Genomic DNA, 57,158 nt, shown 5'->3' with positions numbered 1-57,158 from the left:
ACCAGTTGCCGCCGCCCGCGCGCTTCAGCGCATCGATGATCAGTCCGGAGCCACCCTGGGTCACGGCGCGAGAGAACACGGCGACATTGTCGTTCGGCTCGTTCTTGCCGGTGAGATCGGGAAACTGGTAAACGGCGATATCGACCTTCTTGGCCGGCGGCGGAAGGTTTTCGAGATTGGTGCGCGTCGGCGACGGCGGTGTCACCACCGGCGGCTGCTGCAATGGCTCCTTCGTGGCGGTCGTCTCCACGCAGCCCGTAAGCAGCAAGGCACTGAGGATAGCGAGAACTCGAACCATTTTCATACGCTGTACTTCCACGAGACGTTGAGACGCTTTACGGGGTCGCAGGCACGGTCACGTTGGTGATCGTCGAGCCGTCATTGATGGTGATCTGAATTTCGCCGCCGACGCGCACGAACGAAATCGTCGTTCCCGCCAGCGTGTAGCTTCCGCTTGTTTGCGCATTCGCGCCGAACAGGGATTCGGTGATCTGGTTTGCCAGCGAGGCATAGAGCTGGCTGGTCAGCTGGTTGGCGAACATCTGCCCGGGGGTCAGCGCCGAGGGGCCCGATATCGCGGACTTGCCGCTGTCCTTGAACTGGTTCTGTGCATCGGCTTGCGACATCATCCAGTTGCCGTTCAGCGGGCTGCCGCCAAAGGCCGGATTGACGGGCGTATAGACCAGACTGCCGGCCTGCGCCGCGCAGGCCGAGAGCAGAACCGCAAGGCCACCCACTACACTTCTCAGACGCTGTGCCATCGCCCTTACCTCTGGCTGAATTGCTGGATCGTGATCGTCTGTCCGCTGACCGTCGAGGACAGGCCGTAGCTGAGGCCGTTGCCCATCTGCGTCTGCAAGACCGTGTTGTTGCTTCCTGTCAGCGCAACGCTGGCACTGTTGTTGTTGCCGACCTGCAGGCTGTCGACCGTGTTCGCGTCGCCCGTCACCGAGTAGGACACCCAGTTGCCATCGCCGATCTGCGTTTCGGAAATCCGGTTCGCGGCACCGTTTTGAGTGATCGAGGCGGTGTTGTTCGATCCGGTCTGCTCGATCGACGCGACATTGCCGCCGCCGCTCGCCGTCGCCGTGCTGGTGGCCGGAGGTGCCAGCAGATAGTTTCCGAGATCGGTATAGGCCGATCCCGCGTCCTGCGCGGAAGCCGTGGCGCCCACCAGTGCGAGAAGCACCCCGGCTACCGCCGGCGCGAATTGCAAGGCTGATCTATTTGCCATTGGAGACCTCGTCGAAAACGCATTCGAACTCGGCGCCCAGCGCATCGCCGCTCAGCTGCACGCGAACGCGCGTGCCCCTGGCGTAATCGAGTTTCGATTCACCGACGAAAACGGGATCGCTGGTCGGGATACTGAAGGAGCCGGATTGCGTGACATTGGAATTGCCGCTCCGGCCCTCCTTGAGAACCTCAAAGCGATATTTGCCGAAAGCCGGCACGGGACTGACGATCCGCCCCCTCAGGCGGATTGCGCTCTTCGAGCGCGTGGCATCGACCGAGCACGAAATTGCTGGGGGAGACCCCATATCCATTCCACCCATTCCACCCCTCCTGTGGAAGTGGGGCGGCTGAACCGCCCCACTGTATGCGATGCGGTTAGTTCTGGACAACGGTGGCGACGTGGCCGCTACCGGTCTGCGAGGTCACCGAGACGTTGCCGTAGTTCGTCTGGACGACCGACACCAGGTTGCTCGTGCCATTCTGCGCGTAGTTCGCATAGTTGTTGGTGCCGCTTTGGTTGATCAGGGCTGTGTTTTCCTGACCAGCTTCGCCGCCGTACTGTGAACCGATGCTCTTGTTCAAGTTGCCGCTCTGCGTGATCGTCGCGACCGCGTAGTTGCCCTGATTGCTCATGACATAGTTGTTGTCGCCAGTCTGATTGATCTGCGCGGTCGCATAGTTCCCGGTTTGGCTGGTATAGATATAGTTATCGGATCCGACCTGCGAACCGTTGACGACGCTGTAGCTCCCCGTCTGCGAATTGATCAGCTTGTTGCTGTTACCCTGCTGAACGAACGGCGTGTCGACCGAGCTGTTCGTGTCCGCGAGACCGATCACGTTGTTATTGCCGCTCTGTACCGAGCTTGCATAGTTGCCGGAGCCGATCTGCCAGATGTTCGCTCCCAGCCAATCACCGCTCTGTGTGATGGCCAGGCCGTTGCCATCACCATTGCCCTGTACCGCGACAGCGTAGTTAATGCTTGCCGACGTTTGGTTGATGGCGATATTGTTGTTGCTGCCATTGACCGGATACCAACGGCCGGTCACGTCCTGTGCCCAGTTCCCCACGGCCTGGCGCGTAAATGCCAGTCCGCCGGTACCGTTCTGCGTGACTGAGGTGTTGTTGCTGTTGCCGCCCTGCACGATGTCAAATGCGTTGTTGTTGCCAGTCTGATAGACCCCGGCCTTGCTACCGTTCGACGACGAATCCTGAACGATCGTGTCGTAGTTCGGCGAATTGGTCCATCCAACATTCGGCTTGCCGTTGTTCGTGCCGTTCTGCTGAAGCTCGACATCACTATTGAAGCCGGCTTGAGAGATATTAGCGGTATTGGTCGTACCGGATTGGAAGCCGGCACCATCGCGGGAGACCCAGTTGTTGTTACCGGTCTGCGTGATCGTCAACTGGTTATCGCCGGTTCCGCTGCCGTTCTGCTGTAGGAAATAGTTACCACCGCTACCTACATTGTTGCCGCTACCGCTTTGCGTGATTGTTGCGTCCTGGCTAGAGTCAAGCTGATTGAGATAGACAGTATTGCTGTCAGCGAAGGCAGACGATGCACCCAGAAGCGCCACGACAGCCGTAGACAAAAGAAGGTGAGTTCTCATTTTTCGTCCTCCAAATATGAGAATTTTTCTATGCCGCTTGTATTCGGAACTGACGCAATACTCTCATGGTTGCCGATTTCTTAATAAAGCACACAAATATATACGTTATACAACTGTAAATCGTTTCAAACGGGGATCATCCAAAAGGCGTACATAATCTGTCGCTAATATCTCAACATCCGCGTTGAACATTTGCCGGGACTAGTGTTGTCTGAACGCAAAACGCGGAACTGACGGGGAGGAGCGATCGATGTCCGTGCGTAACGCTCTCATGGCATGCGTGATCTTGCCCGCCGTTTTCTCGACACCAGCTATCGCGCAACAGACCGCTTCGACGGCGCCGGCGGCGGGGACGCTGTGTGACGCCGATTGCATCCGCTCCAATTCCGAAACGGTCGCTCAAATGTGCGCTCGTCCGATCGAGGCCCAAGCGCCGATCGATTTCGAATGGGTAAACCGCCCCTATGCCAGCTTCTTCCAGGAGGCCGATCCGCCCGAGGGACAATCCTCCGTTGTTATTTATCGAGGAGACTCGATCCGCTTCGTGACGCCGAAGAAGGAGTGGATCAGAATGACGTTCGAGTGCGCCTATGATGCCAACGCCAAGAAGCTGGTCGGCGTGCGCTTGAAACCGGGGCGGCTCGGTCAGCCGCAGCCGGTGATCGCTTCCGCCGCGCCCGCACCGCCTTCATCGAAGGCGGCGCAGATGAAGCAACCGAGCCAGATCGACGGCGCGGCCTTGGGCGCCGCCATCCAGCGAGCCGTAAGGCGACCCAAGCCGGCGGCGAAGCCGACGCGGACGATGAACATCGGCGAGCCGAGCGGCATCGAGGTCGAGCAGATGGCGATCGCTCCCGATTGAGTGCGCGCGAACCTCACACTCTGCCCGGGGCGCGGGCGAACCGCCCTCCATCACAAGCGTGATCGTCGATATCAACATCACCCTGCTGACGGCACAGCAAGCGCCACCCGGCTTGACCTCAAGCCTTCTGCGTCCCAGGTATCCATGAGCCCGGCCGAATGGCCTTGGGCGCAGCAGGAGATAGCACGATGCAGATTACCTACCACGTCGGACAGCACGATGGTGGCTATGGATACCGCCTTGGCGATGTCTGGTCCGAAACATTTCCGACACATGATGCCGCCCTTTCCGCCGCCAAGGCCGCCGCGAGCCGTCAGCACGTCGAAGGCCGCGATGCGGAGATCCAGTACCAGACCGCCGATGGCTCTTGGCACATGGAACATGCCAGCGGCGGAGACCGGCCCGATACCGAGGTGATTGACGACCGCTGACGGGTGGGCGACCTTTCAAGAGAATCTCACCGACACAGGAACACATGATGGCCACGACACCACGACGCCCCGTCAATGCAATAGACGCGGCGGAAGCCTTGTTCAAACCCGCCAAGAAACAGCCGGCGCCGGCGGTCGAGCGGCCGGCTATCCCGAATGCAAAGGAAATGGTGTCGATCAAGATCGACAGCGACGTGCTGGCCTTCTTCCAGGAAGACGGCCCCGGCTGGCAGGAGCGTATCAACGACTTACTGCGTGCCGCGATGAAGGAAGGCCGCTGAGATCCGAACAAGCGGCAGCGCGCCGTCCTGGTGCTAGCCGAGATGCTTCGCAGGGGGCTCACGGCGATCCGTGCTGCACGGCAAACTCAGGCTAGCGCCCGCCTTCAACGAGGGAAATTGGGCAAACATATGACGTGTACGTAAAAGGAAATATACGACATCGAATCTCCCGAGTTAGGGACACTTTCTTATCGAAACGTTCCGATCCGTAACGATCGGAACCGATAGCCACCGCCTCGACATTGACAGCAAAAGCCCGGCGCTCGAAAGCCGGGGCATATGTCGCAGAGCCTCCTGACCCTAGACCAACAACAACACGTCACCGGTCGATGGCTCGCCCCAAGCGGGCCATTTTCGCTTTTGCTGCGTGCCGCACGGCGCCTCACGATAAAATAACCAATTGGTGAATTGTTTACTTGAACGGCCGGTTCGAATCGTCAAAGGTAAGCACGCTAACCAATCCCATCATCGATTTGCCGTCCCTTGCGGACCCGCGCCGATACAATTCTATTTTGGAATGAAACCGTGAGCAGCGATGCGTTGAACCGTGTAGCGAAGCCGTCGGCTTCGATGGCAAAGGCGACTGCGGCAGGCTGGGGCAAAGGCCTCTCCACATTGGTCCGCATCACCGTCATGGCCTTGCGCCACCCATGGCAGTCCGGCCTTGCGATCGGCGCCACCCTGATTGCCTCTTCATTCCAGTTGATGATCCCGCGCCTGCTCGGGAGCGCGGTGGATCACACCCAGGCGGTCGTCGAAGGCGGCGCTGCCGGACTTGTCGCCCAAGATGCACTGCTGACGACCGCCTTGTTGTTGCTCGGCGCCAGCGTGATGCGCGGCGTCTTCACCATGGTACAGAACTACTACAGCGAAAGCGTCGGCCACCACATGGGCTACGAGCTTCGCATCGCCTGCTACGAAAAGATCCAGCGGCTCTCCTTCAGCTTCCACGACAGCGTGCACTCGGGCGACCTGATCACCATCGGCCTCCTCGATCTGGAAGGCGTGCGCATGTATTTCTCGACGGCGCTGGTGCGCATGGTGCTGCTGACCATGCTCATCGGCATCGGCGCCTACATGCTGCTTTCGACCGACGTGGTGCTCGGCCTTCTGGCATTGAGCTTCGTTCCTTTCGTCGGCTGGCGCTCTTCGGTGACGCAGCTGCGGTTGCGCGCAACATGGCTGGTGCTGCAGGAGCGGCTTTCGGTCCTGACCCGCATCATGGAAGAAAACCTCGGCGGCATTCGCGTCGTCCGCGCCTTCGCGTCCCATGCCTACGAGATGTCCAAGTTCGAAGCGGCGTCGAAGAGCGCGCTGGAACTAGCGCATCAACGCGTCGGCATCCGCGTCACCAACACCAGCGCCATGACATTTTCCTTTTTCGCCGCCATGGGCCTCGTGCTCTGGGTCGGTGGCGGCAAGGTGATATCGGGCGAGATCACCGTGGGCACGCTTGCATCCTTCCTCACCTTCATGACCATCCTGCAGATGCCGGTGCGCCAGCTCGGCCTGATGGTCAACGCCTTCGCCCGTGCCTCGACCTGCGGCACGCGGCTGTTCGAGCTTCTCGATCTCGAGATCGCCGTTCGCGATGCGCCGGATGCCAGGGAGTTGAAGATCACCGAGGGCACGCTTCGCTTCGAAAATGTGAGCTTCAGCTATCCGAGCACACCAGCACAGCAGGCGCTGCGGGTCATCTCCTTCGAGGCCAAGCGTGGAGAGACGATCGGTATCGTCGGCCCTCCCGGCAGCGGAAAGTCGACCCTCGCGCATCTCATCCCCCGCTTCTACGATGTGACCGGCGGCCGCGTCACAATCGACGGCCAGGATGTCCGAAAGGCCACGCTTCAGTCGCTGCGCCGCTCCGTCGCCATCGTGCAGCAGGATTCCTTCCTGTTCACGACATCGATCGAGAACAACATCGCCTATGGCGACCCATGGGCGAAGGAAAGCCGCATCGCCGGCGCCAGCGAAAGCGCGCAGCTGCACAATTACGTGCTCGGCCTGCCGACCGGCTACGACACCGTCGTTGGCGAGCGCGGTGTGTCGCTTTCCGGCGGCCAGCGCCAGCGCCTGTCGATCGCCCGCGCCCTGATGCTGAAGCCCGCCGTCATGGTCTTTGACGATTCCACCGCCGCGATCGATGCCGCGACCGAGCAGCGCATCCGCTCCGCCATGCGCAAATACGCCGCCGACCGGGTCACGATCATCGTGGCCCATCGGCTGAGCTCGCTGATGCATGCGGACCAGATATTGTTCATCGAAGACGGCGAGATCGTCGAGCGCGGCACACACGAGGAGCTGCTGGCCACGAGCGGGCGTTACAAGGCGCTTTACGATCTGCAGGTGCGTCCCGGCGACGAAGCCGTGAGCGCCTAGGGAGGAAAAATGGCCGAGGAAATGGAAACCGAACGCTCCGACGTTCGCGAGGATGGACGCCGGCCGCCACGCGCGGTCGTCGGATCGCAGCGCGTCGAGGAGGAGATGTTCGGCAAGGCCTTTGATGGCAACGTCATCAAACGGATATGGGCCTTCGTCCGGCCGTATCGGCGCGACGTCGTGCTCTCGGTCTGCGCGGTGCTGACGTTTACGCTGATGCAATTGATGATCCCGCTGATTATCCGCTACGCGATCGACCACGGCATGCAGCAGGATGGCAGCCATTCGGCACTGACATGGGCCGTCGTGGTCTTCCTCGTCGCGATCGTCATCAATTACGGGGCGAGCTACGCACAGGAGACGCTTGTCGGCGGCGTGGCCGAAAACGTGCTCTTCGACATTCGCCGGCAGATGTTCTCCCATCTGCAGCGCGTCTCGCTTTCCTTCATGGACAAGACCGAAGTCGGCCGCCTGATGTCGCGCCTACAGGGCGACGTCAACTCGATGCAGGAATTCCTGGAAACATCCGTGCTTTCGGTCGGCGACATGACGCTGCTTGTCGGCATCGTCGGCGTCATGCTCTATCTCGATCCCAAGCTTGGCCTGCTGACGCTTTCGGTTCTGCCGATCCTGTTTATCGTCCGCCTTTTCTGGCTGCCACTCGCCCGCAAGTCGTTCATGGCGGCACACGAGACCAATTCGGTCGCCAACGGCGCCTTGGCCGAGGCGATCCATGGCGTGCGCGCCGTGCAGAGCATGGATCGGCAGGGTGTCAACTTCACGCTTTACGACGACAAGGCGAAGGCGAACCTCCAGACCCACCTCACCGCGGCGCGTTACGCGCAGGTGATGGTGCCGATCGTGGATTCACTGACGGGTGTCGCGATGGCGCTCGTCATCGTCGTAGGCGGCGCCCGCGTGCTCAATCAGGCGCTCGATGTCGGCGTGCTCGTGGCGTTCCTCTTTTATATCCAGCGCTTCTTCGACCCGATCCGTTCGCTGACACTGCAATACTCGGTCATGCAGCGCGCCATGGCATCCGGCCAGCGCTTGACCGAGGTCCTCGACGTGCCGATCGATATCAAGGACGCAGCCGATGCTGTTGTTCTTTCCAGGGACATGGACGGCTCCGTCGAGTTCCGCGACGTGGTCTTCGGGTATAACCCGAAGCACCCGGTGCTCAAGCATGTGAGCTTCAAGGTCAATCCGGGCGAAACGGTCGCTCTTGTCGGCCCGACCGGCTCTGGCAAGTCGAGCTGCATGTCGCTGATCCACCGCTTCTATGACGTGCAGCAGGGACAGGTGCTCGTCGGCGGCCACGATGTCCGCGCGCTGACACAGGATTCGCTCGGCGACCAGATCGCCATGGTGCTGCAGGAGCCGTTCCTCTTCACCGGAACCGTGTTCGAAAACATCCGTTATCACAAACAGGACGCGACGCGGGAGAAGGTCATCGAGGCAGCCAAGGCCGTCGGCGCGCATGACTTCATCATGCGCCTGCCCGAGGGCTACGACAGCATGCTGGGCGAGCGCGGCGGCAATCTCTCGCTCGGGCAGCGCCAGCTTCTGTCATTCGCGCGCGCGCTCGCGGCCGACGCCAAGATCTTGGTGCTGGACGAGGCGACGGCGAATATCGACAGCTACACGGAGATGTTGATCCAGAAGGCGCTGGTGAAATTGCTGGAGGGTCGCACCGGCCTGGTGATCGCCCACAGGCTGGCCACCATCCGCGAGGCCGACCGGATCATCGTTCTGCAGAACGGCGAGCTGGTCGAAAGCGGCAGCCACCAGCAACTCATGGCGAACCGCAAGCTTTACGCGCGGCTCTACGACCTCAACTACGCGTCATTCGACGATATTCCGGAAACAGTTCTGGAAGAGACGACTGCAAGCGGATCGGCGACCTAACCTAATCGGCGATCCAGATAGAGAAACCCATTTCGACACGGAGGATGTTCAATGGATTATCGCAAGCTTGGACCAAGCGGGACAATCGTCGCGCCTTATTGCCTGGGAACGATGACATTCGGCGCGGAGGCCGATGAAGCCACCTCGCACAAGATACTCGACGACTATTTCAAATGGGGCGGCAATTTTGTCGACACCGCCGATGTCTATAGCGCAGGCGTTTCGGAAGAGATCATCGGCCGCTGGCTGAAGGCGCGGCCGACGGAAGCTCGCCAGGCGGTGATTGCCACGAAGGGACGTTTCCCGATGGGCAACGGCCCGAATGACATCGGGTTGTCGCGGCGGCATTTGAACGTCGCGCTCGACGATCTGCTTCGACGTCTCGGCGTCGAGCATATCGATCTCTACCAGATGCATGCATGGGATGCCCTGACGCCGATCGAGGAGACGCTGCGTTTCCTCGATGATGCGGTGTCCAGCGGCAAGATCGGCTATTACGGCTTTTCCAACTACCTCGGCTGGCACATCGCCAAGGCGGCCGAAATCGCCAAGGCGCGCGGCTACACCCGGCCGGTGACGCTGCAGCCGCAATACAGCCTGCTTGTCCGCGATATCGAGCTGGAGATCGTTCCGGCCTGCCAGGATGCGGGGATGGGCCTTCTGCCATGGTCGCCTCTCGGTGGCGGCTGGCTGACGGGCAAATACCGCCGCGACCAGATGCCGACGGGCGCGACGCGGCTCGGGGAAAATCCGAAGCGCGGCATGGAATCCTACGACCAGCGCAACGCCCAGGAAAGGACTTGGGACATCATCGGCGCCGTGGAGGAAATCGCGAAGTCCAAGGGTTGCAGCATGGCGCAAGTGGCGCTCGCCTGGACCGCCGCGCGGCCGGCCGTGACATCGGTCATTCTCGGCGCCCGCACGACGGAGCAACTGGCGGACAACCTCGGTGCGGCCAAGGTCAGCCTTTCCGACGAGGAGATGAGCCGCCTCACAGAGATCAGCGCGCCGCACCCCTTCGATTACCCCTATGGCGTTGGTGGTACGAACCAGCGCCACCGCAAGCTCGAAGGCGGGCGGTAAATCATCAGGCAGCGGCGGCGTATACCGCCGCCGCCTTGTCCCTTCAGATACGGACGCCCGTCGCGTCGTCGAATAGATGCAGCTGTGCCGGATCGATGGTCACGCCGATCGTCTCGCCGCCACGGGCGGTGCCGCGGCCGGTTTCGACGATCGTCAGTTCCGGCGTCGTCGCCGCCGTAATGAAGGTGGCCGAACCGGTGGATTCGACGACGTCGACGGGAATGTCGAGCGTCCCCTGCCCTGTCGCGGTGATGCCGACATGCTCTGGACGGATGCCGACGGTCACCTTGCGCCCCGGCTGGAGTTGACGATTGCTCGCAAGCGTATGCTTGACCGTTCCAAGATCGATCTCGAGGCTGCTTCCGTCCCCGCCAACGACACCTGGAATGAAGTTCATCGCCGGCGAGCCGATGAAGCCCGCGACGAACTTGTTGGCGGGCGTGTCGTAGAGCTCGAGCGGCTTGCCCTGCTGCTCGATCACACCCTCGCGCATGACGACGACGTGGTCGGCCATGGTCATCGCCTCGATCTGGTCGTGGGTGACGTAAACGGAGGTCGCGCCCAGCCGGTCGTGCAGCGCGCGGATTTCCTTGCGCATGTGAACGCGCAGTGCCGCGTCGAGGTTCGAGAGCGGCTCGTCGAACAGGAACGCCTTGGGGTGGCGGATGATGGCCCGGCTCATCGCCACGCGCTGCCGCTGGCCACCGGAGAGTTCACGCGGATAGCGCGTGAGCAGGTTGGAAAGCCCCGTGGTTGCGGCAACCTCTGCCGCGGCCTTCTTGGCCTCGGCCTTGGCGACGCCGCGGATGCGCAGGCTGTAGGTCAGGTTTTCCTCGACCGTCATATGCGGATAAAGCGCATAGGACTGGAACACCATGGCAACGTCGCGCTTGCGCGGCGGCACATTGTTCATCAGTTCGCCGGCAATCTTCAGATCACCCTCGGAGATGCTTTCCAGGCCTGCCAGCGAGCGCAGCAAGGTGGACTTGCCACAGCCCGACGGACCGACGAGCGCCACGAAGCTGCCCTTGGCGATCTCAAGGTTGATGTTCTTCAGCGCATGGAAGGCGCCATAATGCTTGTTGACGCCGCTGAGCTCGATCTGATTGGTCATTTGAGGGCTCCAGAGGTGAGGCCGGATACGATGCGGCGCTGCAAGAGAACGAAGATGGCGAGAACGGGTGTCACATACATCGTGGCGTAGGCCATGATGTTGTTCCACTCGCTGGTGTTCGGTCCCATGAAGGAGTTGAGACCGACGCTGGCGGGCTGAAGCTCTGCTTCCTGGATCATCGACTTCGAATAGACGAACTCGCCGAAGGCCTGCATGAAGATCAGGATCGCGCTGACGAGGATGCCGTTGCGGGCAAGCGGCAGCACGATGTTGAAGAAGGCGCCGAATCGGGAGTTGCCGTCGACCAGCGCTGCTTCCTCAAGCTCCATAGGCACCGCCATGAAGGTGGCGCGCACCAGGACCACGAAGAACGGCATGCTTTTCGCGGCAATCGCCAGGATCACGGCAAAGCGCGGATAGTCGAGCAGGCCGAACTGCGAGAAGCCCACGAAGATCGGCGTGATCATCAGCGATGCCGGCAAAACCTGCAGCATGAGGATGAGGAACAGGCCGATATCCACCCACATGTTTCGATAGCGCGCCAGCACATAGGCACAGCCGACACCGAGCACGGTGATCAGCGCCACGGAGCCGAAGGCGATGACGACGGAGTTCCAGAGGTAGCGCCCCATGTTCCGGCTTTCCCACACATAGGCGTAGGTTCCCCATTGCGGCGAGGACGGCCAGAAGCTCGGCGGGTTGGCGAACATCTCCGAGCCGCTTTTCAGCGCCGTGATGTACATCCAGTAGAGCGGGAAGAGATAGATTGCCGCCAGGACGATCGCGATGAAAAGCATCAGGCGGTTGCGGTTGGTATCGCTCATCCGCGCACCTCATGTTTTGTCGACCGGACATAGACGATCGAGGCGAACATCACGAAGACGATCATGATGACGGAGATCGTAGCGCCCTTGCCGAAGTCGTATTGCCGGAAGGACAGGTCCCAGGCCCAGTATTGCGTGACGTTGGACGAATTGTTCGGCCCGCCATCGGTGATGGCCGCGAACAGATCGAACTGCTGCAGCGTGAAGATCAGGCCGAGCGAAACGATGGCGCCGATGGTCGAGCGCATCATCGGAAGCGTGATCGTCCAGAAACGCTGCCAGGCATTGGCGCCGTCGAGTTCGGCCGCCTCATAGAGATCGCCAGGGATGGAAGACAGCCCGACCGAGAGCAGGATCATGTTGAACGACGTGCCGAGCCAGATATTGGCGATGACGACCGCCCAGAGCGAGAAATTGGGGTCCGAGCGCCAGAAAATGTTGGAGCTGATCAACCCGCTTTCGCGCAGGATGAAATTCAAGACGCCGAAGTCGCCCGACAGCACCCAGTTCCAGATCGCGCCAACGACGAGGCCGGGCATGACCCAGGAAACGAGAAACAGGCCGCGCAGCCAGGAGGCGCCCGGGAAGTTCACCCAGAAGAACAGCGCCAAGCCGAAGCCGATCAGGAACTGACCGGCGATGGAACCGACGACGAACAGCACGGTATTATAGATGATCGGCAGCGTTTCGGGCTGCTTGAACAGGTCGACATAGTTCTTGAAACCGACGAAGGGGCGCACGAAGGTCCCGAGGCTGAACATGTCGACCTCCTGGAAACTCATGACGATGTTGTAGACGAGCGGCAGGCCCGCGAGCACGAACAGGAAGATGAGCGGCAGGGCGACAAGCGTGATGTCGAAACCGCGGCCATCGATGATGCTGGAAAAAAGCCTCTTCATGGATACCCCTTAAGCTCCGAACGGGGCTGCCTGGCGCTTGCGCGGAAGACAGCCCCTGCCGGGAGGAAACGGTGGGATGGCGCAAGCGCCATTGGGGCCGGACAGGCGGAGCGCATGCGCGCCCCGCTTGCCCCGATATGTCACTCTTCGACGGCCTTGATCTTCTCGGCTGCCTGATCGAGCGCATCCTTCGGCGACATCTGGCCGGCCAGCGCTGCCTGGATGGCATCCTGGATCGCCTTGGAGATCTTCGGCCACTCCGGCGACGGGCCGCGCGGCTGGGCATATTTCAGCTGCTCGACGAAGGTCTTCAGCGCGTCGTCCTTCAGCTTGTTGCCTGTCGGCGGGATGGCGATGTCGGAGCGGGCCGGAAGCTGGCCGAACTTCTCATACATCGTGTTGTCCTTCGAGGCGAAGAATTCGAGCGCCTTGAAGGCCTCCGCCGGGTACTTGGAACTGGAGAAGATCGCCCAGTTGTAGTCGCCCATGGCCGAAGACCGCGGCGCGCCTTCCTGCGGGACCGGCAGGAGCGCCGTGCCCCAGTCGAACTTGGCGTCGGTCAGCATGCGGTCGATTTCCCAGGGACCGGATATGGCCATGGCCGCGTTGCCGGCGTTGAAGGTGGCGGTCGAATCCCACTGGCTGCGGGTCAGCGTATCGGGAGAAGCAAGCTTCTCGTCCATGATCTGCTTCCATACCGTCAGTGCCTTGACGGCACCATCAGCGTTGATCGTCTTATAGGTCGCGCCGCCCATCTGGGCCCAGGGCAGGAACTGGAAGGTGCCCTCCTCGTTCGCCTTGGCCGAGAAGGTCAGGCCATAGACATTCTTCGAAGGATCGGTGAGCTTCTTGGCGTCCGCGACCAGTTCGTCCCAGGTCTGCGGCGGCTTTTCCGGATCGAGGCCGGCGGCCTTGAACATGTCCTTGTTGTAGTAGAGCGCGATCGTGTTGGTCGCCTTCGGCACGCCGTAGAGCTTGCCGTCCCAGGTGGCGGATTTCAGCGGTCCAGGGAAATAATTCTCGGGCTTGATGACCGTCGACTTGGCGATCATGTCGGTCAGGTCGAGGAATGCCTTGCGGGCGGCGAACATCGCATGGTTAGGATTGTCGATGGCGATGATATCGGGCGCCTTGCCGGTCGAGAACGCGCGCATCGACTCACTGACGACGTCGTCGAACTGGATCTGGCGGTATTCGATCTTGATGCCGTTGTTCTGATCGTTGAATTCCTTGATCAGGTTCGGCGCCGGCTGAATGTCACGGTCGAGCGACCAGAGGGTCAGGGTGACGTCTTCGGCCTTGGCGGCTAGGCCGAAGAGCGACACGCCCGCCAGCGCAAGCGCGCCGATCATTGCAAATTTACGGATAGCCATGGTTCTCCTCCTTTGTGGTTATCCTTGATCGTGAGGCCGGCAATTCCTCTTTGCCGGCCGCGATGTCCTCAGACCGGATCGACGACGAAATCGCCGCCCCGGGCATGCTTCAAATGGTTCAGCGCATGAACCTGGCCGGTCATCTCGAGCGCGTCGCGATAGACCGGATCGTGCCAACCTTCAATGTCGATGGATCCCGACCAGCCGGCGAGGCGCAGTTCAGAAATAATGTCCGTCCAGTTGCTGTCGCCGAAGCCCGGCGTGCGCATGAACACGAACTTCTCCTTACCGAAGATGCCATGCTCCTTGATGACATCCCAGCGGATCGTTGCATCCTTGCCGTGAAAATGGAAAATCTTCGACGCCCACTTGCGGATCTGCGGCAGCGGCTCGATCAGATAGACCATCTGATGGCACGGCTCCCATTCGAGACCGATATTGTCGTCGGGTGTCTCGTTGAAGATCAGCTCCCAGGCATCCGGATTGTGTGCGATATTCCAGTCGCCCGTCTGCCAGTTGCCGTCCATCGCGCAGTTTTCGAAGGCGATCTTCACGCCCTTGTCGGCGGCGCGCTTGGCAAGCTCACTCCAGATTTCCTTGTAGCGCGGCAGGCTGTCGGTCAGCACCTTGCCACGGACACGACCGGTGAAGCCGGCAACGCAGGTGGCGCCGAAGTGGTGCGCGTTGTCGATGCAATCCTTCCAGCCCTGAAGCGTGTCGAGATCGATATCCGTCGTTTCAAGCGGGTTGCCGAACATGCCGAGCGTGGAGATGGTGATGTCACGGTCGCCGATCGCGTCGACGCAGCGCTTTCCGAGCTCGGCGAGGTTCTGGCCATTGGTCGTCTGCCAGAAGAAGGGTTCGAAGCTTTCGAAGCCCATATCGGCGATCTGGCCGATCCGCTTGTCGGCGCCGCCCTTCGACGCGCTGACCATGGTTCCGATGCGAATGGACTTGGCGGGGTTGCTCACAATCTCGATCCTTATGCTGAAATTTCAATACGCTTGCCGGTCTTGGCGCTTTCGATCGCGCCGAAGACCATGGCGAGGCTTCTGATGTTATCGGAACTTGCCGTTTCCGGGCGCTTGCCCGTCTTGATGGCTTCGACGAAGCTTGCGATCACGCTGGCATGGCCATGCGTCTCTTCGTCATGTTCAGGCGCAGGCACCTCGACCGGCGTGAAGCCGCGGAGCAGGCCAGGCTCGCTTCCGGCGGTCGCGGCCTTGAAGCCCTCTTCGCCATCCCAGGTCAGCATTCCCTTGGAGCCGACGAGGCGCCACTGGCTTTCCCAGCTCGTGCGCTCGCCTTCCGCGCACCACGAACCGCGATAGGTGAAGACGACGTCATCGGCGAATTCGAAAGTCGCGGTGGCGGAAGCGCCGTGCTGATACCAGGAACCCTTCGGATTGCGCTCGACGCAGTAGACGGCGAGCGGCTTCTTGTCGGCAACGAAGCGCGCGGCATCGAAGGTGTGGATCGCCATGTCGAGCAAAAGCACGTTCTGCATTTCTTCGCGGAAACCGCCGAAATGCGGCGCCAGGAAGAAATCGCAATGGATGCCGGTGATATCGCCGATCGCACCGCTTTCGACGAAACGGCGCATGCGACGGACGCCCGAGATGAAGCGGCGGTTCTGGATGATGGCGTGGACCTTGCCGGTCTCGGCGGCAAGATCGATGAGGGCCGCGCCCTCGGCAAGCGATGTTGCCATCGGCTTTTCGCTCAGCACATGGCAGCCGGCCTTCAGCGCCGTCGACACCACGTTGAAGCGCGCGGTCGGGATGACCACGTCGAAGACGATGTCGGCTTTCGATTTCGCGATGACGTCGGCGAGGTCAGTGCCGATCACGGCATCGCTCAAACCAAACTCCTCGGCGAGCTTTTCAGCCGCCGCCGGATTGACGTCGACGAGGCCCTTGACCTCGATTTCGGCCGCAAGAGCCGGGGTTTCCTTGATGGCGCGCAACCAGCCCTTGGACATGGCTCCGCAACCGCAGAGAACGGCATTCAATGTCACGATTTCCTCCCGTGGACAATTTCTGGCTTCCCCCCGAAACTTGTCCCGTAAACGTTTACGATACTAAGCGGAAACGTTTCTCGCTGTCAATCCCACGCGATCAGACAAAAAATGCTGCGGAAAACATCTGCAAATGCGGGGCCTTAACCTTGGCTGCGCCGCAGCGCAGCACGAAAAAATTTCACGCTATTTTGCGCCCGCGTCCCGGCAGGAACGCAGGTGACCGGATCAGATTTCGATTCTTCGGTTAGCGGATCAAGATCGCGCGGAAGTCGTTGACGTTGGTTCCCGTCGGACCGGTCTCGAACAGGTCGCCGATTGCAGCGAAGCCGCTGTAGCTATCATTGCCATCGAGCAGGCGGCGCGGATCAAGACCGGCGGCGCGCAATCGCTCAACTGTCTTCCCGTCGGCGAACGCTCCCGCATTGTCTTCCGACCCGTCGATGCCATCGGTATCGGCGGCAAGCACATGCATGTCGTGGCCCTGGATCGCCAGCGCCATGGCGAGCGCGAATTCGCCGTTGCGGCCGCCCTTTCCGCCCTTGCCTCGGAGCGTCACCGTCGTTTCCCCACCGGAGAGGATAACGACCGGCTTCTTGAACGGTCGGTCTTTCGCTAGCACTTCGCGGGCGATCGCCGCATGCATCGAAGCGACATCGCGCGATTCTCCCTCGATGGAATCCGACAGGATGGCGGCTTCCACCCCGTGCGATCTGGCAAGCGCTGCCGCCGCTTCGAGCGAAACGCCAGCAGAGGCGATCACATGATGCTCGTGGCGTGCGAACACCGCATCATCCGGGCTCGGCGCATCGGCCGCCGGCGTGGCGAGAAAATCGAGCGCAGCCTGCGGAAGCGGCATCTTGTACTGGGCGATAATGTCAAGCGCATCGTGCCGCGTCGAGCGATCTGGAACCGTCGGGCCGGAAGCAACATAGGCAGGATTATCACCGGGTATATCCGACACGACCATGCTGACGACGCGCGCCTTGGTCGCCGCGGCCAGCCTGCCGCCCTTGATCGTCGAGAGATGCTTGCGCACCACGTTCATCGCGGAAATCGGCGCGCCCGAAGCGAGCAGGATCTCGTTCATGGCAATCTCGTCTTCGAGCGTTAGCCCCAACGGCGGAGACGGCAGCAGCGCGGACCCTCCCCCGCAGATCAGCGCGATGACGAGATCATCCTCGCCAAGCCCGCTCACCGCGTCCATCAGCCGCTTCGAAGCCGCGAGGCCGGCGCTGTCCGGCACCGGATGCGAAGCCACAAGGATCTCGATGTCTTGGGTTTCGCAGCCATAGCCATAGCGCGTCACCACAACACCCTCGAGCGGGCCGTCCCAGACGCCCTCGAGCGCCTGCGCCATCTGTGCCGCGCCCTTGCCGGCGCCGATCACCACCGTTCGGCCTTTCGGCTTGGCTGGAAGATAGGCGGTGATGCCTGTCAACGGATCGGCCGCCTTGACAGCGGCGGAGAAGAGATCTTTTAGGAAATCGCGCGGTTGCATGGGCTGGCTTTCGAGAAAATTCAACTGTCGAGGCTGAAGGCATCGCTCTCGCCCGCAACGAGCTCAAGCGGCCAAATCGTGTTGCGCGCGCCACCGGGATAGAAATCCGCATAGGCAGGCATCGTCGCGAGCAGTGTTTCGGCAAGCTCGGCGCCGAGATCGCGCAGCGACATCCTGAAACAGGTCAGTGTCGGCTGCAGGAACCGGGCGCGCGGCTCCTCGCGAAAGCCGATGACCGCGAGATCCCGGCCGGGAACGATGCCCGACTCGACCATGCGCCGATAAAGCCCGATCGCCATCAGCTCATAAATCAGTATGATCGCGGTCGGCCGGGGATCGAGGCGAATGAGCTCATCGCCTGCTTGATATCCGCCCTGCTCGCTCGACTTCGCGCGAATGACGAGTTCGGGATCATAGGCGATACCATGACGTTCCAGCGCGCTACGATAGGCATCGAGGAAGATGTAGCCGAGATTGACGTCGGTTGATGGCACGGCGATCGCGATCCGGCGATGCCCCTTGGCCACGAGCCGATCGACGGCGCAGGCCGCTACGCCTTCGAAATCGAGGTCGATCCAGCTGTAATTGCCGCCGGACGAGCTGCGGCCGAGCGCAACGAAGGGTATTTTTGCCTTGGCCAGGAAGTCGATGCGCTTGTCGATGCGTTGCGTGGCGGAAATGATCAGTGCATCCACGACACGACGCGCCACCATGCGCTTCAGATACTCCTGAGGATCCTCGTCGTTCGGGCAAGGCAGCATGATGAGATCGAGCTTGTGGCGCGAAAGCACGCTTTGCAGACCGCCGGTCAGGCCAAGGAAGAAGTTGTCGGCGTTTTCGACCGTTTCCTTGCTGGACTCGATCATCAGGCCGATAACGTTGGTGGTACCCTGCCGCAGGCTACGGCCCGATTGGTTCGCCACATAACCAAGCTCTTCGGCCGCCGCCAGCACGCGCTTGCGGGTCTCCTCGTTCACGTCCGGTTTGCCATTCAGCGCCCGCGACACGGTCCCGATCGAAATATCGAGATGCTTGGCCAGTTGGCGAATTCCCCTCATTCCGACAATCGTCCTCCCAGTACCGATGGCTCGCCGACCTTATGTGACACACCAAAACCGATCCGGAAAGGACCAAGGACAACGATATGTGGGGAGCAGGAAAAGGCGGGCCGATCATAGGCAGCTTTGCGCCGCGTCAGAGACTTGGCGGCTATAAGCGCGGCTAGATCGCAAAACACCGTCACGGAAACAGATCGGCATCCTTCATCAACGGCGCTTGCGCGTCCTTGGACGAAAGGGTGGGCGCAGCCTCGATCGGCCAAGCCACGTTCACCGTAGGATCGTTCCAGATGATCGCCCGCTCATGCTGTGGCGAGTAGAAATCCGTCGTCTTGTAGAGAAATTGTGCGGTCTCGGACAGAACCACGAAGCCATGCGCGAAGCCCGGCGGAATGTAGAGCTGGCGCTTGTTGTCCACCGACAGGATTTCGCCGACCCACTGCCCAAAAGTCGGCGAGGATCGCCGCAAGTCCACGGAAACATCGAAGACCTCGCCCTCGACCACCCGCACCAGCTTTCCCTGAGCCTGGCTGATCTGGTAGTGCAGCCCCCGCAGCACGCCCTTGGCGGACTTGGAGTGATTGTCCTGAACGAATGAAACCTCGGCCCCAACCGCTTCGTTGAAGCGGGCCTGATTGAAGCTCTCGAAAAAGAAGCCGCGTTCATCGCCATAGACGGTAGGCTCGATCAGCAGGACCTCGGGAATTGCCAGCGAAGAGACTTTCATCGGTCAGCCCGCCTCCGCCAGAAGTCGCATGAGGTATTTCCCGTATCCGTTCTTGCAGAGCGGCGCCGCCAGTTGCTCCAGCTGGCGACCCGTTATCCAGCCATTGCGAAACGCGATCTCCTCGGGGCACGACACTTTCAGCCCCTGACGCCGCTCCAGCGTCGAGATGAATTGCCCGGCGTCGAGCAATGAATCATGCGTTCCCGTATCCAGCCATGCGTAGCCGCGCCCCATGATCTCGACGGTCAGGCTGCCGTCATCGAGATAGCGGCGGTTCAGATCGGTGATCTCAAGCTCGCCGCGCGGCGAAGGACGCAGCGACTTGGCGAATTCGACCGCCCGTTCGTCGTAGAAATAAAGACCGGTCACCGCGTAGTTCGACTTGGGCTCGGCCGGCTTTTCCTCGATCGAGACCGCTCTGAAACGCTTGTCGAACTCCACGACACCATATCGCTCCGGATCGAGCACGTGATAGGCGAACACCGTCGCGCCGCGATCGACCGACATGCCGCTCGCCAGGAGGATCGGCAGGTCGTGGCCGTAAAAGATGTTGTCGCCGAGCACGAGCGCCGACGGCGAGCCATCGAGAAATTTCTCGCCGATGATGAATGCCTGTGCCAGGCCATCGGGCGATGGCTGTTCGGCGTAGGAAAACTTGACGCCCCAGGCGCTGCCATCCCCCAGCAGCTGCTCGAAGCGAGGGATATCCAGCGGCGTCGAGATGATCAGAATGTCCCGGATGCCGGCGAGCATCAGCGTGCTGAGCGGATAGTAGATCATCGGCTTGTCGAAGACAGGCAGCAGCTGCTTGCTCATGGCCAGCGTCGCCGGATGAAGACGTGTGCCGGAGCCACCGGCGAGAATGATGCCTTTTCGGGTCACAGCGCCCACCCCCGTTCCTTCAATTGATCAAGTACGCGATCGACATGCACCGTCCATTCGGGCAGGGTCAGCCCAAGGGCGGAACTCAATGCATCCGTGTTGAGCGACGAATTGCGGGGCCGCTCGGCGGGCCGCGGGAACTCCTCGGTGGTGATCGCCTCGATATCATCGGGCGCCGACGCCGACACGAAGCCGCGTTCGACCGCCTTCTCGACAACATGCCGGGCAAGCCCGTGCCAGCTCGTTCGCCCCGACGCGGTCAGGTGATAGATGCCGTCCGCGATCCCGCCGCGCCGGTGCGCGGCAATCGCAAGGGCGGCGACATCGGCGAGCAGCTCGACGGCCGTCGGCGCGCCAAACTGATCCGCGACGATCCGCAGATTCGGACGCTCCCGCGCCAGGCGCAGAATGGTCTTGACGAAATTCGTGCCATCGGCGGAGACGACCCAACTTGTGCGAAACAGAAGATGCCGGCAACCGGACTCGGTGATCGCCAACTCGCCGGCGCGTTTTGACTGGCCATAGACATTCAACGGACGCGTCTCGTCGTTCTCGCGATAGGGCGCGTCCCGCCGGCCGTCGAAAACATAGTCCGTCGAATAATGGACCAGCAGTGCATCGCTCCGGCCAGCGTAATCCGCCAACGCCTTCACGGCCTGGTGGTTGATGCGAAACGCCGCATCGGCATTCGTCTCGGCAAGATCGACCTGCGTATAAGCCGCTGCGTTGACGATGATATCGGGGCGAACCGCATCAAGACGCGCGGCGATCGCTTCCGGCTTGTCGAGATCGAACTCGTCGCGTGCGAAGGCGACGAGATTGCCGAATGGCAACAACGTACGCTGAAGCCCGCGTCCAAGTTGCCCGTTCTTTCCGAGAAGCAGCACGGTCATGCGTATTGCTTCTCCACCCAGTTGCGGTAGCTGCCTGAGGTCACGTTCTCGACCCAATCGGCATTGGCGAGATACCATCTGACGGTCTTGCGAATGCCGCTCTCGAAGGTCTCCGCTGGACGCCAGCCGAGCTCGGCCTCGATCTTGCGCGCATCGATCGCGTAGCGCCGGTCGTGGCCGGGGCGGTCTGTGACGAAGGCGATCTGCTCGCTATACTTTTTGCCATCGGATCGCGGCTGCAACTCGTCAAGGACCTCGCAAAGCGTGGTGACGACATGAAGGTTGGCGCGCTCGTTCCAGCCGCCAATATTATAGGTTTCGCCCAGGCGTCCCGCCTCCAGCACGCGGCGGATAGCGCTGCAGTGGTCCGTCACATAGAGCCAATCGCGGATCTGCATGCCATCGCCATAGATCGGCAGAGGACGGCCTTTCAGCGCGTTGTGGATGACCAGCGGAATGAGCTTTTCCGGGAAATGCCGCGGGCCGTAATTGTTGGAGCAGTTGGTCGTGACAACAGGAAGCCCGTAGGTATGGAAATAGGCGCGAACCAGATGGTCGCTCGCCGCCTTGCTGGCGGAATAAGGGCTATTCGGCCGGTAGCTCGTTTCCTCGTTGAAAGCAGGATCGTCAGCGTCGAGGGTTCCAAAGACCTCGTCTGTCGAGACGTGCAGAAAGCGAAAGTCGGATTTCGTCTCAAGGCCACCCCAATAGGCGCGCGCTGCCTCCAGCAGACGAAACGTGCCGAGAATGTTGGTCTGGATGAAATCTTCCGGCCCGTGGATCGAGCGGTCCACATGGCTCTCGGCCGCGAAATTGACGACGGCCCGCGGCTTGTAGCGCGAAAAGAGGGCGCTCAGCAGTGCCGCATCGCCAATGTTGCCATGCACGAAGATATGGCGCGGATCGTTCTCGAGAGACCGCAGGTTATTCAGATTGCCCGCATAGGTCAGCGCATCGAGATTGACAACCGGCTCGTCGTGTTCCGCGAGCCAATCCAGTACGAAGTTCGAGCCAATGAAGCCGGCTCCCCCAGTCACAAATATCATCGCCTACGCACCTCTCAACCAACGCAAACACCAGGATTGACGACGAATTTCAGTAGACGTTGCTCCGATCCTGCAAGCCGATCGCCGTCATCACGACGATCCTCAGATCAAGCCACAACGACCAGTTGTTGATGTACCAGATGTCGTGACGCACCCGGTCCGCCATCCGGTCGACCGTCGGCGTCTCGCCCCTGTGTCCGTTGATCTGCGCCCAGCCCGTCAAGCCCGGCTTCACATGCCGGCGAGACGCGTATTGAGCGATCAACGTTCCGTAGAGATCGTCATGCGCAAGGGCGTGCGGACGCGGGCCGACCACGGACATCTCGCCGCGCAGCACGTTCCAGAACTGCGGCAGTTCATCGATGCTCGTCGAGCGGATGAAGGCGCCGACGCGGGTGACGCGTGGATCGTTGCGCGTCGCCTGGCGGATGTCGCCGGAATCTTCCATGACCGTCATGCTGCGGAATTTCAGGATCCGGAACGGCTTGCCGTTGTGCCCCTTGCGGCACTGCATGAAGAAGACCGGACCTCGGCTATCGGCCTTGATGGCCAACGCCACCAAAGCGCAGAGCGGAAGCGTCACCGTCAGCGCGGCGATCGAGAAACAGATGTCGAACAAACGCTTGACGATACGCTCGACCAGACCGAGCGGCGGGCGGTGGATCTGGAATGCACGGCTCTCGCCGATGTCCTGAGCAAAACCCTGGGCGATATCGCCAACGAGACCCGAAAACATCACGCTCACGGGAACGCAGAACTCGCGCAAAGCCGACAGGCATTCTTCCAGCGCTGCCGCATTTGCATAATCGCCCCAGACGATCAGGACCTCATCGACATCGGTGATACCGTTCTTCTGAAGCCTTTCCTGCAGCAGGCTCGGAGTATCGTCGGCGCCGCGCAGGTGCATTGTATGCTTGATGGACAGCCCGCCAAGCGCGGCCTTGTGGATGAGAGGCTCGACCGGTGTCGAATCCGGGCAGATCAACAGGACCCGCCTGGTCGGGAAGGACGCGTGAGCGACCGCACGGTTCAGATAGGAATACCACGCGAGCCTGAGCGTCGTCAGCGCTCCGAATGACAGAACGGCAGCCGACAGAATGGCGCCGCGCGAGACCATCGGTCCGATCTTCAGGAAGAAAACAATCGCAAGAAGAAATGCCACGACCGCTGGCAGAAACGTGCAGATGATCGCCATCTGCCTGCGAAACGACAGAAGCCCGGCGGGGCGGTAGGCGTCTGCCCCACCCAGTGCCAGGACGAAGACGGTGGCGACCAGCAGGCCAATGCCCGCATATCGTGACCAATCGCCATCCATACCCAAGAATACTTGCTCGTACAGCATGTATCCTCCGGCGCTTGCGAAGAATAGCACCGCGAAGTCAAGAATAGCGGCGACATAGGTGGTCGCCACAGCATTGAAGCTGAACCACCGTCGATCATTTCTGGCTGAAAGCCGCACGTTCCAGCTGTGTTCCACTGGCATGGTCATAACGTTATCCTCAACCCGCCAGCCTAGTTAACACAAGATTAATGAACACAACAATTCGCCCCGGAATACTCCTTATTTAGTATTTCGAAGTAGGAATACGTCAAACCTTGCAGTTTTTCCGATTGTACGACTTGGCGTTGGAGTAAAATTGAAAAATACAAACCATGAGTAGGCGTTTGGAACATCCGCAAATGGCGACCGTTTTGGTAGTAGAATATTTGGCTGCCGATCAGCCCCCAGGGATGACGCGCCAGACTGCGGCGTCAGACGAACCGCGCGGAAAGCAATAGTAGGCAGGCTTCAGACGCCTCGGCTCGGGAAGCGACGCCATCCGCAAAGCGACAGCCGTCTATGAGCTGACGGTGACGCGCTGTCAGACCCGTCGTATAATTTCAGATTTAATTGAGATTACGCGAATCTATACTTGAAGACGGGCCAGAATTTCGTTCGTCAGGACGTTCGCCTTCCGCTGCGCCGTCACTCGTCCAGCTGATCGTCGTCGTCATCAAAGCCATATGACGCGCCCTGCATTTCGACCGTCATGTGCTGATAGGCGCGCGCCTTTATTTCGTTGCTGATCAGAACGATCCAATTGTGGGCACGGCCGAGGCCCGATCCATTTTCGGGCATCACGAGCGCCATGCAGGTCATCACCCGCGGCCCGGTCTCCCGATAGGGCTGCATGCTCCAGGCAAAGGGCTCATCCCGCTGGCGGCGTTTGCGAAACGTAACGCTGCGCTTGCGCGCACTCTTCCACGCCATCGTCATCGACCCCTGCTATCGACACCGCGGATGCAACGCCGGCATCCGTTTTCAAGTCGCGCCTTATGGATCACCCGAACAGCAAGCGGCTTCGCATGCATCGACCGGCGGGCGATGCCGGCCTGCCCGCACGGGACGGTTTGGCTCGCGCCAACGACCACAAACTCCGTAAGTCCCTCTGCCATCAGCGTGCGCCTCAAATGTCATCTCACTCATGTCGCGATGAAAAGCAGCTTGCGCGTTCAGATATCGCCCCATCGTCCGGCGGAGCGGCAACGCGAAAACGCACGCGACCGGTGAGATTTTCTGAGCAGGGAGTGCCGTCGACGAGCGATTTCATCGGACGAGCCGAAATTCATCAACGAGGGCGAGAGCTCAAAGATACCTTGATTGGAGATGGTTGTTCCGACGGGGGAATTCTCGACGCGAGAAAGGAAAAGTATCTCATCAGAGCTTTCATCGACGGGGCCGATTATTATTTGCTGTTTCCTCATTTTTTCCCCCGAAAGCACACAGACGACACCTCCGGACAAGAACTTTCCGGAAACTATACATAGACTCTAAGGAAGCCGCACTCGACGATATTGTTCTCATTCACATTATTATTAACATGAAACAATGCTAAGCGCAAAAATCCATCCATGCAATAGTCAAAATTTCAATTTGATAAAGTGAAGATTGAACAGAATGACCGACGAATAGAAAATAGCAGATACGCCCATCATTGACACCGGTATATTCGCGCCATCACGTCATCATTTCGGATATACCCATAACTACGATGGCGTTACTTGGAATAACGGGCACGGAAAGCGCGGCAACCGGAAGTATTCTTCATGCAACGTTTTTGTCTCGCGTGGCGCGACGAATGATGGCCGCCCAGGGGGAAACGATCAGGCAGCCATACGGCGGCTGGCAAGCACCGCGCGGCGCTCCCACCAGACCAGCAGGAGGCTTGAGCAGACGATCAGAACCGCGCCAGCCACGACGTTCACGGTCGGGATTTCCGACCAGATGAGATAGCCGAAGAGAAATGCCCAAACGAGACCGCTATATTCCATGGGAGCAAGCGTCGATGCAGGCGCGTGCCGGTACCCCTCGTAAAGCAGGAATTGCCCGAGCGCCGACACCGCGCCTAGTCCGAGCATCAGCGCCCATCCTTCGAGATCCGGCGATTTCCAAACCCATGGCAGCATTATTCCGCATGCGATGGCGAAGAGGAAGCTGGTCGCCATCATCTGGTTCAGCGTGCTTTCGAAGCGGCTGACCAGGCGGACAAGCACGGTGCTCCACGCCCAGCAGAAGCCCGCGAACAGCACCATGAGTGTTGGCCCGAGGCTTGGGGACTGGGTGGGATTGGCGGCGACAATTACGCCGGCAAAGCCCGCGAAACAGGCAAACCACCGCATTGGCCCCACATTTTCCTTCAACACGAGAATGGAAAGGAAGATAACGATGATCGGCGCCGAGAAGTACATGGTCGTGATCTCGGCAAGGCCCAGATGCCTGGCGGCGGAGTAATAGGCCATCCAGGCGCCCAGCATCAGCATGGCGCGAAGGACGAGCGAGCCACGGTGAGCACTCTTCAGGATGGAGGGATGGCGCAACCGCCTGACCATGAAACCCGCCACCGCGACGATGATCACGCTGCGGATGAACAGAATCTGCGGAACCGCATAGTCTGCAACCAGCCACTTCACGACAGCATCCTGAATCGCAAACAGCGAATAACCCGCGCAGGACAATGCAATACCAACGAGCGGGTTGGGCGAGGTGTCTGAAGCGCGGACTTGCATGGTGTGGCAGCCTGAATGCGGCATTGATGATGGTGAGCACGTAGCAAGAAGTTGCCGAGGGAACAATGGCTAGTTTTGGCCCCGGCATCGGCGCCGGCGCCGCGCGCATCGTTGCTTGAACGCGCCATCTTGCATGCGAGCCACAATCGTAGTGTATCAGTGAATGACTTCGAAGTTCGGCGGAGAATGCACGTGACCGACAAGAGCGCATCGCCTCCCTACGTGCTGCTTTCATGGATGCTGTGGCCGGCGCTATTCGCAGCCGGCTTGGTCGGCGCCGGCTTTGCCTTTAAGGCACAGGCGCCGCTGCTGTGGTTCAACGTGGTCTATCTGGCGATCGTCTTGGCAATCGCCATGTTCGAGCGCGTAATGCCCTTCGAGAAGCAATGGCTGAACCGCGACGGGGAGACGCTCAACGACATAGCGCACACGTTGCTCAGCAAGGGTGGCGTGCAACTGGCCGCCGCAATGGGCGCAACCGCGCCAATGGCGGTCGCGACGGTCGCCCATCCGTTTGTCATTGGCTTGCCCGACATGTGGCCCGGCAGCTGGCCCCTGATGCTACAGGTGATTCTTGGATTGGTAATCGCCGAGTTCGGACTCTACGTCGCCCACCGCGCCGCTCATGAGATCCTGCCGCTCTGGCGATTTCATGCCCTTCATCACAGCGTCGAGCGGCTTTGGGTCGTCAATACGGGCCGGTTCCATTTCATGGACTCGCTGTTCAAGATCGCACTCAGCCAACTCCCGCTCTATCTGCTCGGTGCGCCATTGCCGGTCTTTCTATGGATCGGCGCGGTAACCGCCTTCATCGGCCTTCTCACCCACTGCAACATAGACGTGCGTACGGGCCCGCTCGATCTGATCTTCAGCACGCCGCGTCTGCATCGCTGGCATCATTCGCGCGTGCTGGCCGAGGGAAATACGAACTACGGCGAGAATCTTGTCTTGTGGGATCAGTTGTTCGGCACGTACTTCAATCCCGACCGTCGCCCGCCATCGAACATCGGCATCAGCGGCCGCGTCGCCGACAGCTTCATTGGGCAATTGCTACAGCCGTTCTCGACGAAGGGCTATCGGCAAATCCTTGGCCGCCGGGTTCACCCCGACGGCCAGAAGATAGCAACAGGTGATAGAGGATCGCCGAGCCCGTCCGGCGCCATTAGCGAGAACCATCAGGTCCGCACGGATAGCACCGCGTAGATGCCCTATTCCGCCGAAGCGCTCCAGCGTGAGTCGGACTGGAACAGATCATTAAGCTTGTAGGCCACCTCGGTACGGTTCGTCGCCTTGAGCTTTTTCATGATGTTGCGGATGTGAACCTTCACGGTGCTTTCGCGCAGATTGAGTTCATAGGCGATGATCTTGTTCGCCTTGCCCTTGCGCAACGCCTGCACGACTTCGGCCTGGCGCAGCGTGAACATGCGTGACAGCTCTTTCTGCCGTGGCGCGTTGTCGACGGGAGCGGAGGAGGTGAAGCTCTTGCCGGCAACGATGAAGGTGCCGCCCGCGACAGCGAGCCCGATGGCCTCGACACAGACTTCAATGCCCACCGAGGTGGGGATGAAGCCGCGCGCGCCATGCTCGATCGCCCGGAGAGTCTGGTGAAGGTCGTCGCCATCGGCGAGGATGACGACAGGTGCCGGCGCAAGCTCCGTGGCGATGCTGGCGATCTCTTCGTAAAGAGCGCCATCCCCCGATGCGCGACCGGTGATGTTGAGCAGAACCGCCTTCACGCGCTGCGTGGCGTCTTTCTTGCGCCGCCATTCCGCCACCGAGCCCACCGCGCAAGCCTTCATGCCGAGGCCGTTCTGCGTCAGCGTCGTCGCGAGGCATTCTCGCTCGAGTGTTCTGCTGTCGATGATCAGCAGGCACCGGTCCTCGCCCAGAGCCTTCATCTCACCCAGGTCGCTGAGCGCTCTGGGTGCCACGGCAACGGCCTGAAGTCTGTTGACAGGCGTGCGTCCGCTTTCAAATTCCGAAGGTACGTAATTCATACTAGCCTCATACTCAATAGTGTTAGAGGTGACCATTCGCAACGAAATGCAATACTCGGGGGACATCGGCGTGTATTAAGTCAGAAAAGTAGTTTATCCGTTTTGGATCACTTATCACGTGTGGTTTCTACTTTGTTAAGAACCTACATACATCAGTAGTGACAATCAATACAAAATATTTCGCCAGACTTAGATTAAAAATGCCGAGTATATAAAATTGTACCTCCACATGCTAAAAACAGGAATTAATTTTTACTCGATAGGAAAAACACCATCCAAGAAGCTTAGGTCATTTATTCTTTGGAAATACCGTTTCTTAACGATAATAATCGTTTGTGTTTTCAGGCCACGGTATAGCGTCAAATTCCGTATTGTTCTGACATAGACAAAGCAAATACCGGCCCAGGCAATACTCTAGCAACGCCTCCATAGCGGAACGACGAAAGCAAGCTAATCCAATTGGTTAATGCCAGATAAACCTTGCAGGCAGGGATTTCGGAGCATTCTTGGGCGATATTGGGCGCTGTGGATAACATCCGGCCCCAGAGCGCCGATCGGGCCGGCGCGCAGGCGTCCGAGCAGGCGATTTCGCGGCTCGAACGTTCAGGTCTTGCAATCGCTTTACTTTCGACCTCTAAAGCGACGCTGATAGGTCGCATCATAAAGAGAACTCTCGCGAAAGTCGGTCGACGACAGAGATGGGCCGACAAAGATGATCGCTGTCCGCTCGATCGGCTCGGCGGCCACCTTGGCCTCGATGTCTCCCAACGTACCGCGCACGATCCTCTCGTCCTCCCAGCTCGCCTTCACCACGATGGCAACCGGGCATTCGTCGCCGTAGAGCGGCGTGAGATCGTTGACGACCCGGTCCAGCGCGTGAATGGCGAGATGGATGGCAAGCGTAGCGCCGGTGGCGCCGAATTGCGTCAAGGTCTCGCCATCGGGCATCGGCGAGGCCCTGCCCGATACCCGCGTCAGGACGAGGCTCTGCGCGACTTCCGGAATGGTGAGCTCGCGCCGGAGCGCGGCTGCGGCCGCGGCGAACGACGGCACGCCGGGTGTCATCGTGTAGGCGATCCCATGCTTTTCCAGGCGACGGACCTGTTCCGCGACAGCGCTCCAGACCGAAAGGTCGCCCGAGTGCAGGCGCGCAACATCCTCGCCGGCATTGGCGGCACGCAGATATTCAGCCTCGATCTCATCCAGCGACATGGGAGCGGTATCGACGATCCGCGCGCCCGGCGGGCAATAAGCGAGCAGGTCGGGCGAGACGATCGAACCGGCGTAAAGGCACACAGGGCATTTTCCGATGAGATCGCGGCCGCGCACGGTGATGAGATCCGCGGCACCCGGGCCAGCGCCGATGAAATGAACGGTCATATCCTTGTCCTCAATCCTTGACCCAGTGCCACTGTGTGACCGGCATTGCCGGGCGCCAGCCCGTCATCGCGCCGATCGCACCGGCGCGGGAAATGTCGATGCGGGTCAACGACCCGCCCAACGTAGTGTGCAACGCCAGCAATTTCGCATCCATCTCCAGCGTCACCGCATTGGCGACCAGTCGGCCGCCGCTCTTTAACGCGGCGATCGCCGCCTCCATCACCCCGTCCTCGCTGCCCCCGCCGCCGACGAAGATGGCGTCTGGTTCAGGCAGCGACTGCAACACCTGCGGCGCCAGGCCCTGCACGACAGCAAGCGCCGGCACGCCGAAGGCCGCCGCATTGCGCGCTATCCGCTGGACTCGCTCGCTCGACTGTTCGATGGCAATCGCCCGAAGCGACGTGTCGCACAGCATCCATTCGATACCGATCGACCCGGAGCCGGCGCCGATATCCCAAAGCAATTCGCCATGCCGGGGCGCGAGCGCGGATAGTGTCAACGCGCGCACCTCCCGTTTGGTGATCTGTCCGTCGTGCTCGTAGAGCGCATCGTCCAATCCGGGCGCAAAGGCCAGCACCCGTGCGCCCTCGCCAGCCACGACATCGATGGCGCAGACATTGAGCGGATCGATGTCTTCGATATCGAACGTATCCGCGTGGGAGGTCCGGACCTGCTCACGTTCGCCGCCAAGCGCTTCGAGCACATGCATCCGCGACCGGCCGAAGCCATTGGCCGCAAGCAGGGCCGCGAGTTGCATCGGGGTCTTTTGGTCGGAGGTGAGTGCGATGATGCGCCGGCCGTGGTGCAGATGCGGACGGATGAGATCGAGCGGACGCCCATGCAGCGAAACGCTAGCAACTTCCTGCAACGGCCAGCCCAGCCGCGATGCGGCAAGGCTGAAGGATGATGGCGCCGGAATCGCGCGCATCTCCGCGGCATCGATGCTCCGCGACAGCGTCGCGCCCACGCCGTAGAGAAACGGGTCTCCCGAAGCGAGCACGACGACAGGCGAACCGCGACGCGCCGTGATCGCCGCGACCGAGCGCTCGAAGGGGCTTTCCCACGCGAGGCATTCACCCCGGATGAGGCCGGCCATAAGGGCATGATGGCGTGCACCGCCGAAGACGACGGACGCGGCGGCGATCAGCCGCTTGGCCTCATCACCCAGGCCCGCTGGACCATCCTCGCCGATACCGATAATAGTCAGCCAAGGTTGGCCGGGAGCGGAAGATATATCAGCCATGAGCAAAATCCGCATTCTGATGCTTGGCGGCACGACCGAGGCAAGCGCGCTCGCCAAGGCCTTGGCCGCTCAGCCGCGCTACGATGCCCTGCTGTCGCTTGCCGGCAGGACGGAAAAACCCGCGCCGCAGTCCCTGCCCACCCGCATTGGCGGGTTTGGTGGCGCGGAGGGGCTCGCGACATTTCTGCACGACGGGCAGTTCGACCTGCTGATCGACGCCACCCATCCCTTTGCCGCACGCATCTCGCAGAACGCCGCGCAAGCCGCTGCCATCAGCAGCCTTCCCGCCTTCTGTCTTCGCCGCGCACCCTGGCAGGCCGAGGCGGGCGACAATTGGTGGCATGCCGCGAGCGTCCAGGATGCCATCACGCAACTCGGCAGCGTGCCGCGCCGCGTGTTTCTCGCCATCGGCCGCCAGGAGGCGCACAGGGCGGATGCCGCTCCGCAGCACCACTATCTGATCCGAAGCGTGGACCCGGTCGATCCGCGGCCCGTGCTTCCCCACGCGCATTATATTCTCGATCGTGGCCCGTTCGATGTCGAACGCGAGACTGCGTTGCTGCGGGAGCACGGCATCGATATCATCATCACCAAGAACAGCGGCGGTTTGGCCACCTATGCCAAGATCGCGGCTGCGCGCGCGCTCGGCATCGAGGTGATCATGATCGGCCGCGCCGCAGCACCCGTCATTCCAGCGGTCGCTACCGTCGACGAGGCCCTGGCGATGATCAATCACCTGCTGCCCCCGGGCTGAAGCGAGGGGTGTAGATGAGATCGGCCTTGCCCTCCCGCTCGATGATCTTCGTCTCCGCCGAGCCGATGATCACGCAGGTCGCCATATCGGCCATCGCCGCATCCGCTACATTGAGCGGCTGAACGGAAATGCGCTCGTCCGGCCTTCCGGCGGCGCGGCCGAAGATGACAGGCGTCGAGCCGGGAAGCTTTTCGCGCAGCAGCTCGAACGCCTTTCCAAGCTGCCAGGGACGCGCCTTGCTGATCGGGTTATAAAGCGCGATCACGAAGCCGCCTTCGGCTGCTGAAGCCAAACGCTTCTCGATCGTCGCCCAGGGCTTCAGATTATCGGAAAGCGAGATCGCGCAGAAATCATGCCCGAGCGGTGCGCCGACACGGGCGGCGACCGCCAGCATTGCGGTGATCCCCGGCAGGATGACAATATCGACGTCCCGCCAGGCGTCCGGACCATCGTCGACCGCCTCGCAGACAGCGGCAGCCATGGCAAACACTCCGGGATCACCACCCGAAACGACACAGACGACCGCGCCCTCGGACGCGGCCCGCAATGCGGCGCCAGCCCGATCCAGTTCCTCTCGATTGTCCGACGCCTGACGCGTCTGGTCGGCCCGCAGGTTCAGGCGATCGAGATAGGGTCCATAGCCGAAAAAGACGGTGGCCTTCGAAACGGCGGCATGCGCTTCCGGCGTCATCTGATCGGGATTGCCCGGGCCGGTGCCGATGACGAAAAGCCGTCCGCTCATCGGTTGCTCTCCCAGCCGGGAACGAGCACCAGCGAAAAGTAAGGCGCATCGCCTTCGGGCCGGTCGGCGAGCTTGATCATCGCCGCGTTCGCCATGGTGCCGCGCTCGACATAGACCGCTTCGGCAAGACGCCCCGACGCCTGCAGCGCGCGGCGGATCTTCGGCAGGTTGCGGCCGACCTTCATGATCACAGCCGCCTGCGTATCGGACAGGCGGCGCTCGAGCTCCTGTTCGGCCATCGTGCCGGGCAGAACCGACAACACGTCGTCGCCCTGCACGATCGGGATGCCGGCAACGGACCAGCAGCCGGACATCGCGCTGATGCCGGGTATGACCTCGGTCGCGTAGCGGCTGGCGAGGCGCACATGCAGGTGCATGTACGAGCCATAGAACAGCGGATCACCTTCGCTGAGGACTGCCACGGTGCGGCCGGCGTCGAGATGCGCGGCGACAGCCGACGCCGACTCCTCGTAGAAATCGGTGATCTGGCGCCGGTATTCGGCTTCGCTCTTCTCGATCTCGGTGGTCACGGGATAGTAGAGCGGCAACATGACGGCGTCGCGCCCGATCAGATGCTCGACGATCGCCTTGCCGTTACCGCCTCTGCCGCGCTTGGCGAAATAGGCGATCACATCGGCAGCTTCGATTGCCTTGACGGCCTTGACGGTGAGCAGCTCCGGATCGCCAGGACCGGTGCCGACGCCGATGAGACGACCCGCGCCGCTCACAGGCCGGGCCTCGCCAGGGCGTTGACGGCCGCCGCTGTCATGGCGCTGCCACCAAGGCGTCCGCGCACGACCGCATAGGGAACGCCATAGGAGTTTTCCGCCAAGGCATCCTTGGATTCAGCGGCACCAACGAAACCGACAGGCATGCCGATGATCGCCGCCGGCTTCGGCGCGCCATCGCGCAAGAGCTCGAGCAAATGGAAGAGCGCGGTCGGCGCATTGCCGATGGCGACTACGCTGCCGGCAAGACGGTCCTTCCACAGGTGAAGGGCAGCGGCCGAGCGCGTGTTTCCGGTTTCCTTCGCCAGTTCCGCGGTACGCGGATCGTGCAATGTGCAGATGACATCGTTCTTGGCGGGCAGCCTCGTCCGGGTCACGCCGTGCGCCACCATTTCGGCGTCGCAGAAGATCGGCGCACCGGCATGGAGCGCCGCGCGCGCGGCGCTGACGAAGTGCGGCGCGAACACAAAATGCTCGGCTGCTTCCACCAGTCCACAGGCATGGATCATGCGCACGGCAACGTCTGCTTCCTCGGCGGAAAACCGCGACAGATCGGCTTCGCTGCGGATAATCGCGAACGACCGCTCATAGATGGCGTCACCGCTGTGGATGTAATCGTAGTCTGGCATTCCTATTCCTGTCGCAGCGCTCGCGTAATCGTGGCCGTCCCCACCCTGTCAAGACAGGCCCTAGCAGATCCGCCAGCTTGTCTTTCATTTTTGATGAGACGGGAAAGCCTCTCTATAGCGGAATTGATATCACTACCAGCAATCTGTGCATCGGGCGCGTCCGACGCGAGGCCATCGAGAACAAGATTATAGCCATTTTCCGCTCCCGCGACCGTAAAGGCGCGGCGCGGGTGGGCACAGCCCTTGGTACAGCCGGACAAATGCACGTCGAGCGAGCCATCCAGAATCTCCGGACACCCTTCGATCAGCGCCCCGGCCAGGGCCTTGGTGGCGTAGAAACTCGACGCGCAGGCGCCCGCGCCTGCGCAGGTGGCGATACGCGATGAGAGATCGTCGCGGTTCGCGGATAGACCGAAGCGCTGCGCCGATTGCAGCACCGTCACCGCGTCCTCCTCGCTCAGGCCGGTGACGAAAAGACAGCGACCGGGCGCCGGCCGGATATCCCCCACATCGAGATCGCCGAGGAATATCAGAAACGCCAGAAGGTCGGCCGCCTGAATTTGCCCGAACCGTAGTTTCAGGCCGATGACCGCCATGCCGTCCTCGACTGCATTGACGCCGACCGACGGTGTCTCGCCCATACGCGGATGGTGCGAAATGGCATGCATCTCGGGGAAGGTCGACAACAGACGTTCCGGTGAGATATCGCGGCAACGCTTCTGCCAGCCGATCGAGAGCAGCAGCTTGAGCAATTCGCCAACCGCCGCGATTGCCTCATCGACGGAGCCCGCGGCAACCGGACGGGCACTGGCACCATCGCCGGCGATGGCAACCACCCACTTTCCCGCTGTTACGGCCAGCAGCCTGATATCGGCCGTGACGTCGGCGAGATCGAAGCGGCCACCGCCATCGACGATGATTGAAAGCTTCGGCGCCAGCCCCGGCGCCTGCAAATGCTCGGCAAGCCGGTCCCGCAGCGCCAATTCCATGGCGGCGGCGTCAGCGACATCACCAAACGCCTCGCCATGCAGCGGCGGCAGTTCGATCACGGGATTGGGCGACACGATGATGCCCGCCGCATCCACCGCTTCGGCAAACGGCTCGACCGTCTCCGACCTAAGTCCCCGGATCTGCAGGCTGCCTCGCGCCGTAATCTCAAGCAGGCCATTACCGCAACGCGTCGCGGCATGAGCAAGCAGTGCGCACTGGCGAACCGTCAGGATGCCGCCCTGCGGACGCAGGCGCGCAAGCAGGCCGTCTCCTGTCCGCATAGGCCGCGCCAAGGTCGGACAGGCGCCGCGCCGCGCATAGGCTTGCGCGGCCTCGCCTGTGATTTCCGTCTCGATGCGCTCGTCGCGTGTCATCCCGCCATTTCCTTCCGCCCGGTGCTTACAGAATTGAGAAGCACGGGCAAAACCATCGCCACCCTCAGAGGTCGTCGAAATCGCGACCCTTGCGCAGCAGGTAGATATCCATGATCCAACCATGTCGCTCCCGCGCTTCGGCGCGCAGCTTCACGATATCGGCGGCGACATCGCCGAGCCGCCCCGAGCGCACGATCTCGTCATCCGTCCCGAGATAGGCGCCCCAGAAGATTTCCGCGTCCGGATCATCGATCTTGGAAAAGGCCTGCTCTCCATCCAGCATGACCACGGTGCTGTCCGCCCGGTTCCCATGCTCGACAAGCCGCCGCCCCGTCGTGATCTCGACCGGCTTGCCGACCATGTTGATCGGAATGCGGTGGCTTGCCGCCAGGGCCTGGATGCTCGTGATCCCCGGGGTGACGCTGAAGTCGAAATCGACGGCGCCGAGTTCCCTTGCCCGCTCGATGATGCGGATGACGCTATCATAAAGGCTCGGATCGCCCCAGACGAGAAAGGCGCCGACGCCGTCTTCGGGGAGATCGTCGATCAGCCGCACATAGGTTCGCGCCAGTGTCGCGTGCCAGTCGTCGACGCTTTCGACATAACTGCGGTCGACCGTCTTCCGCTGCGGAATGGCGAACTCGATAATCCGGGTCTTTTCATTGGTAACGAAGCGCTCGCAAATCTCGCGGCGGACGGAAGCGAGCTTCTCCTTCTCCTCGCCTTTCGTCGGCAGGAAGATCATGTCCGCCGCGTTCATCCTGCCGATGGCCTGGATGGTGACGTGCTCGGGATTTCCCGTTCCGATACCGATGACGTAGATGTGGCGCACGCCGGCTCTCCTGATCAATTCTTCCTGCTTGTGACGCACATGCTCCGGCGCCGCAAGGGCATGGCTCAAACGGGCGGCGATGAGGGAGCGGCCGATCGTCGCTGAAGATTGCTGCCATTTTCGAATCGTGCGATCCTTTGTCGATAAAGATCCGCATGGCATTGGCCCACATGCCTCGGACAACAAGCGCGGCGGCGGCTGAGCCGCGCCGACCAAATAAAGCAGGAATAGCCGGGCATGCTCGCGCCGAGACGATTTTTGAGACCATTGACGGAACGTGAGACGCAGGCCCGCCCGACGGTCGGGAACGCCCGCCGATGAACCACGAGATCGATGTCACATCCTTGATGACGCTGCTGCCGCTCTTCGTTCAGGCGGAAGACGCCCTGGCGCGGCTGGACGAGCGCGCGCTGCGATCCTCGATCGCGGAGGGCTTTTCCGAGCGCCGTCACTTTTTCGACGCTGTCGGCGCCCTGTGGGTAGCGGGCGAACTGGTGCATCTGGAAGACCTCGTGCTGCACGACGCCCATATGGACGCCCGCACGCCCAGCCACGAACTGACCATTGCGCATGCAGTCCTGCGCGCGCGCCGCAGGATATGGACGAGCGATCCTTATTGGGCCTTGAGCGAAGCCGGCATGACGGTTCTGACGGGGATCGGCGGCGAGCAGCAGAGAGCGCCGGAGTTGAAGAGCGCTTATCGCGATCACGACAATGACGATCATGAGCCTGATGCGCCGCTCGCCAACGAACTTGCCGAAATCGACGCCGTGCTGGCGCGGTCGAGCAGGCTCCTCGACGATCTCGCGCGGGGCGTTCGGGACACCCACCCTGAGCCCGCGCGGCAGGAGCGGCCGGACGACCGGCTCGCGCTGCTCGACGACGAGGACTGGGACGAGGCCGCGCGCCTGCGCGAATGGCGCTCCGTCATCGCGATTGCCGACGCATTGCCACCGACACTGGGCGCCGCCGTACTGTTCGATGCATGGGAGCAGATCGAGCCGCTGCGCCGCCAGCATTGGCTGGGCGGACTGCTGGTTGCAGGCTATCTGCGCCAGCGCGGCAAGATCACGTCGCACCTCTTTTCATTTTTCGCCGGCTTGAAAACCGTTCGCCACGAACGCCGGCGCGCCCGCCAGCGTCTCGTCAGGCTGCAATCCTTTCTCGAAGCGATGGTGGAGAGCGCCGATCTCGGCATGAAGGAGATGGATCGCCTGTCGCTGGCGCAGACACAGATGCAGATGCGCTTCAAGGACAGGCGCTCAAACAGCAGCCTTCCGCACCTTGCCCAATTCGTGCTGTCGCGGCCGATGGTGTCCTCGGCCATGGTGGCGCGTGAACTGAAGGTCAGCGGCCGAGGCGCGCTCAATCTGCTCAAAGACATCGGCATTCGCGAGATCACCGGGCGCGGACGCTACCGTGCCTGGGGCATTATCTGAACGTCCAGGAAGTCAGGCCATAATCAAACGGAAAAGCGGCCGGACTTGCGCCCGGCCGCTTCCCTGTGGTGAACACCCGATCCGCGCATCCTGTCACAGAGTGCGGACCGGGCGTTCTAGCGCTTCCTTTGCCCCCAGAAGCGCTGTAGCTCGACTATTCGCGCTCGCCGGTGAAGTTGAGCAGCAGCTGGAAGATGTTCACGAAGTTCAGGTAGAGCGACAGAGCACCGAATACGGCAAGCTTCTGGTTCGATTCCTGATCGTGGTTTTCCGAATACTGTTCCTTGATGTTCTGCGTATCGTAGGCGGTCAGGCCGACGAAGACGACGATACCGATGACCGAAATCGCGAACTGAAGTGCGCTCGATCCAAGGAAGATGTTCACCACGCTGGCGATGACCACGCCGATCAGGCCCATCATCAGGAACGAGCCCATGCGGGACAGATCACGCTTGGTCACGTAGCCGTAAAGGCTGGTCGAGCCGAACATCGTTGCGGCGATGAAGAAGGTGCGCGCGATGCTGGTGCCGGTAAACACCAGGAACACCGATGCCATCGACAGGCCCATGACGGCGCAGAAGGCCCAGAATGTCATCTGCGCGGCGCCTGCCGACATCGTCTGGATCTTGAACGTGAAGAAGAAGACGAAGGCGAGCGGCGCCAGCATGACCACCCACTTGAGCGGCGACTGGAAGATCGGCACATACAGCGCCGGCGTCGAGCCGACGATGAAGGCGATCATGCCGGTGATGACAAGGCCGATGCCCATGTAGTTGTACACGCGCAGCATGTGCTGGCGAAGACCTTCGTCAAACAGGGTCTGCGAGCCAACGGCCGAACCGTAACGCTGCTGATTGATTGGATTCATAGAGATCTCCTCGGTTTAACTAGTAAAGGGTACGGGCAAGCCTGTCGGCTGCCTGATCCAGTGTGATTGAGCGATCCGCCGTCACCAGTGCGTAAGCCACGTCACCGATCTGCCAGTAGGAGGCTTCGGCGCCGTTCAGCCCGATATGGTTGACCGACTGAACGGAGAAGACGCCCGGCCGAACGGCAAACAACGAAAGCTGCTTGTTGTCGGCCACGATCGACATTTCGACACTCGGGCCGAACTCGGACGGGAATATCTGCACGTCCGAAATCGTCCAGTCAGAAGGAAGCTGAGGCATGACGATGCCGGTCGCCGCACGAATTTCATCCGGCTTGTAGCTTTCGCTCCGCGGTGACGAGACGGCCTGGCGCACCAATGTCGTCTTATAGGCCTGGACGGCATCCTCGACATAGGCGGGAGCCGGGACGGACGCGGCGACCTCGGTCGCGGTAAACGCACCGAACGAGGTATGAGCGACCCAGCCTGCCCCGACCAAGACGGCGACAGCGGCAATCCGCTGCATGACATGGAATATCCGGCCATAGGCGAGCCCGCGCTCGAGGCGGCGCGCGACATCGCGCGTTTCAGCACGGCCGGAGGCGCCTTCGTCGGCGAGCGCAAGGCGCAATTCGCCGCGCATGCTCAGATCCGCCATGACCTTCGCGGCCGTTTCCGGATTCTCGGAAAGGTAGGATTCCACCTGGATCCGACGGGTCACATCGAGCTCGCCATCGATATAGGCATCGAGATCGGCGGCGATAATGGGATCAACTACTTTCATTGCCGCCTCCTTCGATCAATCTCAAATGTGGTGCACGCGGTGTCGCTTCCTCGATTTCGCGCAACTGGGCACGGGCGCGTGAGATGCGAGACATCAGCGTACCGATCGGAACGCCGAGCGCTGCAGCAGCTTCCTGGTAGGAGAGGTCTTCGATCGCCACGAGATGAAGCGCCTCGCGCTGCTCTTCCGGCAGGCGGAAGAAAGCATTGCGCACCTGCTGCAGACGCACGGCATGTTCCTGCGCGGCTGGCAAGGACTGCTCGGCCTCCACGGCGGCCTCATCGTGCCGTCGTGTCAGCGATCGCCCCTGGCGGACGCGGTCGATGTGAGCGTTATGCACGATAGAGAGCAACCACGTACGCAAGTTACCGCCGCTGCGGAAGCTCTGCTTCTTCTCGTATGCCCGGACCAAGGCATCGTGGACCAGATCTTCGGCGTCATCCGAATTGCGCACCAGCGAGCGCGCGTAGCGCCGAAGCGCTGCGAGCTGACCGATGACATCGAATGGGCGTTCTTTCCGTTCCATGATTGAGTATACGGAGCCACGCGTTGTTTTATTCCCCAGGTCTGCGATTTTTTCTGCTTTTTTGCCGCCGTGAAAATGTCGCGCGAACAATCCGCCCGCCAGCGCGCAAAATATTACATGAAAATCACAGCCTTAGGCGGAATCCCAGAAATATCCGCCGCCGCAGCCGTGGGATCGTCAGGCGTGCTGCTCATCGGACAACTCCTCAAGGATGGGACAGTCCGGCCTGTCGTTGCCGTGGCAGGCGTGAACCAGATGCTCGAGTGTGTGCCTGAGTTCGCTGAGTTCGCGGATCTTGCGGTCGATCTCCGTGAGCTTGGCCTGGGTCAGCTCCTTCACGTCGGCGCTGGCCCTGCTCTTGTCCTCGTAAAGCGCCAGCAGCTGCCGGCACTCCTCCACCGAAAAGCCCAGCCCGCGCGATTTCTGCAGGAAGCGCAGCTTGTGAACATCGGCGACCGCATAGTCGCGATAGCCATTGCCGTTTCTATCAGGCCTAATGAGGCCGATATCCTCGTAATAGCGTATGGTCTTCGATGGCAGGCCGGAACGCGCCGATGCTTCACCGATGTTCATGGCAGGCTCCTATAGCTTTGCCGCGCGCAGCCGCAGCGCGTTACCGATGACCGAAACGGACGACAGGCTCATCGCCGCCGCCGCGATCATCGGCGACAACAGCAGGCCGAAGACAGGATAGAGTACGCCTGCGGCCAGGGGAACGCCGAGTGCGTTGTAGCCGAAGGCGAAGCCGAGGTTCTGGCGAATATTGCGCATTGTCGCCTCCGCCAGACGCCGTGCCCTGATAATCCCATTGAGATCCCCCCTGACCAGGGTGATGCCCGCGCTTTCCATCGCGACATCCGCTCCGGTGCCCATGGCGATGCCCACATCGGCCGCGGCCAGCGCCGGCGCATCATTGATACCGTCACCGGCCATGGCGACCACCGCCCCCCTGGCATGCAGTTCATCGATCAGCGCCTTCTTGCCTTCGGGCAGTATGTCGGCGCGCACATCGTCGATCCCCAGGCTCTTGGCGACCGAGCGTGCCGTGCGCTCGTTATCGCCAGTCGCCATGATGATCTTCAAGCCGCTCGCATGCAGTGCCTTGATCGCGGCGGCCGTTGTCGGCTTGATGCGATCGGCGACAGCCACAAGCCCGGCGAGCCGCTGATCGACGACGACGAACATCACCGTCTTGCCCTTGTCCCGCAGCGATTGCAGCTGCGCGTCATGGGCGGCCACGTCGATGCCGAGATCGGCCATCATCGCCGCGTTGCCAAGCGCCACGGCTGTCCCGCCGACATTGCCGCGCACGCCTTTGCCCGTGGCCGCATCGAAGCCCGTGATATCGAGCAGGGCGATCCCGCGCTCTTGCGCCCCCGCCACGATAGCCGCCGCCAGCGGATGCTCCGATCCGCGCTCGAGGCTGGCGGCAAGCCGCAGGAGATCGCCTTCGACTACATCACCGAGCGCCACGACATCCGTCAGCCGAGGCTTTCCTTCGGTCAGTGTGCCCGTCTTATCGACGATCAGCGTATCGACCTTCGAAAAACGCTCCAGCGCTTCCGCATCCTTGATCAGCACGCCTTCGTGGGCGCCGCGACCGGTGGCGATCATGATCGACATCGGCGTGGCAAGTCCGAGCGCGCAGGGGCATGCGATGATGAGGACCGAAACGGCGGCGAGCAGCGCATAGACCATGCGCGGTTCGGGGCCAACGAGAGACCAGATCGCGATGGCTGCAATCGCGACGGCCACGACCGCCGGCACGAAGAACGCCGATACGCGATCGACGGCGCCCTGGATCGGGGCGCGCGAGCGCTGCGCCGTGGCAACCATGTCGACGATCCGCGACAGCGTGGTCTCCGCACCGACCTTTTCGGCCGTCATCACCAGCGTGCCGTTCTTGTTGATGGTGCCGCCCGTCAGGGCATCGCCCACAGCCTTTTCGACGGGCATGGATCCGCCCGTCAGCATGGATCTGTCAATCGTCGACTGCCCCTCGCTGACCGTGCCATCGACCGGAATTCGCTCGCCCGGCCGGACACGCAAGTGATCGCCAACCACGATATCGTCGACCGGCACATCGGCCTCGACACCATCGCTACCGATGCGTCGCGCGGTCTTCGGCGCGAGGTCGAGCAATGCCCGAATGGCCGAGCCGGTCCGCTCGCGCGCCTTCAGCTCAAGAACCTGCCCGACGAAAACAAGGGCGACGATCACTGCCGCCGCCTCGAAATAAACGGGCACGGCGCCGCCATGCCCACGGAACATATGCGGGAAGATGCCCGGCGCCACGGTGGCGAGAAGGCTGTAGATATAAGCCGTGCCGACGCCGAGACCGATCAACGTCCACATGTTGGGGCTGCGGTTGACGACGGACGCCCAGGCACGTCGGAAGAACGGCAGCGCGGCCCAGAGCACCACAGGCGTGGCAAGAGCGAGTTCTGCCCAGGTGGCGAGCGGTTCGCCGAGCCAATCGCGAACAGGCAAGCCGATCATCGGCCCCATCGCGATGACAAGCAACGGAACGGAGAGAATGCCGCTGATCCACAGGCGGCGGGTGAAATCGACCAACTCCGGGTTCGGCCCCTCATCGATGGGCGGGATGCCCATCGGCTCCAGCGCCATGCCGCATTTGGGGCAATCGCCGGGATGATCGCTGATCACCTCTGGATGCATCGGGCAGGTATATTGCGTACCCTTCGGAGCCGGTTTCGGTTGCGGCTTGCTGCCATCGCGATAATCCGCCGGTGCAGCCTCGAATTTCGCCTTGCAGCCAGCCGAGCAGAAATAGTGCCTCTCGCCTTCATGTCGCAGGAAGTGCTTGGCCGTTGCGCGGTCGACGCTCATGCCGCAGACCGGGTCTTTTGCGGTCAGATGGTCCTGCGGCGCAGCCTCGAAGTTGGCTCGGCAGCCCTCGCAGCAGAAGAAATAGCGCCGGCCCTCATGCTCGGCCGACGGCTTGCCGGCGGCGGGGTCAACCGTCATGCCGCAGACGGGATCTCGGACCGCGCCGTCGTTTCCCGCATGATGATGGTCGCCGTGACCGTGGTGATGGGCGTGGGTGCTTTCCATGGCTATCTCCTGTGCCTGACAAGGCAGTGGAGATCGTTATCAACCTTCCAGCAACTGGAAGGTCAAGCGCAAAATGCAAGTTCCTTGATGACGGTCAAAACCGCCTCAATCAATGAAAACGCCGACGCTTGCCGCGCGTCCCATCGCATCGATGACCGTCAGCTTCGAATAGCCGCCGCCATCAGGCGTCCATTGGTTGGTGCGCCGCCGAGAGATATCCGGCAGGGGTTTGCCGTTGGCAAGCCACCGGAAGGGCGCCCGACCACCCTGCAGCCTCAGCATCAGCGGCGACAGATCTCCTCCCTTTACCAGACCCTTGGCCCCCAGATCGACATGCGCGCCCTCCGGCGGATAGACGATCTGCGGCGCCGGCTCGCGACCGGATGTGGCAAGCAATCCACTGGGATTGACGGCGAAGCGACGCTGGCTGATCGGCAGCTGAGCCTGCGCGATGCGCACGGCGCCCGACGGCGGACGCGGCAGCGGCGTCGTCGCGAGACCCGACTTGGCGAAGCCCTCGAACAGGATCGGCGCGGCCGTGCCATAGCCGGTCAGCCCGGGCGAGGCGCCGTTGTCGGGACGGCCGACCCAGACGCCGAGGACATAACGGCCGTCATAGCCCACCGACCAGGCGTCGCGGTATCCATAGCTCGTGCCCGTCTTGTAGGCGATGCCGCGCTGCGGCGCACCGGCGGGCGGAATGACGCCAGAGAGGATGTCGGCGACGTTCCACACCGCGACCGGCTCCAGCAGCGCCTCGCCTTCGATCTCTCCCGGCTGGCCTAATATGCCATCGCCAATCCGAACCGCCTGCCCTCGGTTGGCGAGCGCCGTGTAGAGCTGCACCAGATCCTTGAGCGTGAGGCCGACGCCACCGAGTCCGATCGCAAGGCCCGGCGTTTCGTTGACCGGCAAGAGCGGGCGCACCTCGGCGCGACGGAAGCGGATGAGGAGCTTGGCCGGGTTGACGGCATCGAGCAGCTTGACCGCGGGAACGTTGAGCGAGAGTTGCAGCGCATCGCGCACCGTCACGTCGCCCTGGTAGCTCATGTCGAAGTTGCGCGGCCGGTAGCCGAAGAAGTCGGCCGGCCGATCCTCGATGATGGTCTCCTGGCTGACCAGCCCTTCTTCAAAGGCAAGACCGTAGATGAACGGCTTGAGCGTGGAGCCCGGCGAACGCGGGACGCGCGTCATGTCGATCCAGCCGGATCGACTCGCGTCGAAATAATCGGCGGAGCCGACTTCGCCGACGATATCGCCGGTCTGCGCATCCGCCATCACCATCGCCAGCGACAGTTTGGGGCCAAGCTTCAATGTGGCCGCCTTGGCGACGGTCTCCAATCCCTCCTGGACCCGCTTCTTCAGCGTGGTCCGGTACGGCGAAGCGTCTGGGGCTTTGCGCAACGCCGCTTCGCCGACATGGGCCGCGAGCGCGGGAAGCTGCATGCGTTTCGCCGGCACAAGCGTTGCCTCGGCACGTTCGGCCTCCCCTTCCCCGATGGCATCGACAACAGCGACGCGCTCCAGAACGCGCTTGCGCGCCGCCTCGGCCGCCTCAAGGTTGCGGTCGGGGCGGCGTTTTTCGGGAAGCTGCGGCAATGCTACGAGGAGTGCCGCCTGCGCCACCGTCAGCCGCTTCGGCTCCTTGCCGAAATAAGCAAGGCTCGCGGCCCTGACGCCCTCCAGATTGCCCCCATAGGGCGCATGGGTCAGGTAAAGATCGAGAATCTCATCCTTCGACAGACGGCGCTCGATCTGCAGCGCACGCGCCACCTGCAACAGCTTGGCCGAGAGCGAACGGCCCTGGCGCGGCTCGATCAGGCGGGCGACCTGCATCGATAGGGTGGACGCCCCGGAAACGATGCGGCCGTTGGCGGCAAGCTGGAAGGCGGCGCGGCCGATCGCGCGCGGGTCGACGCCGCCGTGCTCGTAGAAGCGCCGATCCTCATAGGCGACCAGCATGCGCAGGAATTGCGGATCGACATCGCCAACATCAGTCTTCAGACGCCAGCGCCCCTCGGGCGTGGCGAAGGCGCGAAGAAGCTGTCCGTCGGCATCCAGCACCTCGGCGGAGACACGCATCTTGTCCAGCGGCGGCGGAAACGCCTTGTCCGCCGCATCCAGACCGATCAACCCGGCGCCGGCAATTGCCACGCCGGTGACAACGCCGATCGCGATTTTCCGCCCCAGTCTCATGGCTGTGCCGCCACGACCTCCATCTTGCCGGTTGCCGTCCGGGCCGAAAACTGCGGCCGGTACATATCCTCGACATTCGCCGCCGGGTGATCGTAAACGCCTGGCGTAACGGCGCGCACAACGTAGGCGACATTGACCTCCCTGTTGTCATCGGCGCTGCGGTTGAAGGCGGCGACGAAGCGATCGTTGCGGAATTCGGTGTGAGCGGGCGTGACATCGCCGATCCAGTCGAAATTGGTCAGTTGGGCGCTGTCGACAAGGCTCGGATTGTCGATCTGGAAGCCGGCCGGCAGCAGATCGGTGATGACGATGCGCGACGGCCACTTGTTGCTCTCGGTGACCCGCAGCACGACGACGTATCGCTCGTTCTGCTTTGCCTCCGAGACATTCGCTTCCTCGCCATCCAGCGTGTAATAGCTGCGTTCGATGGCAAAGCCATCACCACCCGCGGGCAGCGGCGTCACCGGTGCGGCAACGGTGGTGACCACGGCCGAGACAGCGTCGCTCGTCTGGTTGGTCAGGGTCAGCGGATAGTCCGCCAGCGCCTCACCGGTCATCCGCGCCATGTAGGCGCCGTTACGCAGCGCCCCGTTGACGTCGATCTTCAGCGTATCGTCGCCGCCCTGAATGGCGCGGGCGGCCAGCAGCATCCAGGCCTGTTCCTGCGTACTGGTATACTTTTTGCGTTCCCATTCCTTGGCGACGGCCTTCGCCAGTTCCGGCACGATCGGAGGCACCGGCCGGCTTTCGGCGGCGAGCGCGAGGATGGCTGCGCCGTCTCGGAGCACCGAGCCGTAGTCGGTGCGTGACAAGTTGACCTTCGTGACCATCGACTGAGCCGACATCTGCAGCGCATCGACGAAGATGTTCTTCGACCGCGTCGCATCACCGTAGAGTGCCAGCGCGGCCGCGATGTGGGCCTTGGCGAGCGGTGTCGGGAAATCGTTGATCATCGTGTCGGCGTAGTAACGCAGATCGCTGACCGCGGCCTTCTTGTTGCGCGCGAGCACATAGAGCGCATAGGCGATCTGATCGCCCTGGTCCTTGACGTTGACGTCATAGCTCAAGGCGTTCTGCAGGTTCTCGAGTGCCTGCGCCAGCGCACGATCCGGCACGTCGTATTTCTGCTCGCGGGCCCGCGTCAGGAAATCGGTGACGTAGGAATCAAGCCAGAGATCGCCGCTATCCGGCCCCCAAAGGCCGAAACTGCCGGCTGATGCCTGGTAGGAAAGAACGCGATAGATGGCATCCTGCACGCGCTTCTTGATATCGGCATCGCCATCGAGACCGGCCTGCTCGGCAAGCTCGCTCAGATAGAGCAGCGGCAGGGCCCGGCTGGTCGTCTGTTCGGCGCAGCCGAAGGGATAGCGATCGAGCGACATCAGCAATGCCGGAATGTCGAAGGCCGCGGAGCGCGTGACATTGACGCTGACGGATGCGCCCGGAAGAACGCTATCGGCCAAGAGCGCCTTGTCGATCGTCAGCTTCGCTCCCGGCTTCAGCGCCAGCACGCGACGCTCGGTGACCGGCAACACGGCCGGTCGGACGGGGACATCAAGGCTCTGGTCGAGCGATAGCCCCGCCGCATTCGAGATGTTGACCGAAACGACACCGTTGCCCGGCTGCAGACCGGTCACGGCAAGCGTCACCGCCTGCTTCGCGCCGGCGCCAAGCCGGATCGTTTGCGTGGCCTGCGCGATACCGACAGCGTCATTGCCTGTGACCGCAAGCTTGTAGTCACCTGCGGGCGCATCGGTATTGGCGATATCGAGACGTAGCTCGGACTTGTCCCCCGGCGCCAGGAAGCGCGGCAGGCTGGCCGTAACGACGACAGGATCGCGAATGATCACGTCTTGCACGGCATGGCCGACACCGGACTTGGACCAGGCGACCGCCATCAGGCGTGCCGTGCCGTTGAATTGGGGAATATCGAAACTGACCTGCGCCTTGCCCTCGGCGTCCAGTTTCAGTGGGCCGGAGAAGAAGGCGACGAGCTTCTGCGTCGGAGGGCTTGCCTGCAGCGCGATCGCGCCGCCATCGCCGCCGGTGCGCAGCTTGCCGGTGGCACCGAGCGAGCCGTCGATCAGGCGGCCATAAAGGTCGCGGATTTCGAGGCCGAGCTGGCGCTGGCCAAAATACCAGTCCTCCGGGTTCGGCGGCTCGTAGCGCGTCAGGTTGAGAATGCCGACATCGACGGCGGCAACGGTGACATAGGCCTCCTCGTTGGCGCCCGCACCCGCAACGGCGAGCGTGATCGGCAGCGGGCCGCGCGGCAGCATTTTCCCAGGTGCCTCGATCTTGACCTGCAAGGCCCGATCCTCGGGATCGACCTTCAGCCATTTCACGCCGATCGCGCGCATCGGCATGTGGCTGTCCTGGGCATCGCCCGGGCGGAACAGCGTCGCAGTCACATAGGCGCCAGCGCCCCAGTCGGCGGTGACGGGAATTTCGACCTCGCCGCCCTTCTCGCCGATCGCCGCATTCTGCACCGCGACCAGCGTCTCAGTGCCGGCTGCGATCATCAGTTCACCGGCATAACGCGAGGAAACCTTCAGCTTCGCGGTCTCGCCGACCTTGTAGCTATCCTTGTCGAGCGCGATCTCCAGGCCATCGGGCGTTTCCGTGGACGTTGCCTGCACGAACCAGCCGGCGTCGAATTCCACGCTTGACGTCGGCCCATCCGCGTCCGTGCTCTCGACCTCGAGGCGATAACGGCCCCATTGCACAGGCGAGGCGATCTTGGCGCCGTCGATGCCGGCATCGACATTGCCGTTGCCCACCTGCTCGGTGGTGTAGACCGGCTCGTACTTCCAGGCCGTTCCGTCCCTATACCACTGGTAATCGCGGTTTAGCTTGACCAGCTTCCAGCGCAGCCCCTTCATCTCCTCCTTCACGCCGTCGGCATCGACGCCGATGACGGTAAAGTTGGCGATCGAGTTCTCACCGAGATCGCCGGAGAACTCCGGCTTGATGCCGATCATCGGCCCCTGATTTTTCACCGGCAGCACGAGCGAACGCTCGATCGCGCGCCCTCCGGCTTCCTGCATTCGGATGTAGACGGTCGCGTTCAGAAGCTGCGTCGTCGCCGGCAGCTCGCCCACCGTCAGATCAGTGACGCCTTCGCCCTTTTCATCCAGATCAGGCAGTCCCTCGATCGACTGGCGCGAATCCTCGCTCGCCTCCTCGTCTGCGAGGCCGAAGAAGTAGCCCGGAAACGCTTCGGCCTGACGCGTCGGCTTGATGACGACATCGCCTTCAAGCGTCAGCCCGGCAGCGGGTGCTCCGTACAGATATTTGCCCGAGATATTGATCGTCGCCGGCGCGTCCGGTCCGATCATCTTCGCCTCGGTCTTCAGCTCCATGTCGGTCCGATCCGGCACGAAATCGTCGACCAGGAAGCTCTTGCTCGCGATCGGCGATCCCTTCGGATCGGTGTGGATGTTCATCGTCCAGGTGCCGCGCATGGCGTTGTCCTGCACGGCGAAATCCACATTGTAGCCGCCGAGATTGCTGGTCTGGCTGACGATGCGTCGATCTTCCACGCCGTCGGGACGCATGAAGACGAAGGTCAGCGGCAGATTTTCGATCGCCTTGCCATCGGTATCGCGTGCCAGCGCCGATACGCGAACCGTTTCGCCGACGCGGTAGATACCGCGCTCGGTGAAGGTGAGCACATCGATCGCGCCGGGCGATGCGCGGCCGGTGACGCCACGGTCGGACAGGTCGAAACCGGCGCGTGTCATGTCGAGAAAGACGTAGTCCGACGCGCCGTTCTTCGCCGTGACCACGGCAGGTGTCAGCGCCGATGTCCCTCGGATCAGGCCGGCGGTGAATGTCGCCCGACCATTGTCGTCAGTCGTGGCCGCACCGAGCACCTCATTGTTCTTGGCGAGAAGCTGCAGCTCGACACCGGCCATCGGCTTGGCGGTCGCGAGCGAGCGGGCGAAGACGTTGAGGCCGTCGGTCCCGGCATAGGTCGTCACCCCGATATCGGAGACCACGAACCACTGCGTCGCCTGCGAATTCCACTCTTGGTCCGGCCCAGTGGGGGACGTCGCCGTCAGCACGTAAACGCCGGGCTTGCGCTCCGGCAGCGCCTCGTCGACAGGGAAGCTGGTGACGACGTCCTTGTTCAGATCATTGGCGATATCGATCGCCCCTTGCCAGACAAGTTCACCGCTCTCGTCCTCGATGCGCTGGGCGCTGTAGCCATCGAGCTGGGTGAGGAACTGCGAACTGGTCAGCAACGGCGCGATACCACGGTCGCCGATGCGGTAGAGCTTGAGATTGGCCGAGGCCATATTGACGGAAACGATCGGAATGCCACGGCGCGCCGTCGACGGCAGCACGAAGCTGTCACCGGTGAAGCGGACACTCGCGGTGCGGTCCTTGACATAGATGTCAAGGCTGACGGGCGCCTCGAGGACTTCGTCGACAGACGAGGGAAGGCCCGTGCGGAAAGAGATCTTGTAGTTCTCGCCGTGCGTCAGGCCCTCGACACAGATCTGCTTGTCCTTGGTCTCAAGCGCCTTCGGCGCGACGCCGTTCAGCGTCACGAAGGGTGTATAGTCCGTGGTCTTGACCAGCGATTCCGAGAAGGTCACGCAAGCGCGCGGGGTCGCGCTGTCGGCATCGACCGTGTGGTCCGTGATACGGAAGCCCCGCGTCGATTTCAGCTGCAGGAAGGCGGCCTGGACCTCTTTCGAATTCACCAGCGCCAGGCTTGCCTTATAGGCATTCAGCGCGGCCCGGTAGTTCGAGTTGTTCTCCAGCGCGACGGCAAGGACCGCAAGCGCATCGGCGCGGCTGGTCGTCGTTCGCGTCAGGTCGTAGCCATTGATGGCGGCCAGCACGGCCTGGGGATAGATATTGCTGCCATTGTTGTCGTCGCTCTTGACGAAGCTGCCGCCCGCGCGCGCCGTCTCCAGCCACAGGTCGGCATTATCGGGCGTGAGCGCCAGCGCACCGCGGAAGGACTTCAAGGCATCGACGACATTGTTGGCCGTGAGGTCGATGCGCGCGTTGGCGATCAGGCTGTCGGCCGATTGGCCCTGCTGGTCTTCGGCGACCTCGAGATTGGCCTTGTCGTCGCGCGCCTGTTGCAACACGTCTCTCGAAAGGAAGCCGATGCGCGGCGCGGCCCCGAGGTCCGGCTCCTGGCTGCCGGCCGTCTCGACGATCTTCCCGGCGATGGCGCCCGGAAAGGCGTTCATCGTCTTGAAGTCGGATTTGAGGAAGCACCAGCTGACCTTGGGGTTATAGGTGAAGGCCTTGCACGACTTGTCGCCGATGCACGATGCCTTACACTGGTCGAGCGTGACGTTCTGCTCGCTGCGCAGATCGAAGCCGAAATAATCGGCATCGCGCACGGTTTGTATCTCGCGCTTGCTGTCGGCGGAAAAGGCGGGTGAACCGGTGAGAGCGGTCGAAAGAACAATGGTAGCGGCTGTCAAGAACGCGCGTGCGAACATAGGTTCCCCCCAAGATGCTGGCACCTGATTTGGCCGCAACTCTCCCCACTCGCATCATCGTTGTCAACTCGGATGGAGCGTCGCCCGACAGTAAATCTCAATCATGTAACGGTGACATCAAGGCCGGCCTCCAATCGCCGATCCAACGCGCGCCAAGAGAAGGAGAAATTAGCGTTTTGTTAATGCTAACAATATCTTAACTGAAAATAAAAATGTCCCGCGCCGGAACATATCTCTTGCCGAACCGTTTTCCGTCGGAGTTCTGGTGAAAATGAGTAACAGGGGGCCAAGTATGGGCACCGGCGTTGAGTACAGTTCACAGACTGAAAATACCACCAAGCAGCGTGTCCTGATCGTCGAGGACGAACTCTTCATCGCGCTTGATCTCGAGGAAACAGTGAAAGCGATGGGCTTTGACGTCGCCGGCTTGGCGAATAGCCGCGATCAGGCTCTGCAACTGGCGAGGGACGCCGACATTGCCTTCGTGGACGTCAACCTTTCGGACGGACCGACCGGCCCGGAAATCGGTCGCCGATTGGTGGAGGAATTCGGGGTCACGGTGGTGTTCATGACCGGCAATCCCGAGGCGGTGGCGGACAAGCTCAACGGCGCGCTCGGTGTCGTCACAAAGCCGGCGATGCCCTCGGCCGTGCAGCGAACGCTCAGAAAGGCATCGGAAGTGCGCCGCGGCCTGAACTGAAAACGTTACACGATCAGACGAAGCCGGATGAGGAGCCGACAACGGCACCTCATCCCCGCATATACAACAAGCGCATACGAAATCAGATGAGACCGGTCATCAGGCCAATTCCAGCCAGCGCCGCGGCGCCGCCAGCGGAGCGGGTTACGACAACGCCCTTGGTATCGCCGGCGCGTGCAATCCCAAACCCCATCGCAAGGCCAACGACATGCAATGCCGCCGTCGCGATCAGGAACCCGGCGGCGTAAGCCATGCCCGCCGCGGCAGCCGGCATTTCGGAACCATGCGCATGTCCATGGAAAACCGCGAACAGACCGACCAGGCCGGCGGCAACGGCGACGGGGGCACGAACACCGAGCGCGACAATGACGCCGAGAACGATGACCGACAGGCCGATTCCCGCTTCGACGAAGGGCATAGCGATGCCCATCATGCCGAGCGCTCCGCCCACGCCCATGACGGCGACGAAGGTGGCGGGCACCATCCACACGGCACGACCGCCGAGTTGCCAGGCAACGACGCCGACCATGACCATGGCAAGGATATGGTCGAGCCCCGACAGAGGGTGGCTCAAGCCAGCCGCGAAGCCGACCGCTTGGCCGGTGCCCATATGGGCAAACGCAAGCGATGGCGAAAGCAGGAGCGCGGCAAGCGCGGTGTTGAATTTGATGCGCTTCGAAAACATGGCAGTCCCCATTGTCATATGCATTGTGGTGCCGAAAATGGCATGGGGACTCAGGGCTTCAAAGCGGAAAAGCGAACACCACCGTCATTTGACGTAGATGGATTTCCTGGCGTTTTCCACGATCAACGTGGCTGCAACGTGCCGAACCACGCGACGAGGGCGATGACCGCCAGCCCGAGAACGACCTCGGCGACGACGCAGACCTTCAGCGGAAGAACGGAGTGATGTCGGGCGAACCGCGGGACGAAGACATAGCGGTTGACGACTGCAATCACCACCATCGCTACCACCAGCACTATCTTGACGGCCAGCAGACGCTGATAGCTGAACGACCAATCCGACGGCAGACCGCCAAGGATGAGCAGCGTGTTTGCGATTCCCGAAAGCAGCACAAGCGTGACGGCGACATGTCCCGCTGTCGAAAATCGCATGAGGGCCATACGCGCATCGGCCTGCGGCGCTCCGCGCCCAAGCATCGGCAGGATCAGCAATACCGGCACGAGCGCGCCCAGCCACGCCCCTGCCGACAGGAGATGGACACCACTGTTGACGCGGTGCACCAGCCGGAGCCAGCCACTGTTCATCGCCGCGTGGCCACTCAGCGTCAGGCTGAGCAGCAAGAGCGCGGCGCAGACGGCCCGTCCCCTTTGCCGATAGGCCGACGGAAGAAAGGCCGTGGCGCCAAGCAGAAGCGCGCCGCCGGCCTGGACCATCCAGGCATTTCCGACGTCAGTCTGCGTCATTACCGCCCAGATCATCTCAGGTGTGAACAGATCTGGCCACCCGTCGCCGATGATCGCCGTGCGCAACGGCAGGATCGCCGCGGTGCTGGTGATCGCGATTGCGATCGCGACCGTGTTCAACCACGACAGCCTGTCGCCGACAGCACGCGCCAGATCAGGCGAAACGAGCGCGGCGAGATAGGCCGCGCTCCCCCAGATCAGGATGACGGCGGCATCGAAGAGAAGGCGGCAAAGAATGAGGGCAGTGTCCGGCGTCACGGCTTGACCGTGAAGCCATAGCTGCCCTTCGTCTTATGACCATCCGTCGACAGCACGCGCCACTCAACGACATATCCGCCGGCATCGAGGCTCTCGGGAAGAGGCACCGTGAGCGTCTTTCCATCGTCCGACAGCTTGGCGTCGCCGGTCGAAATCCGCTTGCCGTCCGTTCCGGCAATCGTCGCGCCGGAAAAGCGGATGTTGAGTTCCTCGGAAAAGTTTAGCGCCACCGCGGCGGGAGACGCTTGTACGATGGACTTGTCGGCGGGAACGCTCGACGTCAGGTGCGCATGGGCACTGGCCTGCCCGGCAGCACTTATCATGATGATGAAGGATGCCGTGAGCAGCTTGCTCGTTTTAAACATGGGATTGCTCATTGAATTGATTTTCCGACTGGTGACGACCGTATGATCTCGACCAGCTATTGCGGCATGGGCATATCGCCCATTCCGGACTGGCTGTCCGTTTTCGCGGCGCCGGCAGCGCCGACCGCGAATTCGACATCAACCTGACCGGCTTTCTCGAAAGTCAGCGTCGCCTTGATCGTTTCTCCCCGCTTGAAAGGCTCTCCGACGTTCTTGAACATGACATGGTAGCCGCCCGGCTTCAGCTCGACCGTCTGCCCCGCCGGAATAGCAAGGCCGCCCGCGACCGGCCGCATGGTCATGACTCCGTTGTCGACGCTCATTCGGTGGAGTTCCGAAGATCCGGCACGTGCCGAGTTGATGCCGACGAGCTTGTCGTCGGTCGTTCCCTTGTTGGTAATGCTGAGATAGCCCCCGCCGACTTTTGCGCCAGGGACCATGGGCCGGGCGTAGGGACCGGTGATCTCTATGTCGCCCGCGGTGACCGTTTGGGCGCCCGCGGACGCGCCGAAAAAGAGTGCAAGAAAGAAAGCCGTCAGAACGAGTGTAATCTTCTTCATAATGATAGTTCCTGCCATAGCGACCGCTGGTTGCCGGACACGCGCATGACATAGGTCATGTAACGTCGGCAGCGGACGGTTGTGTGGGACATACGAGATAACTTTGCGGGATCACCGGTTCGAAGGTGATCCACGCGGCAGATCAAACGCGACCGGGATTCAACGGAGGCCCCCTGGGACCGCCAGCGGGTGACAAGGGCCCGCTTCCGTCAGCCTCGGTGCCGCTGCGCGGGCCGAGACTGATCGGGATCGCAACGCTGCGCAATGCGATGGAAATCGGAGCGGGCAACACGACAGAGGCGCTGATCCGGCAAGCCTCGCAGCCATGCGCATCGACTTTGCTCTGGTGATCCCCCGTTTGCGCTTTGCCGACGGTACAGATGACTGGCACCGTTCCATCAGGCAGCACATATTCGGACAATTCAACGGAGATGAATGCGCCATTGGCAAAGGCCGGCGCCTGGTGCGCGAAGCCCAGGAAGACCAGCGCAACGGCGCAGCTGACACGCACCAGCCATCGAACTATGCCTGCCTCCGCCGCCTTCACCTGAACCTCCCCGCTCACTTGCATCGTCTTTACGCAAAATGGCGGAAAATCTCAATGCGACAGATTGAGCAGCGCCCGACCGCGAGCGGCTTGTGCCATCGCCTTACGGAGCCTGACGCACGCAACCCGGTCAGGACGGTAGCGCTTATGGCGGTAGCAGCCCGGTCAAGGGCTTGAGTGAATAGAGTCCGGTAGCGACGGCACCGGCGCACCTCGACGCTGCCGGCCCGAGCGGACGGGCCATGCTTGCCGAGAGTAATCGAGAAGCCGATGCTCACATCCGAGATCAGCCGATCGGAACCGTGGATTTCAGGATCAGAGTGTAGCTTTGCGGCCCGGTCGAACTCGCGTCGATGGCCATCAAGGCACGCTGACCTGCAATTCGTGGCGTCCGGAAAAGCGCGAACGCCGATGTGAAGCACGCCGCTAGTTGTCGCAAAGCATCGCGACGATCATCGGCTGGCCTGATCAGCACCTGAGACCATCGAAACCTGATCAACCGGTTTCAAGGCTCTCAGGGAAGGTTGTGTCACCTTGACGACGTCGCCTGGCAATAGTGCCGTCGATTCCGATGCCGATATTTCGTTTGCCGTGCCGTTTTCCCTGCGCACGATGGCGAACGTCAAGGCTGGCTTTTCCGCCTGGTTCGCCGATCCGCCGAGAGACGCGAGGCCATCCAATACAAGTTTCTGGCTCGTTTCGCGCTTGACCTTCAATTGAAGAAGCGTCGCTCTTTCAGATTGAAGGTCCGAAGCGACCTCCGTCTTCCTCTCGTCGTAGAGCGCCTGCAGATCCCGCGTCGTCTGGCTGATGCTCTGCCGGGCGCGCATGATCGCCGTGCCGATGTCCAGCCGGGCGTCTTGATAGCTTCTCAGCGTTCGCTCGACCTCGCCTTGCCGCGTCGCCACCACGGCGCCCTTGGCAACGAGCACCGCAGTGCTATCGACCTGCTGCTGAATGGATTTGATGTTGGCATCCATGCTCGCTGTCTTCTGGTCGAGACCGCGAATTTCTCCGTTGAGCAGTTCCTTCAACTCACCAAGCGACTTCGCCTTGCGGTCGATAGCATTCGCTCTCGCGTCGAATATCACCTGTTCCTGGTTGTAGATTGCCGCCGCGAACGGGTCGGACTTGTCAGCCTGCGTTAGCAGATCCGCCGTCTTCGCCCCGGTCATCTCAACTTCCAGCCGGGCGATCCTTGCATTGCTGCGCGTAATGGAATCGTCCAGTTCCTTGAGCGCGCCAACCAGTCTCGTGACCTCGCCGGCACCATCCAGCGCCGAAGCGTTCCGGAACTCGCCGCCACCCAGCGCCAGTGCCTGCAACACGGTCAACCCCTGGCTGAACCTGTACTCTCCCGGCTTGGACACATCCCCGACGACATATACCGGCGGGTAGTCGATTATCTGTACGGTGGTCGCGGGCGCTTCGACCAGCCCGATCTTTTCCTTGAGACGTCTGGCGATCTCCGCAGCCAAGCCGCTATCGTCGAGATCTCCGACAGCAACACTGCCCAGGACCGGAACGGATACCGTGCCGGTGTCGGAAATCGTGAAGTCGCCGCCGATCGATCCCCATTGTTCATAGACGCCTTTGGTCGGCATCCACTGTACAACGGTCAGCCTGATCTTGGTGTATGGCGGAAGGGGAGCACTGGCGGCGGCCCCGGCGAACATCGTCGTTCCCAGCGCAAACAGGGTCAGAAAGCAGCCCAGCCGAACCGGCCGACCGCGCCCCATCGAAAAACGCATGCGTTGCATGAACATGCTCGCTCATTCCTCACCGTAACCCGGAAACGCTCAAAATACTGCCGGCGCCCACCGAGTAATTCCTCGTTTCGCATTTGGAAAATCGGGGCTTCATTGAATTCCGCACCGTTATTATTCATTATATCGAGGCCTGAGATCAATATCCCCTGCCATACCAAAATAGACTAGTTGCCATCATCCTCCCGGCGATTGAGCGAGCGACAAGGCAACACCAGCGCGACGCCGGATTTATACACAAAGCAACACTTACATATAAAACTATATTCGCCATCGAATGCGCCTCGATGTCATGCCGAACGGTTGCTGGCGGGATCGAGCTGCATGCAAATCCGAGGCTGGATGAACTAGCGGCCGCCGTCGAGCAATTCAATTGTGCGATGGTCAAACACACCGCCGTAGAAGCGGTCGATCACCCGGTGGAAGGGCGATCCGTGATCGCTGACCGCGGCAAAGAGCGTCATCGACGACCGCAGCTTGCGATCGTCGGGAGAGCCGAAGATGTCGTGCGCGGATTTCCCATTTATGGACAAGACGGCGTCGACGCAGCGCAGCAGGCGAGCGCCAAGAATGGCGTTTGCGAGATAGGCCGTTGCTTCGCCGGCCGAGCGGATGGCATATTTCTCCGCCATTGGCGACGTGCCGAGACCGGCGATCTGCGGAAAGACGAACCACATCCAGTGCGAGCGTTTGCGGCCGCTCGTGAGCTCCGCAAGCGCTTTATCATAGACATCGTTCTGAGCGTCGATGAAGCGATCGAGATCGTAGTCGATATCATCGGACATGATGCCCTCCCCCGACTAGAACTATGTCGCTCCCGGCATTTCTCCAGCTTATAAAGAAAGTCTCAGCAGGACTTGTCGGGATAGGGGCTATGCTCCCGGCAGTAGTCCAGCGCCGGTCCGGAATCCGAGATCGCTCCGACAGGAGAGAGATCGACAGCCGATGCCGTCGAGGTGTTCATGTGCGCGACATATCCCGCCGCGCCGAGAACCAGCAAAGCCGCAACGATGATAAACCGCTCCGACACCGATGGCCGGCTGGCCGCCTTGATATGTTCCACGTATTCGCGTTCGCCCATCCCGTTCAACTCTTCGTCCGTTGCATGATGATGGACCGTGTCGCCGCGAGGGGCGCTCCAGCTGTCGACATCTGTCATTGTCTTGCTCCTGAAATCCGCGCGACGATGCCTACAACATCCCTCGACCCGTAGCGTCTTTCGCGCTTACGTTATGTGTGGTGCTCGCCTCAAGGCTTGAAGGCCGGATACGGAAACTCAGTATTCATAAAATCGAACCAATCGGTTTGATCCGACTTTAAGGGCTTGGCTCTTCGACGGA

General features: G+C 61.6%; 53 protein-coding genes (1 of these 53 only partly in view). 10 read left to right on the top strand and 43 right to left on the bottom strand.

Annotated features, from left to right (window positions below; translation table 11 throughout):
• The 5 genes in view from P3R82_RS00815 to P3R82_RS00795 are tightly spaced (at most 55 nt apart) and all read right to left on the bottom strand, a layout consistent with a single transcriptional unit that may run on beyond the window.
• Window positions 1-304, bottom strand: partial view of a CsgG/HfaB family protein gene (locus tag P3R82_RS00815; RefSeq protein WP_343056461.1) — the 5' end (the start) only. The gene continues 584 nt to the left of window position 1, outside the view; the window shows 304 of its 888 coding nt (coding positions 1-304); the start codon lies at window positions 302-304; its stop codon lies off the left edge, out of view.
• A 31-nt stretch (window positions 305-335) separates the two neighbouring features.
• The gene (locus tag P3R82_RS00810) at window positions 336-761 is read right to left on the bottom strand and encodes a curli production assembly/transport component CsgF (protein ID WP_283192622.1); all 426 of its coding nucleotides are present in this window, start codon (window positions 759-761) and stop codon (window positions 336-338) included.
• A 5-nt stretch (window positions 762-766) separates the two neighbouring features.
• On the bottom strand, window positions 767-1,234 hold the full coding sequence (locus P3R82_RS00805) for a hypothetical protein (RefSeq protein ID WP_283192621.1): 468 nt from the start codon (window positions 1,232-1,234) through the stop codon (window positions 767-769).
• Window positions 1,224-1,553 carry a curli-like amyloid fiber formation chaperone CsgH gene (gene csgH, locus P3R82_RS00800; protein ID WP_183898826.1) on the bottom strand — a complete coding sequence of 110 codons (330 nt, stop codon included), beginning with the start codon at window positions 1,551-1,553 and terminating at the stop codon, window positions 1,224-1,226. Before csgH ends, P3R82_RS00805 begins: the two co-directional genes overlap by 11 nt.
• 55 nt (window positions 1,554-1,608) lie before the next feature.
• Complete coding sequence (locus P3R82_RS00795) at window positions 1,609-2,841, bottom strand: curlin (RefSeq protein ID WP_283192620.1); 1,233 nt, start codon at window positions 2,839-2,841, stop codon at window positions 1,609-1,611.
• A 250-nt stretch (window positions 2,842-3,091) separates the two neighbouring features.
• On the opposite strand from P3R82_RS00795, the gene P3R82_RS00790 reads away from it, so the two are divergent.
• The 6 genes from P3R82_RS00790 to P3R82_RS00765 all read left to right on the top strand — a co-directional run bounded on the left by P3R82_RS00790 (window position 3,092) and on the right by P3R82_RS00765 (window position 9,785).
• Window positions 3,092-3,703, top strand: a complete 612-nt coding sequence (locus P3R82_RS00790) for a hypothetical protein (RefSeq protein ID WP_283192619.1) — start codon at window positions 3,092-3,094, stop codon at window positions 3,701-3,703.
• Window positions 3,704-3,891: 188 nt separating this feature from the next.
• Window positions 3,892-4,134: a DUF2188 domain-containing protein gene (locus P3R82_RS00785; protein ID WP_283192618.1), complete on the top strand. Its 243-nt coding sequence runs from the start codon at window positions 3,892-3,894 to the stop codon at window positions 4,132-4,134.
• Window positions 4,135-4,181: 47 nt separating this feature from the next.
• Window positions 4,182-4,415, top strand: a complete 234-nt coding sequence (locus P3R82_RS00780; protein ID WP_283192617.1) for a BrnA antitoxin family protein — start codon at window positions 4,182-4,184, stop codon at window positions 4,413-4,415.
• 570 nt (window positions 4,416-4,985) lie between these two features.
• Window positions 4,986-6,794: an ABC transporter ATP-binding protein gene (locus P3R82_RS00775; protein WP_283193468.1), complete on the top strand. Its 1,809-nt coding sequence runs from the start codon at window positions 4,986-4,988 to the stop codon at window positions 6,792-6,794.
• A 9-nt stretch (window positions 6,795-6,803) separates the two neighbouring features.
• Complete coding sequence (locus P3R82_RS00770; RefSeq protein ID WP_283192616.1) at window positions 6,804-8,702, top strand: ABC transporter ATP-binding protein; 1,899 nt, start codon at window positions 6,804-6,806, stop codon at window positions 8,700-8,702.
• Window positions 8,703-8,753: 51 nt separating this feature from the next.
• Entirely contained in the window at window positions 8,754-9,785 is a 1,032-nt protein-coding gene (locus tag P3R82_RS00765; protein ID WP_283192615.1) for an aldo/keto reductase, read from the top strand.
• A 43-nt stretch (window positions 9,786-9,828) separates the two neighbouring features.
• Here P3R82_RS00765 and P3R82_RS00760 read toward each other — a convergent pair whose 3' ends face one another.
• From P3R82_RS00760 to P3R82_RS00690, 15 genes are all read right to left on the bottom strand, one after another.
• On the bottom strand, window positions 9,829-10,899 hold the full coding sequence (locus P3R82_RS00760) for an ABC transporter ATP-binding protein (protein ID WP_283192614.1): 1,071 nt from the start codon (window positions 10,897-10,899) through the stop codon (window positions 9,829-9,831).
• Entirely contained in the window at window positions 10,896-11,723 is an 828-nt protein-coding gene (locus P3R82_RS00755; RefSeq protein ID WP_018896480.1) for a carbohydrate ABC transporter permease, read from the bottom strand. Before P3R82_RS00755 ends, P3R82_RS00760 begins: the two co-directional genes overlap by 4 nt.
• Complete coding sequence (locus tag P3R82_RS00750) at window positions 11,720-12,622, bottom strand: sugar ABC transporter permease (RefSeq protein ID WP_283192613.1); 903 nt, start codon at window positions 12,620-12,622, stop codon at window positions 11,720-11,722. Before P3R82_RS00750 ends, P3R82_RS00755 begins: the two co-directional genes overlap by 4 nt.
• A 140-nt stretch (window positions 12,623-12,762) precedes the next feature.
• The gene (locus P3R82_RS00745; protein WP_283192612.1) at window positions 12,763-13,995 is read right to left on the bottom strand and encodes a sugar ABC transporter substrate-binding protein; all 1,233 of its coding nucleotides are present in this window, start codon (window positions 13,993-13,995) and stop codon (window positions 12,763-12,765) included.
• A gap of 68 nt (window positions 13,996-14,063) precedes the next feature.
• Complete coding sequence (locus P3R82_RS00740; protein WP_283192611.1) at window positions 14,064-14,966, bottom strand: sugar phosphate isomerase/epimerase; 903 nt, start codon at window positions 14,964-14,966, stop codon at window positions 14,064-14,066.
• 11 nt (window positions 14,967-14,977) lie between these two features.
• Complete coding sequence (locus P3R82_RS00735) at window positions 14,978-16,012, bottom strand: Gfo/Idh/MocA family oxidoreductase (protein WP_283192610.1); 1,035 nt, start codon at window positions 16,010-16,012, stop codon at window positions 14,978-14,980.
• A 247-nt stretch (window positions 16,013-16,259) separates the two neighbouring features.
• Window positions 16,260-17,513 (bottom strand): glycerate kinase, encoded by a 1,254-nt coding sequence (locus P3R82_RS00730; RefSeq protein WP_283192609.1) that lies wholly within the window; start codon window positions 17,511-17,513, stop codon window positions 16,260-16,262.
• Window positions 17,514-17,533: 20 nt separating this feature from the next.
• Complete coding sequence (locus tag P3R82_RS00725; RefSeq protein ID WP_283192608.1) at window positions 17,534-18,571, bottom strand: substrate-binding domain-containing protein; 1,038 nt, start codon at window positions 18,569-18,571, stop codon at window positions 17,534-17,536.
• Window positions 18,572-18,752: 181 nt separating this feature from the next.
• Window positions 18,753-19,298, bottom strand: coding sequence for a dTDP-4-dehydrorhamnose 3,5-epimerase (rfbC, locus tag P3R82_RS00720; RefSeq protein ID WP_283192607.1), 546 nt, complete (start codon window positions 19,296-19,298; stop codon window positions 18,753-18,755).
• A gap of 3 nt (window positions 19,299-19,301) precedes the next feature.
• Window positions 19,302-20,180 (bottom strand): glucose-1-phosphate thymidylyltransferase RfbA, encoded by an 879-nt coding sequence (gene rfbA, locus P3R82_RS00715; protein WP_283193467.1) that lies wholly within the window; start codon window positions 20,178-20,180, stop codon window positions 19,302-19,304.
• Window positions 20,177-21,073 (bottom strand): dTDP-4-dehydrorhamnose reductase, encoded by an 897-nt coding sequence (gene rfbD / locus P3R82_RS00710; protein ID WP_283192606.1) that lies wholly within the window; start codon window positions 21,071-21,073, stop codon window positions 20,177-20,179. The genes rfbA and rfbD overlap by 4 nt, the downstream gene beginning before the upstream one ends.
• The gene (gene rfbB, locus P3R82_RS00705; protein ID WP_283192605.1) at window positions 21,070-22,119 is read right to left on the bottom strand and encodes a dTDP-glucose 4,6-dehydratase; all 1,050 of its coding nucleotides are present in this window, start codon (window positions 22,117-22,119) and stop codon (window positions 21,070-21,072) included. The genes rfbD and rfbB overlap by 4 nt, the downstream gene beginning before the upstream one ends.
• Window positions 22,120-22,168: 49 nt before the next feature.
• Window positions 22,169-23,608, bottom strand: a complete 1,440-nt coding sequence (locus P3R82_RS00700; protein ID WP_283192604.1) for an exopolysaccharide biosynthesis polyprenyl glycosylphosphotransferase — start codon at window positions 23,606-23,608, stop codon at window positions 22,169-22,171.
• A gap of 477 nt (window positions 23,609-24,085) precedes the next feature.
• Window positions 24,086-24,370, bottom strand: a complete 285-nt coding sequence (locus tag P3R82_RS00695) for a hypothetical protein (protein ID WP_283192603.1) — start codon at window positions 24,368-24,370, stop codon at window positions 24,086-24,088.
• Window positions 24,371-25,263: 893 nt separating this feature from the next.
• The gene (locus P3R82_RS00690) at window positions 25,264-26,166 is read right to left on the bottom strand and encodes a DMT family transporter (protein ID WP_183898806.1); all 903 of its coding nucleotides are present in this window, start codon (window positions 26,164-26,166) and stop codon (window positions 25,264-25,266) included.
• A gap of 192 nt (window positions 26,167-26,358) precedes the next feature.
• Here P3R82_RS00690 and P3R82_RS00685 point away from each other — a divergent pair, with 192 nt between their 5' ends.
• Window positions 26,359-27,369 (top strand): sterol desaturase family protein, encoded by a 1,011-nt coding sequence (locus P3R82_RS00685; RefSeq protein ID WP_283192602.1) that lies wholly within the window; start codon window positions 26,359-26,361, stop codon window positions 27,367-27,369.
• Window positions 27,370-27,374: 5 nt separating this feature from the next.
• On the opposite strand, the gene P3R82_RS00680 is transcribed toward P3R82_RS00685, so the two are convergent.
• The 3 genes from P3R82_RS00680 to cbiE all read right to left on the bottom strand — a co-directional run bounded on the left by P3R82_RS00680 (window position 27,375) and on the right by cbiE (window position 30,786).
• Window positions 27,375-28,163, bottom strand: a complete 789-nt coding sequence (locus P3R82_RS00680; protein WP_283192601.1) for a response regulator transcription factor — start codon at window positions 28,161-28,163, stop codon at window positions 27,375-27,377.
• Window positions 28,164-28,784: 621 nt separating this feature from the next.
• A complete protein-coding gene (gene cobM / locus P3R82_RS00675; protein WP_283192600.1) occupies window positions 28,785-29,543 on the bottom strand; it encodes a precorrin-4 C(11)-methyltransferase in 759 nt (252 codons plus the stop codon).
• A gap of 10 nt (window positions 29,544-29,553) precedes the next feature.
• Complete coding sequence (cbiE, locus tag P3R82_RS00670; RefSeq protein WP_283192599.1) at window positions 29,554-30,786, bottom strand: precorrin-6y C5,15-methyltransferase (decarboxylating) subunit CbiE; 1,233 nt, start codon at window positions 30,784-30,786, stop codon at window positions 29,554-29,556.
• Between cbiE and P3R82_RS00665 the strand changes: the two genes are divergently transcribed.
• Complete coding sequence (locus P3R82_RS00665; protein WP_283192598.1) at window positions 30,785-31,540, top strand: cobalt-precorrin-6A reductase; 756 nt, start codon at window positions 30,785-30,787, stop codon at window positions 31,538-31,540. The two genes, cbiE and P3R82_RS00665, sit on opposite strands and share 2 nt — an antisense overlap.
• Here the strand turns inward: P3R82_RS00665 and P3R82_RS00660 are convergent.
• The 5 genes from P3R82_RS00660 to cobF all read right to left on the bottom strand — a co-directional run bounded on the left by P3R82_RS00660 (window position 31,515) and on the right by cobF (window position 35,835).
• On the bottom strand, window positions 31,515-32,282 hold the full coding sequence (locus P3R82_RS00660) for a precorrin-3B C(17)-methyltransferase (protein ID WP_283192597.1): 768 nt from the start codon (window positions 32,280-32,282) through the stop codon (window positions 31,515-31,517). The two genes, P3R82_RS00665 and P3R82_RS00660, sit on opposite strands and share 26 nt — an antisense overlap.
• Entirely contained in the window at window positions 32,279-33,010 is a 732-nt protein-coding gene (locus P3R82_RS00655) for a precorrin-2 C(20)-methyltransferase (protein ID WP_283192596.1), read from the bottom strand. Before P3R82_RS00655 ends, P3R82_RS00660 begins: the two co-directional genes overlap by 4 nt.
• A complete protein-coding gene (locus tag P3R82_RS00650; protein WP_283192595.1) occupies window positions 33,007-33,639 on the bottom strand; it encodes a precorrin-8X methylmutase in 633 nt (210 codons plus the stop codon). Before P3R82_RS00650 ends, P3R82_RS00655 begins: the two co-directional genes overlap by 4 nt.
• 2 nt (window positions 33,640-33,641) lie before the next feature.
• Window positions 33,642-35,003, bottom strand: coding sequence for a precorrin-3B synthase (gene cobG, locus P3R82_RS00645; protein WP_283192594.1), 1,362 nt, complete (start codon window positions 35,001-35,003; stop codon window positions 33,642-33,644).
• Between the two features lie 64 nt (window positions 35,004-35,067).
• On the bottom strand, window positions 35,068-35,835 hold the full coding sequence (gene cobF, locus P3R82_RS00640) for a precorrin-6A synthase (deacetylating) (RefSeq protein WP_283192593.1): 768 nt from the start codon (window positions 35,833-35,835) through the stop codon (window positions 35,068-35,070).
• A gap of 317 nt (window positions 35,836-36,152) precedes the next feature.
• On the opposite strand from cobF, the gene P3R82_RS00635 reads away from it, so the two are divergent.
• The gene (locus P3R82_RS00635) at window positions 36,153-37,274 is read left to right on the top strand and encodes an RHE_PE00001 family protein (protein ID WP_283192592.1); all 1,122 of its coding nucleotides are present in this window, start codon (window positions 36,153-36,155) and stop codon (window positions 37,272-37,274) included.
• Between the two features lie 154 nt (window positions 37,275-37,428).
• Here P3R82_RS00635 and P3R82_RS00630 read toward each other — a convergent pair whose 3' ends face one another.
• From P3R82_RS00630 to P3R82_RS00600, 7 genes are all read right to left on the bottom strand, one after another.
• Window positions 37,429-38,142 carry a Bax inhibitor-1/YccA family protein gene (locus P3R82_RS00630; RefSeq protein WP_283192591.1) on the bottom strand — a complete coding sequence of 238 codons (714 nt, stop codon included), beginning with the start codon at window positions 38,140-38,142 and terminating at the stop codon, window positions 37,429-37,431.
• 19 nt (window positions 38,143-38,161) lie between these two features.
• On the bottom strand, window positions 38,162-38,926 hold the full coding sequence (locus P3R82_RS00625; protein WP_283192590.1) for an anti-sigma factor: 765 nt from the start codon (window positions 38,924-38,926) through the stop codon (window positions 38,162-38,164).
• On the bottom strand, window positions 38,913-39,452 hold the full coding sequence (locus P3R82_RS00620) for a sigma-70 family RNA polymerase sigma factor (RefSeq protein WP_047505082.1): 540 nt from the start codon (window positions 39,450-39,452) through the stop codon (window positions 38,913-38,915). Before P3R82_RS00620 ends, P3R82_RS00625 begins: the two co-directional genes overlap by 14 nt.
• Before the next feature lie 177 nt (window positions 39,453-39,629).
• Window positions 39,630-40,025, bottom strand: a complete 396-nt coding sequence (cueR, locus tag P3R82_RS00615) for a Cu(I)-responsive transcriptional regulator (protein ID WP_283192589.1) — start codon at window positions 40,023-40,025, stop codon at window positions 39,630-39,632.
• Window positions 40,026-40,034: 9 nt separating this feature from the next.
• Window positions 40,035-42,527, bottom strand: a complete 2,493-nt coding sequence (locus P3R82_RS00610; protein ID WP_283192588.1) for a heavy metal translocating P-type ATPase — start codon at window positions 42,525-42,527, stop codon at window positions 40,035-40,037.
• A gap of 105 nt (window positions 42,528-42,632) precedes the next feature.
• Window positions 42,633-44,723: a penicillin-binding protein 1C gene (gene pbpC, locus P3R82_RS00605; RefSeq protein ID WP_283192587.1), complete on the bottom strand. Its 2,091-nt coding sequence runs from the start codon at window positions 44,721-44,723 to the stop codon at window positions 42,633-42,635.
• Window positions 44,720-50,194: an alpha-2-macroglobulin family protein gene (locus tag P3R82_RS00600; RefSeq protein WP_283192586.1), complete on the bottom strand. Its 5,475-nt coding sequence runs from the start codon at window positions 50,192-50,194 to the stop codon at window positions 44,720-44,722. Before P3R82_RS00600 ends, pbpC begins: the two co-directional genes overlap by 4 nt.
• A gap of 292 nt (window positions 50,195-50,486) precedes the next feature.
• On the opposite strand from P3R82_RS00600, the gene P3R82_RS00595 reads away from it, so the two are divergent.
• On the top strand, window positions 50,487-50,894 hold the full coding sequence (locus P3R82_RS00595; protein WP_183898790.1) for a response regulator: 408 nt from the start codon (window positions 50,487-50,489) through the stop codon (window positions 50,892-50,894).
• Between the two features lie 82 nt (window positions 50,895-50,976).
• Here the strand turns inward: P3R82_RS00595 and P3R82_RS00590 are convergent, their stop codons facing one another.
• The 8 genes from P3R82_RS00590 to P3R82_RS00555 all read right to left on the bottom strand — a co-directional run bounded on the left by P3R82_RS00590 (window position 50,977) and on the right by P3R82_RS00555 (window position 56,977).
• Window positions 50,977-51,579 (bottom strand): HupE/UreJ family protein, encoded by a 603-nt coding sequence (locus tag P3R82_RS00590; RefSeq protein ID WP_283192585.1) that lies wholly within the window; start codon window positions 51,577-51,579, stop codon window positions 50,977-50,979.
• A gap of 122 nt (window positions 51,580-51,701) precedes the next feature.
• Complete coding sequence (copD, locus tag P3R82_RS00585; RefSeq protein WP_283192584.1) at window positions 51,702-52,580, bottom strand: copper homeostasis membrane protein CopD; 879 nt, start codon at window positions 52,578-52,580, stop codon at window positions 51,702-51,704.
• The gene (gene copC / locus P3R82_RS00580) at window positions 52,577-52,945 is read right to left on the bottom strand and encodes a copper homeostasis periplasmic binding protein CopC (protein WP_283192583.1); all 369 of its coding nucleotides are present in this window, start codon (window positions 52,943-52,945) and stop codon (window positions 52,577-52,579) included. The genes copD and copC overlap by 4 nt, the downstream gene beginning before the upstream one ends.
• A gap of 56 nt (window positions 52,946-53,001) precedes the next feature.
• A complete protein-coding gene (locus tag P3R82_RS00575) occupies window positions 53,002-53,505 on the bottom strand; it encodes a copper chaperone PCu(A)C (RefSeq protein WP_283192582.1) in 504 nt (167 codons plus the stop codon).
• Between the two features lie 142 nt (window positions 53,506-53,647).
• Window positions 53,648-54,052 carry a hypothetical protein gene (locus P3R82_RS00570; protein ID WP_283192581.1) on the bottom strand — a complete coding sequence of 135 codons (405 nt, stop codon included), beginning with the start codon at window positions 54,050-54,052 and terminating at the stop codon, window positions 53,648-53,650.
• Window positions 54,053-54,504: 452 nt separating this feature from the next.
• On the bottom strand, window positions 54,505-55,818 hold the full coding sequence (locus tag P3R82_RS00565; RefSeq protein ID WP_283192580.1) for a polysaccharide biosynthesis/export family protein: 1,314 nt from the start codon (window positions 55,816-55,818) through the stop codon (window positions 54,505-54,507).
• A gap of 347 nt (window positions 55,819-56,165) precedes the next feature.
• Window positions 56,166-56,603 carry a DUF1810 domain-containing protein gene (locus tag P3R82_RS00560; RefSeq protein WP_283192579.1) on the bottom strand — a complete coding sequence of 146 codons (438 nt, stop codon included), beginning with the start codon at window positions 56,601-56,603 and terminating at the stop codon, window positions 56,166-56,168.
• A 62-nt stretch (window positions 56,604-56,665) separates the two neighbouring features.
• Window positions 56,666-56,977 carry a hypothetical protein gene (locus P3R82_RS00555; RefSeq protein ID WP_283192578.1) on the bottom strand — a complete coding sequence of 104 codons (312 nt, stop codon included), beginning with the start codon at window positions 56,975-56,977 and terminating at the stop codon, window positions 56,666-56,668.
• Between the last annotated feature and the right edge of the window lie 181 nt (window positions 56,978-57,158).

The organism is Rhizobium sp. AN80A, from assembly GCF_030053015.1.
Taxonomy (GTDB): Bacteria; Pseudomonadota; Alphaproteobacteria; order Rhizobiales; family Rhizobiaceae; genus Rhizobium; species Rhizobium metallidurans.
The sequence above is the reverse complement of the archived record's forward strand: the minus strand, read 5'-3'. Positions and strand labels throughout refer to the sequence as shown.

What these genes read in the sequence shown, in the direction of transcription:
- P3R82_RS00810 (WP_283192622.1), bottom strand. Translation starts at nt 761, where the DNA reads ATGGCACAGCGTCTGAGAAGTGTAGTGGGTGGCCTTGCGGTTCTGCTC.
- P3R82_RS00805 (WP_283192621.1), bottom strand. Translation starts at nt 1,234, where the DNA reads ATGGCAAATAGATCAGCCTTGCAATTCGCGCCGGCGGTAGCCGGGGTG.
- csgH (WP_183898826.1), bottom strand. Translation starts at nt 1,553, where the DNA reads ATGGGTGGAATGGATATGGGGTCTCCCCCAGCAATTTCGTGCTCGGTC.
- P3R82_RS00795 (WP_283192620.1), bottom strand. Translation starts at nt 2,841, where the DNA reads ATGAGAACTCACCTTCTTTTGTCTACGGCTGTCGTGGCGCTTCTGGGT.
- P3R82_RS00790 (WP_283192619.1), top strand. Translation starts at nt 3,092, where the DNA reads ATGTCCGTGCGTAACGCTCTCATGGCATGCGTGATCTTGCCCGCCGTT.
- P3R82_RS00785 (WP_283192618.1), top strand. Translation starts at nt 3,892, where the DNA reads ATGCAGATTACCTACCACGTCGGACAGCACGATGGTGGCTATGGATAC.
- P3R82_RS00780 (WP_283192617.1), top strand. Translation starts at nt 4,182, where the DNA reads ATGGCCACGACACCACGACGCCCCGTCAATGCAATAGACGCGGCGGAA.
- P3R82_RS00775 (WP_283193468.1), top strand. Translation starts at nt 4,986, where the DNA reads ATGGCAAAGGCGACTGCGGCAGGCTGGGGCAAAGGCCTCTCCACATTG.
- P3R82_RS00770 (WP_283192616.1), top strand. Translation starts at nt 6,804, where the DNA reads ATGGCCGAGGAAATGGAAACCGAACGCTCCGACGTTCGCGAGGATGGA.
- P3R82_RS00765 (WP_283192615.1), top strand. Translation starts at nt 8,754, where the DNA reads ATGGATTATCGCAAGCTTGGACCAAGCGGGACAATCGTCGCGCCTTAT.
- P3R82_RS00760 (WP_283192614.1), bottom strand. Translation starts at nt 10,899, where the DNA reads ATGACCAATCAGATCGAGCTCAGCGGCGTCAACAAGCATTATGGCGCC.
- P3R82_RS00755 (WP_018896480.1), bottom strand. Translation starts at nt 11,723, where the DNA reads ATGAGCGATACCAACCGCAACCGCCTGATGCTTTTCATCGCGATCGTC.
- P3R82_RS00750 (WP_283192613.1), bottom strand. Translation starts at nt 12,622, where the DNA reads ATGAAGAGGCTTTTTTCCAGCATCATCGATGGCCGCGGTTTCGACATC.
- P3R82_RS00745 (WP_283192612.1), bottom strand. Translation starts at nt 13,995, where the DNA reads ATGGCTATCCGTAAATTTGCAATGATCGGCGCGCTTGCGCTGGCGGGC.
- P3R82_RS00730 (WP_283192609.1), bottom strand. Translation starts at nt 17,513, where the DNA reads ATGCAACCGCGCGATTTCCTAAAAGATCTCTTCTCCGCCGCTGTCAAG.
- P3R82_RS00725 (WP_283192608.1), bottom strand. Translation starts at nt 18,571, where the DNA reads ATGAGGGGAATTCGCCAACTGGCCAAGCATCTCGATATTTCGATCGGG.
- rfbC (WP_283192607.1), bottom strand. Translation starts at nt 19,298, where the DNA reads ATGAAAGTCTCTTCGCTGGCAATTCCCGAGGTCCTGCTGATCGAGCCT.
- rfbD (WP_283192606.1), bottom strand. Translation starts at nt 21,073, where the DNA reads ATGACCGTGCTGCTTCTCGGAAAGAACGGGCAACTTGGACGCGGGCTT.
- rfbB (WP_283192605.1), bottom strand. Translation starts at nt 22,119, where the DNA reads ATGATATTTGTGACTGGGGGAGCCGGCTTCATTGGCTCGAACTTCGTA.
- P3R82_RS00700 (WP_283192604.1), bottom strand. Translation starts at nt 23,608, where the DNA reads ATGACCATGCCAGTGGAACACAGCTGGAACGTGCGGCTTTCAGCCAGA.
- P3R82_RS00695 (WP_283192603.1), bottom strand. Translation starts at nt 24,370, where the DNA reads ATGGCGTGGAAGAGTGCGCGCAAGCGCAGCGTTACGTTTCGCAAACGC.
- P3R82_RS00690 (WP_183898806.1), bottom strand. Translation starts at nt 26,166, where the DNA reads ATGCAAGTCCGCGCTTCAGACACCTCGCCCAACCCGCTCGTTGGTATT.
- P3R82_RS00680 (WP_283192601.1), bottom strand. Translation starts at nt 28,163, where the DNA reads ATGAATTACGTACCTTCGGAATTTGAAAGCGGACGCACGCCTGTCAAC.
- cobM (WP_283192600.1), bottom strand. Translation starts at nt 29,543, where the DNA reads ATGACCGTTCATTTCATCGGCGCTGGCCCGGGTGCCGCGGATCTCATC.
- P3R82_RS00665 (WP_283192598.1), top strand. Translation starts at nt 30,785, where the DNA reads ATGAGCAAAATCCGCATTCTGATGCTTGGCGGCACGACCGAGGCAAGC.
- cbiE (WP_283192599.1), bottom strand. Translation starts at nt 30,786, where the DNA reads ATGGCTGATATATCTTCCGCTCCCGGCCAACCTTGGCTGACTATTATC.
- P3R82_RS00660 (WP_283192597.1), bottom strand. Translation starts at nt 32,282, where the DNA reads ATGAGCGGACGGCTTTTCGTCATCGGCACCGGCCCGGGCAATCCCGAT.
- P3R82_RS00650 (WP_283192595.1), bottom strand. Translation starts at nt 33,639, where the DNA reads ATGCCAGACTACGATTACATCCACAGCGGTGACGCCATCTATGAGCGG.
- cobG (WP_283192594.1), bottom strand. Translation starts at nt 35,003, where the DNA reads ATGACACGCGACGAGCGCATCGAGACGGAAATCACAGGCGAGGCCGCG.
- P3R82_RS00635 (WP_283192592.1), top strand. Translation starts at nt 36,153, where the DNA reads ATGAACCACGAGATCGATGTCACATCCTTGATGACGCTGCTGCCGCTC.
- P3R82_RS00630 (WP_283192591.1), bottom strand. Translation starts at nt 38,142, where the DNA reads ATGAATCCAATCAATCAGCAGCGTTACGGTTCGGCCGTTGGCTCGCAG.
- P3R82_RS00625 (WP_283192590.1), bottom strand. Translation starts at nt 38,926, where the DNA reads ATGAAAGTAGTTGATCCCATTATCGCCGCCGATCTCGATGCCTATATC.
- P3R82_RS00620 (WP_047505082.1), bottom strand. Translation starts at nt 39,452, where the DNA reads ATGGAACGGAAAGAACGCCCATTCGATGTCATCGGTCAGCTCGCAGCG.
- cueR (WP_283192589.1), bottom strand. Translation starts at nt 40,025, where the DNA reads ATGAACATCGGTGAAGCATCGGCGCGTTCCGGCCTGCCATCGAAGACC.
- P3R82_RS00610 (WP_283192588.1), bottom strand. Translation starts at nt 42,527, where the DNA reads ATGGAAAGCACCCACGCCCATCACCACGGTCACGGCGACCATCATCAT.
- pbpC (WP_283192587.1), bottom strand. Translation starts at nt 44,723, where the DNA reads ATGAGACTGGGGCGGAAAATCGCGATCGGCGTTGTCACCGGCGTGGCA.
- P3R82_RS00600 (WP_283192586.1), bottom strand. Translation starts at nt 50,194, where the DNA reads ATGTTCGCACGCGCGTTCTTGACAGCCGCTACCATTGTTCTTTCGACC.
- P3R82_RS00595 (WP_183898790.1), top strand. Translation starts at nt 50,487, where the DNA reads ATGGGCACCGGCGTTGAGTACAGTTCACAGACTGAAAATACCACCAAG.
- P3R82_RS00590 (WP_283192585.1), bottom strand. Translation starts at nt 51,579, where the DNA reads ATGTTTTCGAAGCGCATCAAATTCAACACCGCGCTTGCCGCGCTCCTG.
- copC (WP_283192583.1), bottom strand. Translation starts at nt 52,945, where the DNA reads ATGTTTAAAACGAGCAAGCTGCTCACGGCATCCTTCATCATCATGATA.
- P3R82_RS00575 (WP_283192582.1), bottom strand. Translation starts at nt 53,505, where the DNA reads ATGAAGAAGATTACACTCGTTCTGACGGCTTTCTTTCTTGCACTCTTT.
- P3R82_RS00565 (WP_283192580.1), bottom strand. Translation starts at nt 55,818, where the DNA reads ATGTTCATGCAACGCATGCGTTTTTCGATGGGGCGCGGTCGGCCGGTT.
- P3R82_RS00560 (WP_283192579.1), bottom strand. Translation starts at nt 56,603, where the DNA reads ATGTCCGATGATATCGACTACGATCTCGATCGCTTCATCGACGCTCAG.
- P3R82_RS00555 (WP_283192578.1), bottom strand. Translation starts at nt 56,977, where the DNA reads ATGACAGATGTCGACAGCTGGAGCGCCCCTCGCGGCGACACGGTCCAT.